Raw genomic sequence first — 57,671 nt, 5'->3', positions numbered from 1 at the left:
CTAGGGGGCTTGGGAGTTCACCGGATAATCCGAATAATCCTCTGCAAAATCGTCTCTGTAGTCTTCACAGTCTTCGCAGTCTTCGCAGTTTTCTGAATAATCTTGCCGGTAGTCGCCATAGTCCGGGTAATCTGGGGCCGCACCAAGGCGGGAAATGGGGGGCGCGGCGATTCCTTCAACGAGGTTGAACCGATGATTCAGCAAGCTGGCCACTCCGGAACCGCTGACCGGCGGCGAAAACCAATAGCCTTGGCCATATTGGCAACCCAAGGTGCGTAGCTCACGGGCTTGGGCGGAAGTTTCGATGCCCTCGGCCACCACGTTCATGTTCAGGCTCTCTGCCAAGGCCAAAATGGTGCGGGCGATCGCCACGTTGCGCCCATCGGACTCGATCGGGGCCACAAAGGCGCGATCAATCTTCAGCGTATCGATCGGCAGTTGATGCAAACGACTCAGGGACGAATAGCCCGTGCCAAAGTCATCAATGCTGAGTCGAAAGCCCAATTCCCGAAACTCAGCCAAGGTGGCAGCGATCGTATCTTCGCGATCGAGCATCATGCTTTCGGTAATCTCAAACCCAATCCAACTGGGATCAATTTCCTCTCGGACACAGATCGATCGCATGTGCTGAGCCAGGTTGGGTTGGGCCAACTGTTGCACCGACAGGTTCACCGCCACGGTGATCGGTCGCCCGGCCCGCAAGCCCGAGTTCCAGTAGCGCAGGTGGCGACAGGTCATTTCTAGCACCCATTCCCCAATTTGGCTGATCACCCCGCTTTCTTCCGCGATCGGCACAAATTCCGCCGGAGAAATCAGGCCCCGTTGCGGGTGATGCCACCGGATCAGCGCCTCAAAGGCCTTCACTTCCCCGGTTGCCAAGCAAATGATCGGTTGATAGTAGGGTTCCAGTTCCCCCCGCTCGATCGCCCGCCAAAGTTGATTTTCCAGTTGCAAGCGCGCCACCGCCCGATCGCGCATACTGGGATCAAACACCACCGATTGGCTCTGGCGTAGGGTCTTTGCCCGATACATCGCAATATCCGCATCGCGCAGCAGTTCCTCCGCGTGGCGATAGGCTGGTTTGCCCGGCCCCGTGCGGCTAAACACCACCCCCACACTGGCGCTGGCAAAGATCTCCATCTCATCGATCGTGAATGGATCACTGAGCGCCGCATGAACCCGCTGGGTCACAGCCTCGGCTGTTTCCAACTGCCGTACCTGCTCCACCAGCACCACAAACTCATCCCCGCCCAACCGGGCCACCATCCCCTGCTGAGGCAAGGCCGAAACCAGCCGCCGAGCAATCATTTGCAACAGGCGATCGCCCGTGCCGTGGCCGTGGCTACTGTTCACCAGCTTGAAGCGATCCACATCCAGCAACAACAGCGCAAAATCCAATTGCTCTCGATCGAGCAATGACTGCACCCGCTCCGCCAAGGCCCGCCGATTGGGCAGCGCCGTCAATGGGTCATAAAGCGCGTGATATCGCAGCCAGCTTTCCGCCTGCTCATGGGCCGTGATGTCGTGGCAGTTCACCACCACCCCCCGCACCGACGGATCATCCAACAAATTGGTCGTGACCGCCTCCAGCAAATTCCAGTCCCCATTGCGGTGGCGCACACGGTAACGAACGGGGGGCTGACTCAACCCCGGTTCCGCCAGGGAACGCAACAGGGTTTGCAACACCACCTGCACATCATCCTCATGAACGAAGGTGCTGAGGTGATGGTTAACTGCCTCCTGGGGGGAATATCCTAAAATCCGCTCGGCCGAAGGGCTAACGTAGCAAAACGTCCCTTGCTGATCAAGGATGACGATGATGTCACTGGCATTGGCCAGCAAAGACTCAAACCGATGGTTATTTCCTGGAGACACAGAACCATAGGAAGGTTGAAGGGAGTCAGCCACGCGAGAGCGCCCTCAGAATTTGCCACGTCAGTCGTTGTACCAAGAGCAGATGGGGATTAAAGATTAATCGCAACCCACCCAGTGAGTCCTCTGGATAATTTAGAGGTTACCGGTCGTCTATGGGGCACCGGTCGTTGCTGGTGTCGTGACCATCCGGCTGCACTCATTTCCCCACAACCGCCCCCTGGGCCCGGGTAAACCACCACAGAGAATTCCCGGGGCGATCGCCCAAGGTTTGCATTGTTAACAGCGAGTTAACAGCGAATGAATGAGAGTTCCATGAACTGGAGGCCAAGGGATGGAACTGACGCTGATTGAGCGGGAGTGATAACAGCTCCACGGCAGCACCCGATTCTGGAAACTCAGGCTAGCAGGTATGCGGGTTGTCCAGCTCACTAAGTGAATTATTCATCAGCATTTCTTAGCCAGCCTATGACAATCGGCATACCTGCTAGCCGCTGAGATACCAAACATTGCACGAACATCAAAAGACTGACACCCTGACAGTCAAACTCTAACGCAGATTCGCGCTGATTGGAAGCAGCCTCCGAGGGCTTCCGATAAGTGACCAGGGGGGCGCAAGAGCGCGATCGAGCGTTGGTAATGCGGACAGTTGCAACGATTTGGAGTGCTTTGGATCACCACGGGGTCACGATGAAGTCACTCAAAAATGGTACTGGGATCATTGCTAAATGCCCACTCATTCAGGGCAAAACAGCCCCGAGATCAGCCGCCAATGGGTCTGTGATCAGCCCACGATCAACTATGGGATCACTGCACGATGCTGACCTGGGCCCGATGCAGCAAACGGCCCTGATGACGAAAACCGGGCATGGTTACTTTGACGCGATCGCCCGGTTGAGCATGACCCCAGGCTAATTGATGCCATTGGGGGTCATAGACCACTTCTTCCCCGATCGGGGCAATTTGTTCAACGGCCCAATGTTCCAGCAACTGATCCAGCGGCCGCAACAGGGGCAAGAGATTGGTGGCGGGAATGTGGGGATTGTGCTGGGCGGCGGCAACGGCCTTATACCAATTCAGCAGCCAAGGTTCCAGAATTTGCAAGCTCGATCGCTGGAATTCCGCCAACAGTTGCTCTCGTTCGCTTTCCAGGCGAGTTTTCAGCCGGTGATATTCCTGCTGAAGCTGCACCAACTCGGCCGCATGAACATCAGGAGCCAACCGCTGGGCCGGGGATTGGTCGGAGGCGGGCTTGGTGTTGTCGGCATTGTTCGCCATGCCCAACAGATCGATCGGGGTGACGTTCAAGGCTTTGGCAATCCGCCCGATCGCATCGAGGCGCAAGCGATCTAAATTGCCTTGCCGCAACAATCGCACCTGATACATAGAAACCTGTGCGGCATCCGCCAAGGCTCGCCAACTGCGCACCTTGGCCGTCACCATCCAACGTTTCAGCAACCGCTCCCGATCGCTCATTAACTTCTCGTACTTTTGCTTGAGTCCTTTACTTGGGCCCCGATGGGCCGCCAATTGCTCCAAACAAGGGCCCTGTCCCTTTCGCTCTTCCCTGGCGCTGGCCCTAGCCAATGGGCTAGTTGCAAGCTCAGGAGCGGATTTCACCCATATCCTACCAGAATGAGCGAAAGCACCCCCGAAAGCCGCTGAACCACCCAACGCAAAGCGCCATCCTTTACATTGCAACTTGCAACATTGCAGCTTTCAACATTTCAACTTGCAATATTTCAACTTGCAATATTTCAGCTTTCAACCGGCTAGCGGCCTGAGCCGGAGATCCTCGATCGCTGGCTGCCCATCCTCAGCCCATCCCCATGCCAAAGCCCGTCCCCATGCCAAGGCCTAGGATAAGCGGCTGCTCATCCTAAGCCGATGCAATCCGATTCAGGCCGATTCAAACGGATTCAGCCAACGCAGCAATTCTTGGCTGAGGCGATTTAGATCGCGATAAAAAATTTCTTGCTTGGCCCATTGCCCGATCGCGTCGAGGGGGCTGAACGCGCCGCCGGTTTTCCACTGAATATCCTGGCCCAAAGGGGTGAGGTGATTTCCCGGTAACTCCTGCAAGGCTAACCAGCCGGGAAAGCGTCGTTGCAAAATGGGAGCCAATCGGCTCGACTGATCCAGATCATCGGTGGCAAAACGAATGAGCAAATTGCGACGAATCCCGTATTGGGCGGCGATCAATTGCTCCGTTTCCGTAGGCGAGGGGGTGAATTCCGCATTCAGCCGCTTATCAAACACATCAGCCGGAACAGCCCCAGGCACAGCGCGGTTAATCGACTCCAGAACGGGGCCGAAGCGATCGAACAGGGGAATTGCCCGTTGTGCCGAATAATTATTGAAGGCCATCAGCGCATTGCCGGCCCGCTCCACCTCAAAGATGCTGCCAATGAGCAAATGTAGCTTGCAGCCCATGCTGTGGCCCAGACCATAGACCGGGATCGATCGCCGCCGCAGTTGACCATGGCGATAAAGCCAATCGATGGCGCGATCGAACCGAATCAGCGCATCCTCCGCGATCGCCTCATGGTCAAACCCAGAATTGACAAAGGGCGTGGCGATCGTTCCGTAACCGCGATTGGCCAGCCGCTCCAGCAACCAGCGGTAGGTGAACTGGGGAGCCGCGCCCACAAAGGCCCCGCCCAGGAAATGAATCACCCCTAGTGGATTCGCCGGGATCAGCACCCAAGCTCCGTTTAATTCACGCCACTGTGCTGCCTGTCCCGCCATCGATCGCCCACGTTCGCTCTGTTGATTAAACCCTTGGCATTGTAGCGCTTTGCTTATGGAGCGGGGTTTCGGCGGGATTTTCTGCCCCCGATCGCCAGAAGATCCCGCCAGGGCCGTAGGCTGGTTAGACACCAAAATTCTTGGGATTTTCGCAACCCCCAGGGGCAAACCATGGCCAGAATTAACGACAACTACCTGAAGCTAAAAGCCGGTTATCTGTTTCCCGAAATCGCCCGCCGGGTGAACGCCTTCGCCGCCGAGCATCCCGACGCGCCGATTATCCGCTTGGGCATTGGCGACGTGACCGAGCCGCTGCCGGAAGCCTGCCGCACCGCCATGATCAACGCGGTCAACGACATGGGCGATCGGGGCAGCTTCAAAGGCTACGGCCCCGAGCAGGGCTACGCTTGGTTGCGCGAGGCGATCGCCCAGCACGACTTCCAAGCGCGCGGCTGCGATATTGATGCCTCGGAAATCTTCATCTCCGACGGCTCCAAGTGCGACTGTGGCAACATTCTGGACATCTTCGGCAACGACAACACGATCGCCGTCACCGATCCCGTCTATCCGGTCTATGTGGACACCAACGTGATGGCGGGTCACACGGGCGACGCGAACGATCGGGGCGAATATGGCGGCTTGGTTTACCTGCCAATTTCCGCCGAAAACGACTTCACCGCCCAAATCCCCAGCGAAAAAGTCGATCTGATTTATCTCTGCTTCCCCAACAACCCCACCGGATCCGTCGCCACCCGCGAACACCTGCAAGCCTGGGTCGATTACGCCCGCAGCCACGGCTCGATCATCTTTTTCGATGCCGCCTACGAAGCCTTCATCACCGATCCGGCGATTCCCCACTCGATTTTTGAAATTGAAGGGGCTCGCGACTGTGCGATCGAGTTCCGCTCCTTCTCCAAAAATGCCGGCTTCACCGGAACACGCTGCGCCTTGACCGTTGTGCCCAAGACCCTCAAGGGCCAAACCGCCGACGGCACGGGCGTGGATCTCTGGAGCCTGTGGAACCGTCGCCAATCCACCAAGTTCAACGGCGTGTCCTACATCGTCCAGCGCGGGGCCGAGGCGGTCTACTCACCCGAGGGGCAAGCCCAAACCAAAGCCCTGGTGAGCTTCTATCTGGAAAACGCCCAAATCATCCGCGAGAAGCTGACCGAAGCGGGTTTGGCGGTCTATGGCGGCATCAACGCGCCCTATGTGTGGGTGAAAACGCCGAACGGCCTGTCGAGCTGGGATTTCTTTGATAAGTTGCTGCACACCTGCAACGTGGTGGGCACACCGGGTTCGGGCTTCGGCGCAGCGGGCGAAGGCTATTTCCGCATTTCGGCGTTCAACAGCCGGGCGAACGTGGAAGAAGCCACGCGCCGGATCGTGGAAACCTTCAAAGCCTAATCGCTGAAACCGGGTCATCACTCGTAGGGGCGCACCGATGTGCGCCCTCGATCGACATGAATCACCAATCGATCAATCATGCCGATTCATATCAACTAAATGACCCATCGATCGCCTCACTGGTTTCGGTCGAAATTGCTGCAGGCGCAAGCGTTGCGCCCCTACCCGATCGCCTGGAATCCGTTGAGGATACAGGGTAATTTCAGGCAAAATTGATAGTTTCCCAGAGGCGTAGTCCTGTAGGTTGGGTTTCGCAAGACTCAACCCAACGCGATCAATACAGCACTGACTGTTGTTGGGTTTCGTGCCGCAGCCCAACCTACTGAGGATCGATATTGGCGAGTTGTTCGGTTGCCCATTGGCGTAAGAGATCGTCGGGGTCATTGGCAGCGCGATCGCGTAGCAAGTCAATCACTAGAGGATTCTTGGGCACAATTTCTAGCAAGCCCTCAAGGGCTGTTTTCCGCGGGTTTCTTTCGTATTGTCGAGATCTTTGAAATGGATCTTGGATAGCAACTTTATCAAGTAACTTGAGCGTACTAGGATCATCTGGCCAATGCTGGGTGATCGCTTCCACTGCTGCTTGTCGAACAAACCAGTTTTTATTAGTTTGCACCCATTTCTTGAGAAGGGCTAAGGTATCAGGACTGTCTTTCCAGTGTTTTGCAATTACCTTCACTGCTACATATTGTATACCTGACTCCTTCTCAGAATACACCTGTTCTTTAAGCCAAGGTAAGGTATCAGGATGATCTCCCCAGTGATTGATAATCGCATCCATTGCTACATACCATCCACCCCAATTCGGCTCAGGCTTTGCTTGTTCTTTGAGCCAGGATAGTGTATCGGGATCATCTTTCCAAAATTGTATAATGGCATCCATTATGGTTTGGCGCACGTCACTACTATCATCAACCTTCGCTCGCTCTTTGAGCCATGCCAAAATATCCAGATCATTCACCCAGTTTTGAATAACTGCCTCTACTGCCGCTTCTCGTATCTCTTCACTTTGATCTATCTCCGCTCGCTCCTTAAGCATGGGTAAGGTATCGGGATCATTTGACCAATGCTGGGCGATTACAACTACTGCTCCAAACCTCACATCCCAATCCTTCTCGTCACACATCCATTCTTTGATCATTGGTAATGTGTCGGGATGATTTGACCAGTAGTGGGCGATTGTTTGTACAGCTAATTGTCGCACAGTCAAATTCTGCTCATTACATACCCACTCTTTGAGTGTTGGTAAGGTATTAGGGTCATCGGCCCAATGTTGGGCAATATACTCAACCACGACTTCTTTGATAGTCCATCCTCCAAGGTCGTGTAGTTGTTCTTTTAGCAGGGGCAGAGTACCGGGATCATCTGACCAATGCCGAGCAATATACTTAACCGACTTCGTTCGCACATTCCAAATTCTCCGATTGCAGTCAGAACCTTTTTGAATATGATCCTTCTGAAGTTGCCCCCACGTAGTCAACGATCGCAGCCGTTGCAACAGATCCCGATCCAACTCAGCAATCGCCGATCGCTCCGGCAACTCCGCCAAACAGTCCGCCGCCAAAAAGAGATTGGCAAAATCAGCTTTTTCACTGGTCGCGTGATCCAGTTGCACCAATGAAGCGATCGCCTGTTTCGCAAACCCAATGGGCAACTGACTTGCCAACAAAATCAACACTTCTCGCCAGGCATCATCATTCCAGTGCTGCCCGAAGATAGTGTGAATCAAATCATCCGTTGAAATGGCATTTTGGCTGCCTGAATCCCGTTGATTAAACCGCTCCCAAATCTCTGTCGCACAGAAATATTCCAAAAAGGTGCGATGCACAAAAGCGTAATAGCCTGTCCCTGCTGAACAAAGCGTGAAATTTCGCACCCGCAAGGCATCAATCAACGCTTCAGCCCAACCCTCGGGATTGGGCAGCGACAAGGTGCGTAAATAATCCGCCACGATCGCTTGCAAATCCGCTTGAGCAATTAAATTACCCTTCAAGCCGCCATCGGTATTCTGCAAAAAGAACGCCACCTGACGCACAATTTTTTGCTTTTGATTCAGGGTGAGCTGAATATCCTGACAGCGATCGGGCAGCTTTTTGTGCTCCACATCCCAGTCCCGCAGCAACAGATCCGTGGCTTGGCGATAGAACTCCAATCGCTCATCCGGTAGCCGCGATTTGCGATTCAAAATACACATCATCGTCAGCATCAACGGATTGCCCGCCAACTCCCGAATCGTGCGCCCTCGGGCGATCGCGGCGCTCATCCGGTCTCGACAGCGATCGCAATCGGCTTGTTGGCCGTCTCCAAAGGTTTCCTGATGCCAGCGATCGCAAAAATCCTTGATTTGCTGATCATCGAATTCTTCGAGCAACCAATGCCGAAACCCGTGATTCGTGAGCGATCGCGCATAGTTTTGGTATCCATAAACCCGCGATGTCACAATGATTTTGGCCGCAGGATAGTCATGCGCTAATCGGCAAATTTCCCGAATCACTTCATCTCGCCGCGCCGGTTCAAACACCTCATCCAATCCATCAAAGAGCAGCAGCACCCGCCCAGCGCTCAACCAGTCATGCAACTGGGATTTATTCAACCGATCCAAGACATTGCCTGCATGGAAATAGTCCAAAACATCCAAGGACGCTTGGCGCGATAATTTCCGTAACTCCACAAACAAGGGCAACGGCCGCAACAGCAACTGATCCGAAGGCTGGGTGTGATTGGTTTTAAATAGCTCGTTTTCATAGGTCGCCCAATCCAACGCCAAATATTTGAGCAACGTGGATTTTCCTGAACCCGGATCGCCCAAAATCACGAACAAATTCATGTTCGGATTTTTGACCAATTCCACCACGGATTGCGGCGCTTGGTTGCGATAGAGATCCCGTAATCGCTCCTGCTGGTTTTCGTCGAGTTCTTCCTTCAGCAAGCCATATTGCCGCAGCAATTCCTTGGGTGCTTTGTCCAGTTGCGGCAAATATTCCCCACATTCCCGCGCCCGTTGCGGCAAAAACACTTGCCACAGCTTCACCGAATAGGCTCCCCCATCGGTGGCCAACTGGTCGAGTGGCAAAACCTCATGATCGGTTTGGAGCGATCGCGCATAGGCCAACAGGTCAAAATCCACGATCGGCCCCAGCGAGCCGCGAACCAAATCACGGGTTTCCGCCACCAGCTCGAACTGGGCGATCGCCCGCAATTTCTCATCCGCCCCAATCAACTCGCGGGTGTATTTCTGATAGCGTTTGGCGATTTTTTGCCAATTAAATTCTGGGGGCAAGGGCTGGAGCCTCAGGGCTAACCAGCGATCGGCCCAAACCACCGGATCAACTTGCCCCCCATCCGTGAACACGCTCCCCAACACCCCCGCCACCGCCGGATCAGCAATCAACCGCTTCAGCGATTCGGCATAAGCCTGAACCCGCTCCAACTCATCATCACAGCAATCTTCAAGCTCTCGCTGCACCAAGTCCAAAAAGCCTTTAATCGCTTTGCCCGTCTCCGTTTCCAGCGAGTCAGACCCAAAGCGATCAACTAGTCCTTGCAACCGCCCCTTAAAAAAATCCTTGACGTAATCTTTGAGCGTGTCCTTGGCCAGATCTTCCATCACTGCGCCAAAGACAAACCCCACCGTCTGCGTCACGCCCCAGATTACTAACCAGTCCACCATCGGAGTCTCACAAAGGATGATTGGCTGCATCAATTATGCGCGATCGCCCTGCGAGGAAACAGATGCACGCTAGAGCCGATCGACCGTCAGGCCAAAAGGTTGGGAGATGGGTGGGTTTTGCAAGATTTTTGGACAGGGCAACATCAGCCCGATCGTTCCCAACGGAACTTGCGATCAGCCTCGGTGATCGGCACATCGTTAATGCTGGCTTCCCGGCGCTGCATCAAGCCGTTGGGCGCAAATTCCCATTGCTCGTTGCCATAGGCGCGATACCACTGCCCCGAGTCCGTGTGGTACTCATACTCAAACTTCACGGAGATTCGGTTATCGGTGAAGCTCCAGAGTTCCTTCTTGAGGCGATAGTCCAGCTCATGACTCCACTTGCGGGTCAGGAACTCGCGGATTTTGTCCCGTCCCGCAAAGAATTCCGATCGATTGCGCCAAACCGAATCTTCCGTGTAAGCCAGCGATACGCGCTCCGGGTCGCGGGTGTTCCAAGCATCTTCGGCGGCTTGCACCTTGGCGATCGCGGTTTCGCGGGTAAACGGCGGCAGGGGCGGACGACTTTCCATGGCTGGAACCCTTATGTGGTCACTTCGTAACGACAGTGGGAGCGGGTGGCGGCTCAAAAAATTCCCAAAAAAAATGCAGAGATCCGGCAGACGAATCTGCCAGGTCTCCGCAGCGGTGACACATCTCTCCACTACTCTTGCTTATATTGTTGCCTTGAAAGGGGAAAAAGTTCCAGCTTTTCTAAAAAATTTTTTTGCCCTGTCGAATTGCCCTGCCGAACTGCTCTGCCCGATCGCGCTGTGCATCACCCTTGATAGCCACTGAGAACGATTGTGCTTGGTATGATTTGCTTCATTGAGCAATCAAGCGCTTTTGAATGCTGATGCGGAAAAATGTTGTTTTAGCTTGAATTTTCCGTATTTTAGAGATTCTTTGCTGCTTCAAGCGATATGTATCTCTTGTTACTTGTGCCAGAAAAACACATTGATTGTTGCCGGATTTTTAACCGTCACATTTCCGGAATCAGAATTGAAAAATCACGCTAAGGCCCTATTTCTCAGTGGAGGTTTCAGCGCAATTCTCCATGGGGTTGTTGCTAGCTGGGTGGGGCAAGATGGAGATGGGGATGAGAATTGGCCAGAATTTTGATCAAGATTGGCTCTAGCTGGTTTCCGGCCCTACGCTACGATTTGGGATCCCGGAATGGATTGCGACGGATGGGGGGGAGCAACCATCGGGGAGCGATCGGGTGGCTTCGTTTGCAGGTTGGGTCATTTTTGGGCAACTTTAAGCGGATCGAATCCCGGATTGCTTGCAGTCTTGATTGCTTGCGGTGAAGTTTGCGGTGAAGTTTGTGGACAAGGGAAACTCTGGATTGCTATGGACAACTCAACTCGTCGATCAGATGCGTTAGGAACCAATGGGGCGGGAACGGCTCCCCTGTCGTTGCTGGAAGCCCAGAAGGTTTTGGCGGTGTTTAACTGTTTGGAAGAAGCGCCCAGTCTCTCGGAGAGTCAGCAGGCGATTATTCGATCGGCTCTGCGGACGGTGGTTCAGGAGGCAGACTGCGTGATTTTTGGAGTTTGTGCGGATTCGATCGCTCAAGGGTTGGCGGCCGTGCGGGCCTATGGGGCCGGTTTGGATCGTGAAGTGCCGCCGGAGCCGGAACGGCGGGGGGTGGCCAATCCGGAACAGCCGATTTATATCAAGTGCAACACTAACTCCCTGTTGTTCTATGCGGAACCCTACCAGGGTGAAAATCGAGGGGTTTTGGTGTCCTGTCAGTCCCATGTGGATGAGGAATTGAATGCGATGTATGGCCACCTACCCTTAGATTTGTTTGCCTAGGGCGATGGGGCGACCAAGGGGATGGTGGTTGAGCGATCGCGCCCGGGGGCTTGGCCGGTGGCAACGGATCCGGCAACTCCCGAAAATGGTGCGGGGCGGTGGCGTTTGGGGGCTGTTGTTGGTGTTGCTGGCGATCGGGGGGATGTTGGCGCTGAAAATGCCGCCCGTTTTGGGATCCGCAGCCCTGCACCCGCTTTCCCAGTGGTCGGCCCAGTTATCCGAGGGGGATGCTATGGAGCTTTTGACGGATCCATTTTTGCAGTTGCCGGGGCCGGACTCGGTGCATGTGGTTTGGTTCACGGAATGGCCGGGCGATCGCCATTGGGTGGATTGGGGCGATCGGTTCGATCGGCAGGCCTTGGCCCAAACCCGCCGCTTGACTCGTACCCGTGAAGATGGTCAATCGCGACTGCCGGAGCGGGTGGCGGCCCAGCGGCCCGAGGGGGTGAAGGTTTGGGAGCGGCCCATTTGGCGACATGAGGCGATCGTTTCGGGGTTGCTGCCGGGCCAGTCGGTTCCCTATCGGGTGACGAGTCAAGGGGGCGATCGCGCCGTCAGTAGCGGAGTGTTTCGCCTGTCGCCCCAACCGCTGCCGGGCCAACCGCTGCAACTGCTGTTGACTTCGGATCATCAACTGAAGCCAATGGTGGCGGCCAACTTGCAACAGGTGGTGGCCACGGTGGGCCGGGTGGATGGGGTGTTGTTTGCGGGGGACTTGGTGAATGTGCCCGATCGCGCTTCGGAATGGTTTGACGATGTGGGTGGTGGGGCGTTTTTTCCCTGTTTGCAAGGACGAGCCAATCGATCGCTCCAAGGTCACACCTACCAAGGCGGGGCTATTTTGCAGGAGGCTCCCCTGTTCGCGGCCCTAGGCAACCACGAGGTGATGGGTCGGGTGGGGCGGGCCCGAGATCTCAACCGGGAATTTTATGACACCGTGCCTCGCTGGGTCGCGCAACAGGGGGCCGCGCAAGCGCAACGGGGAGCGGGCGATCGGGTCTTAGATCCGGCCTCCGGCGAAGTTTCAGGGGCAACGTCGGGGGAAACACCAGGGGCTGCAATCAGCCTGGCCGCCTTGGCGGATCAATCGTTCAACACGCGCACCTATGAGGAAATTTGGACGTTGCCGACTAACGATCGGGGCGAGGGCAATTACTACGCCGTCAGCTTTGGGGATTTGCGGTTGGTGGTGTTGAACGTGACCCAAGCTTGGCGATCGCCCATTTTGACGGCGAAGTTTGGCGGCCGCTTCCACGAAGGCCAGCCCCAAAGTCCGATCGATTGGGGTTGGGGTCAGCATATTTTTGAGTCGATCGCCCCGGGGAGTCCGCAATTTCAGTGGCTCCAGGCGGAATTGGCCGGCGAGCCATTTCGCCAAGCCAAGTATCGCGTGGTTATGTTTCACCACCCGCCCCATACCTTGGGGGATAACAGCGTGCCGCCTTTCACGGATCCCATCCAGACGATCGAGCGGGATGACCTGGGCCAAGTGATGGCGGTGAAATATGCCTATCCGCGCGATCAAGATGTGATTGCCCAATATTTGTCCCCCCTGCTGGAATCGGCGGAGGTGGATTTGGTGTTGTATGGCCACTCGCACCTGTGGAATCGGTTCCGCCGTGGCCGCACCCACTACCTGGAAACGTCGAACGTGGGCAATAGCTATGGGGCGGCCTGGGGCGATCGGGGGCGATCGGGCATTCCGCCGGAGGGTAGCGGGTTTGAGCGATCGGACTATGTGGCGATCGGGGATCCCAATGGATTGCCCCCGATTGTGCCCTCGATCGCTCCTTTGATTGATCCCTTGGATCAAACCCCTCAGCCCTACTTGGCCAGCAACGAAATCACCGCCTTCAGTATTTTGGACACGGCTGCCGGAACGGTCACTAGCTATGTTTTTGACCCCAGAAAGCCGGAGCAACCCGCTCAACCGTTCGATCGGTTCACGATTGGGGCCCCGGCTAACGAGGGAGACCGTTGAGGAGCGAGTTGCTGCTCACGGGATCAACTTGATTCGCTCAGTCTGATCAACGCAATCTGATTAATTCAACCTGATTCGCTCAACCTGATTAACTCAGTCCGGTTAGCTCAGTTTGACTGGCTCAGTTTGGTTAGCGAGTACCAAACACCCGTTGCACACAGGTACGCGCAATTTGCATCATTTCCGGCGGCAGCTCATTGCTGTTCGATTGCTGCATCCGTTGGTAGAGATTCATGGTTTGCTGCAAGGTATAGCGCGATTGGAATTCCGCCAAGGAGCATTGGCAATATTGCGTAGCCTGCTGTTGGTTAAACTGGCCCGATTGTTGAGCCGATCGGGTGCAGCTTTGCAAAAAGGCGCGCGAAAATTCTGGCGGGTAAGCATTGCGCTGGGTCAGGCTCCCGATCGACTGGCGATCGGTCTCGATCGGCTCTGCGGCTTGGGCGCTCAAACCGGACGCAAGGCCCAGGGCCACAAAGCTTCCTACGATGGTCAACGATTGCAGCGCCTGGGTCGGAAAGTTACGTTTCATAGTGTCGTGGTTGTTTGAAATCAGCAGCCCACAGCCCACACCGCCAGCCCATCTCGCAAGACGGCACTAACGGGCCTGAGCAAAGCTACCCTCAGTCGATTTCAACCTTTGCATAGGTCAAGCCGAACGATCGGGAAAGTTGCGGGATCGTGATTGATCGCTCAAGCTCTCCAAATCAGTTCGGCTCATAATGGGAGCGGCGATCGCCCCCATGTGTTGATTGGCCCATGCACGGGTTGAGTTAACTGATTAAATTAAAAGACTCATCCCCGCACCCATGGGTTGCAAGCTTTGAATGATTCAAGTTCTGGATGATGGCGAAGGCCCATCTGGAATGCAGGTTGCCATTGACATCACAAACCCGCATAACCGGCCCGCGCAACCAACCCGCACTCCGAACCTGCTTTTCAATCCCAATCGGGGATGATGGTCTGTTTAATTCCTAGCTCAGTTCCTTAACGCTGGCCACCAGCTCAGACACTTTTTCTTTTGCACTGCCAAACAGCATCATCGTTTTGTCTTCATAGAAGAGCGCATTATCCAAACCGGCAAATCCGGGGTTCATGCTGCGTTTAATCACGATCGTGTGTTTGGCGCGATCGACCTCCAGAATCGGCATTCCGTAGATCGGGCTTTGGGGATTGTCCCGGGCATCCGGGTTCACCACATCATTGGCCCCAATCACCAGCGCCACATCCACCCGTTCAAAGTCCGGGTTAATGTCGTCCAGGTCGCACAGTTGGGAATAGGGCACGTTGGCTTCCGCCAGCAACACGTTCATGTGGCCCGGCATCCGACCCGCCACCGGGTGAATGGCATAGCGCACATCAACACCCAACCGTTCGAGCTGATCGGCCAATTCCCGCACGGCGTGCTGGGCTTGGGCTACCGCCATGCCATAGCCGGGCACAATCGCCACCGATCGGGCATAGCCCAACATCATGGCGCATTCTTCCGGGTCGATCGAGCGCACCGTGTGGGAACCCGCATCGCTGCTGCCACCGTCGCCCGTGGCCGTGCTGACGCTGCCAAAGGCTCCAAAGAGCACATTGGTCAGCGATCGGTTCATGGCCTTGCACATGATTTGGGTCAGGATCAGCCCCGAAGCGCCCACCAGCGCCCCGGCAATTACCAGCATTTCATTGCCCAACACAAAACCCGCCGCACTGGCCGCCAGCCCGGACAGGGAGTTCAGCAGCGAAATCACGACCGGCGTATCAGCACCCCCGATCGGCAACACCACCAACACCCCCTGCACCAGGGAAATGCCCGTCAGCAGCCACAAAACCGTCAAATCGCCCGGGTGAATCAGCAAATAAGCACCGCTGGCCACAAAGCCCAGCAGCAAGCCGAAATTCACCGGTTGTTGCAGGGGGAAAGTGATGGGTGCGCCGGTTACCAGTCCTTGCAGCTTGGCAAAGGCCATGAAACTGCCCGTGAGGGTCACGCCCCCAATCAGCAGCCCGGCAATGACGGTCACGGCCGTGTCGGTGGGAACCGGTGCGCCCGTGTTCACAATCCGCCAATATTCCGCCGCTGCCACCAGGGCCGAGGCCGCGCCGCCCAACCCGTTCAACAAGCCCACCATCTGGGGCATGTCGGTCATGGCAACGCGCTTGGCGGCAATCAGACCAATCACCGATCCCGCCACCAGGGTGGCCAAGAGTGCGCCATAGTTCACGGCGGAGCGATCGAGCAGGGTCACCCCGATCGCCATGGCCATGCCCACTGCCGCCAGCCAGTTGCCCCGGCGAGCGGTGGCGGGCGATCCCAACATTTTGATCCCCACAATGAACAGGGCCGCAGCGGCCAAGTTGCTTAGCCGGGCGATCGTTGTCCACCATTCAGCGGGCAAAACACCCGATACAAGTCCATCGATCATTCCTTATGTCCTCGCCCTTTGGTCTCAGGATGCTTCAAAATTCCAGCCTTTCATTGAGCCAAGCGTTGAATGAAGCGTTGAACGAACATTGAGTTAAGTCTTGAATCGAACCCCGAAATTGAACCCCGGAATTCAACCCCGGAATTCAACCTTTGGTGATCCCCTGCATCAAACCCTCAATTACATCCTGAATTTGTATCGGCTGACTTCGATTGGCCTTTGCTCCCGATCGCTTGCCCATTTTGAAGATGAAAAATAGCCATTGGGCGATGGAACAGTTGGACAATCGAGTCAGGCGATCGGTTTAGGAAAGGGTCATTGCTGGGGAATTTAGAGGTTGCTTCTCAGGTTGTCTTCAAGCCTTTTCAAGTTCAAGCCTTTTTCAGGCCTTTTCAAGTGGCTGCTTCAAGTGGCTGCTTCAAGTGGCTGTCAGGCTATTTCTTAAACATTTGCAGCATTCGATCGGTCACCCAAAAGCCACCAACCACATTCACCATGGCCAGCACAATGGCCACCAAGCCCAGAATGGTGGGGCCGCTGAGTTGTGCTGCGCCGCCGGCCAAAATTGCCCCCACCACGGCAATTCCAGAAATGGCATTCGCACCGGACATCAAAGGGGTATGGAGCGTGGGAGGCACTTTGTTGATGATTTCAAACCCCACAAAGGAGGCCAAAACAAACACCACCAAACCCGTTACCAAGGTTTCACTCATGAGGCCAACACCATTGATTCAGCCGAAGGGGTTTCTGAGAGGGTGGCGACCAAATTTCGCACCCGATCGTTGCGAATTTCACCGCCGTGGGTGATGCAAACCGCATCCAAAATGTCATCGGCAAAGTTGAATACCGGTTGCCCATCTTTGATTAACCAGTCCAACAGGGCCGAACAGTTTTTGGCGTATTGCATACTGGTGTGGGTGGTGACCGTGCTGGCCAAGTGCATCGGGGCCAAAATTTGCACCCCATTCACCACATGGTCATGGCCCGGTTGACTGCATTCACAGTTACCGCCCTGTTCTGCGGCCAAGTCCACAATTACGGAACCGGGCTTCATTTGGGCCACGGTGTCGGCGGTGACCATGATGGGGGCACGGCGGCCGGGAATTTTGGCGGTGGTGATCACCACGTCAGCCCCGATTGCCCGTTCAGCCACGGTGGCTTGAATCCGAGCTTGCAAATTATCGGAAACCGCTTTGGCATAACCGTTTTGCCCGCTGGTTTCTTCCTCGATCATCATTTCCACAAACCGGGCCCCGAGGCTTTGCACCTCGTCGCGGGTTTCCGGGCGGATGTCAAAGGCTTCCACCACGGCCCCCAATCGGCGGGCGGTGGCGATCGCCTGCAACCCGGCCACACCCACACCCAACACCAACACCTTGGCTGGCGGAATGGTTCCCGCCGCTGTGGTCAACATGGGGAAATATTTGGGCAGGGCCGCCGCCGCCAACAGCACAGCCTTGTAGCCGGCTGCGTTGGCCTGAGACGAAAGGGCATCCGCCACCTGAGCACGGGTGCTGCGGGGCACGAATTCTAGGGAAATCGCTGTGATGCCCCGTTCTGCCAGGGTTTTGATGGACTGAGGGCGATCGAGCGGCTCCAAAAAGCCCATCAACATCGATCCCGATTTCAGCCAACCCAGTTCCTCATCGGTGGGGGGCAAAACCTTCGTCACCAAATCCGACGTTTGCCACAGTTGAGCGCGATCGCTCGTCACTGTTGCGCCCGCCGCTTCATAGGCCGAATCCGTAAATCCTGCGCGTTCTCCCGCGCCGGTTTCCACGGCAATCGCTAGCCCTTTTTTGACCCAACGAGCTACCACGTCGGGAACCAGGGCCACGCGCCGTTCATCCAGCGCCACTTCTTTCACAACCGCAACTTTCATACGCGTTCGCTTCCGCGCAACTGCTTGCATCCTAGGCCGATCCCCCGGTTGCGATCGGAATTTTCAACTTGTCTTATCGATCGCGCGATCGAGTGATGACATTTATAACAACTTGCCTAAAGGAATTTGTTGCAATTTCACGGGCTTTCTCAAGAACGCTCATCGCCTTGAGAGATAAGCTTTTCCCTTTCTTTGAAGAAAAACAATCATCGTCAAAACCACTTCATTAGAGGAAAGGATTTTGCGCTGACTTTATTCCAGCAATTCTTAAGAACATCTTTAGGGAATCACTAGGCAAAAATAGGGATCAAATGCCCAAGGTGTTTGATTATGCTGAAACTTGATTTTGAAAAACTCAAAATGAAGACGGAGCCTCTTTTTGATCCCATAGAAAACTTGATGAAGTTTCTGGGTTTCTTCATGAAGTTCTGCAACTGGCTTGTAACGAGCCAGGGGAAGTAACCCAGCCATCAGGGAGAGAATGGGTTGCCGTCTGGCCCTCAATCGCCCCCGATCGCCTCGAATTCACCCCAACTCACTCTGCCCTAATACGACTGAAGGGGAAATTTCCCCGATCGCCCCGGGATCCGCCTTTGCGCGGTGGGAACGACCCGATCGGCTGTAAATTAAGGGGAGTCAGCGTTTAGCGCCGCCTTGCCATGACCTCCAAACCCAACCCCAAAACCAGCAAAACCACCCCCGAGACTCCCGCCAAGAAAATGCCCTCACCCCTGGATTGCCTGGGGGGTTCCGGGATTTCGGCGGCGATCGCGGTGGGAGCCGGCGCACTGACCTATAAAATTGCCCAAACCTTTGCCGCCCACCCCATCACCAGCACCAACCGCCTCACCCTCAGCATTGGCGGTGCGGTGCGTACCTTGGTGGTCGGGGTGGGAACCCTGGGAACCTTTGTCTTTAGCTTTGTGGCCCTGGGGTTGTTGGCGCTGATGGTGCAGCTTTGGGTGCAGGGAAACCGGGGCGATCGGCCCACCGATGCTTAGGAGCACTTGCTTAGGCGCACAAGCAGTAGAAATCATTGACATCCTCCCTGTCCTAAAGGAGCGGGGATTCCGGCCCTAGGCAAACAACCGAAGTTGCTCGACTAGACCACGGGTTGACGCTTCATCGGCTGCTACCAGCGAACTGGATTTACGCTGGCCTCCACGTCCGTTTTGAGTCTCGGACTGCCCGCCCGCGACTTTGATATTGATGGCGGCATTCACATCGCGATCGTGAATTGCCCCGCAGTGCATACACGTCCACTCGCGTACATCAAGGGGTTTCTTGCCGCCCAATTGACCACAAGATGAACAACGCTGGCTAGTCGGTTCCCATCGACTGATCACCTGGAAATCCCGCCCGTAACGGATCGATTTGCCCTCGATCATCTGTCGGAAGCTGTACCAGCCAGCATCAGAAATCGCCCGCGCCAACTTGCGGTTTTTGACCATACCCGACACATTCAAATCTTCCAGAACGATCGCTTGGTTCTCGCGAACGATCCGGGTCGATAACTTGTGCAGGAAGTCAGTTCGTTGATCCTTGATGCGGGCGTGAATCCGGGCCACCTTGCGTCGGGCTAGATATCGACGCTTGCTGCCCTTAACCTTGCGGCTGAGGGATTTTTGAGCACGGCGCAATCGCTTGAGGGATTTAGCCAACGGCTTGGGACTTAGTACCTTTTCACCCGTGGACAGGGTGGCGAAGGTGGTCAAGCCCAGGTCGATCCCCACTCCATCATTAATAGCCTTCAGGGCGATTGGATCTACTTCACAGACAAACGATGCAAAGTAGCGATCGGCTGCATCCTTGATGATCGTCACCGATGATGGATCCGATGGCAGTTCTCTTGACCACTTGACTCGAACACAACCGAGCTTGGCTAGGTAAACCGAGTTGGGTTTAACCGAAAAACCGTTAGTTGTGAAGCGAATAGATTGAGTTGAGTGTTTCTTTTTGAACTTCGGAAACCCAATCTTGCGGCCTTTGCGCTCACCCTTCAAGCTTTTGAAGAAATTACGAAAAGCCAGATGGGCATCTTGCAAGGATTGAACTAACGGCACAGATGCAACTTCCGATAGCCATTCACGTTCAACGGTTAGCTTGGCTTGGGTAATCACCCGTTTCTGAATTTCAGTATCGCTAACTTTCTCCCCTTGCTGATAGAGGTCTTGACGCAACCGAATTGCATCGTTGTAGACCACACGAGCACAACCGAACGTCTTCGCCAGCATTAATCTTTGCAGGCGATTGGGATAAATTCGGTAGCGAAATCGTGCTTTCATAACTAACATTATAAGCGGGGTTGATCGAACAAGCCGCCCTAGAAGGGCGGGGCTTGTACCCTTTATTTTGGTCAGAAATCGGTAGGGCGTAATGGGTGCGGAACTCCAGCAATTGAGCATCCCCATGAAAACGGGGGTGTGGATTTTGGGCGATCAACTGTGGCACGAGCAGGCGGCGTTGGTGGCCTGTGCGGGCGATCGGGCACGGGTTCCGGTAATCGCGATCGAGTCCCTGGCCCACGTGCGCCAACGGCCCTACCATGCCCAAAAGTTGGTGCTGGTTTGGTCGGCCATGCGCCACTTTGTGCGGGAGTTGCAGGATATGGGCTGGCCCGCCACCTGGGCCGAGGCAGAAGATTTCGCTACGCCTCTGCGTGCCTGGGTGATCAAACACCAAATCGATCGGCTGTTGGTGATGGCTCCGGTCGATCGGCCCTTTCAGCAAATTCTGAATCAGCTCGATTTGCCCTGCAAACTGGAGCAAATCCCCAATAACCAATTCCTCTGGAGCGAAGAAGAGCTAGCGGACTGGTTTGGCAGTCGCAAACGCTTTCTGATGGAAGATTTCTATCGAGAAGGGCGCAAGCGATTCCAAATTTTGATGGAGGGTTCCAAACCCGTCGGCGGCCAGTGGAATTTCGACAAGGACAACCGCCAACCCCCCAAGGGGCCGCTACATCCACCCGCGCCGCTGGAGTTTGCGCCCAATGAAATTGTGCTGACGGTGATCGAAAAGGTGCGATCGCTCGATTTGCCCACCTACGGATCGATCGACTCCTTCCGCTGGGCCACCACCCGATCGCGCGCCCTCGACGTACTCGACCACTTCATCGCCCACCGACTCCGCACCTTTGGCCCCTACCAAGACGCGATGGTGACGGGCCAAGACACCCTGTGGCACGCCCTGCTCTCGCCCTACCTCAACCTCGGATTGCTGCACCCGCGTGAGGTGATCTTTGCCGCCGAAAAGGCCTGGCGCGATCGGGGCCTGCCGATCGCCAGCGTCGAAGGTTTCATTCGCCAAGTGCTGGGCTGGCGGGAATATATGCGCGGCATTTACCTGCAAGTGCTGAAGGCCAACGAGGAACCGCCCTACCCCGATCGCAACTGGTTTAACCACCAACATGCTCTGCCCCAGTGGTTTTGGGACGGCAACACCGATTTGAACTGTCTGCGCCAAGTGCTGCAACAGGTCGATCGCACCGGTTATGCTCACCACATTCAGCGGCTCATGGTGCTGTCGAATTTTGCCCTGATTGCCGGTCTGAATCCCCAGGAAGTTGAGAACTGGTTCCACGCGGTTTTTATTGATGCCTACGATTGGGTGATGCAAACCAATGTGTTGGGGATGGGGCTATTTGCCGATGGTGGGGTGCTGGCTTCCAAGCCCTACGCCGCCTCAGCGAACTATATCAATCGGATGAGCGACTATTGCAAAGGCTGTCGCTATAATCCACGCGATCGCACCGGCCCGAAAGCTTGCCCGTTTAACTTTTTCTATTGGGATTTCCTGGCACGGCACGAAAGCAAATTGCGATCACAGGGGCGCATGAGCCTGATTTTGAAACATCTGGAAAAAATCCCCGCTGAAGAAATGGCCGCGATCCGCGCCCTCTCCGTGGCCTGGCATCGTCAACAGCAATTATTGAATGAGTAGAATATCGATATTCTCAATCTCCAGAGCCGGAAACTTGAGTTGAATAAAAGGTTAATCAGTCAATAATGACCGAACCAATATCGACCTTATCCAACGGCCCTCCCGATCGCGATCGTATCCTTGCTATGCTGCGGCAACTCGCTCCCAATCTTCACCAAAGATATGGTGTAACCCGTCTTGGTATTTTTGGTTCAGTGGCCCGCAACGAAGCCACACCCGACAGCGATATCGATATCGTCTTGGAATTGACCGTGCCGGATCTATTCACAATGGTGGATATCAAAGCGGATTTAGAGCAAATTTTCCAACGCTCGATCGACCTAATTCGTTATCGCCCGCGCATGAATCCCTATCTGAAACGCCGGATCGATCGCGATGCAATTTATATCTGAGGCTTAGGATATCAAGGCTCCAAGATCTTGACCAAAATTCGGAGCAAGCTCTCCAAATCATCAGGCACACGATACAAAATCAGGCTTTGTTCCACTTGCTTGCGCGATCGATTCAAGCGGCCAAATTGCCAAACATCGCCCGTAGACACCGCACCCAGCAAATAATCTTGATCGCTATCCGTCCATTGATCCAGCGCAATTAGCTCCACCGCCAACTGCGTAAAACCACGCGCTAAATCAGCATTCTTCGCCTCAATCACTAGCAGCTTTTGCGCCGCATAAAGATAATAATCAAGAGAGCCTTTCAGTTGCTCATTAACCATTAAGGGATATTCAATTCGCAGTTGCGCCCGCGTGTAATGCACCACATCCAACAACAATGGTGCAATTAACAATTCCCGCCGAGCCGCTTCACTGCTGAGGCTAATGTAAGGCAAGCTCTCTTGAATGCGTGTTTTTAGATCTTCCAGGCGATCGAGCGGTGCAGTGCTGTGGGGCAAGACCAGGCGCGATCGCTGCAACGTGTAGCCAAACTCCGCCAAAATATCGTCCGGCTCATAGGCCATCTCAAAATATTCCTGGAAGTGATAGGACTGACCCGGACGCAGAATGCTTGGTCTGGTCATCGCAATTCATCTCCAACCACAGCACTAAAAATGAAAAAGCCTTGCTCCTTCATGCAAACAAGCTGTTACCTGGGGCGGAACGCCTAAATTACGCATTCGCTCCAATGAACGGTAATTGTCATGTTGGCCGGAAGCAAAGTCCAGCGAAAATGACAACTCAGTGACACGACCGTTAGGGTTAATCAAAAATTGGCGAGCGCTAGACATCTCACCAGACAAAAAAGATATATCACCCCAACCCCGATAAATTGTTGGGTCAGACATGTGCTCCAAACTATCAGCAGTTGCGCCAAGATAGCGTCGAACCACTTCTTTCATAGATGCCGCTTGAGCCGCTGAACCCACATAAGCTTGAGGATTTTGGGGACAAGCTCGCCGCAATTGTTCCCAATTAACTGTTTGCGCTGACGTGGGAGCTGAAACCAAGGCTAATCCAACTAGAGCGATCGCCGATTGACGAAGGATGAATGATCTCAGCATAAACCACTGACTTAAAGACAATTCCCAGTGTATTCCAAGGTTGATACAGCCTTTACCTTGCTCAATAAGCACAGTGGTAGTACCTAGAAAATCAGTCTTACCCTTCATTGCATCTGTGATACAGCGTGCCAATTGTTTGAAGTCAAGGCTGTATACACTCTCAAAATCGCTATATTAGATAGCATTCAATAGCCATTAACAGAAATCGTGCGAGGCGATCGCTGGTGAGCAAGAAAAGTTGGGAATACGACCCAGAAACCGAAAATGTTCATGGGGCTGCTACTCCTGCCGATTGTCGAAAAATGGCCCAGCGAAATAGATGGAAACTCAAAGATATTGTGAAGGCTGATGGAGGTATGGCCTTGGGTGTAGATTGCGTCTTTGAAGGGCCGCAAACCAGTTTTATGGATGAAACTTGGCAGGAGGAAAAAGGCGATGACTGAACTAATTCCAAATCGGCGGATTTTGTATGTGGCTGCGGCCGACGCACCTGGCTGGGAAGAACGGCGATTGATGCCTCGGGGCAGCTTAACGGATTTGTTGGCGCAGGAGCTGGACTACGGCGCTAATCGATTGCCGGAGCCGGGCGATCGGCTACGGGACTACAGCAATTTGACCGATCCGGGTAATGGCGTAACCCATGGTCGGGACGGCGATTGGGTCGTGATTGAAGTGGAACAATTTATAAGCAATAGCGGGCGCGAAGTGATTACTTGCTATTGTGCATTCGAGCCGATCGCCGCCAATTGGCAAGCCCTAAACCGCCAAGGGAGTGAAACAGCAGAGCGATCGTTGGCTGAGACTCACATTTAGCTGTACCTAGATTTAAACAGATAAAAAATCGGGCTAGTGGGACACACTAACCCGATCGCCTAGCTGCTCAAGTAGAGCAAGCAACTCTTAGGAAGGAAACTTAGCGGTAATCGCGATTCTGGATGTCGCGCAGGCGAGCTTCGGGGCGCTTGAAGCGATCCATTTGCGCCTCGAAGAATTTGCGGTTGGCCATCAGGTGTTCCGGGTTTTCGTCATCCAGCGGATAGAGCAGGGCTGCCCGCAGCGCTTGGATGACGGCGGAGGTGACGCAATACATCGATCGCTGGAAAGTAATTCCAAGCTGAATCAACATATCGTCCTCGCCCCGGCAATGTTGGTGATAGTAATCCAACAGGTATTGCGGCAGGAAATGCAACATATCCTGCATCAACTGTGTGGGCGGAATCCCGGCGGTTCCGACGGGGAATACGTCCGCGTACAGAATGCCGTAGTGGAAGTCCGCTTGCTCGCTGGGTACTTGACCCGCCTGGGCGTTGTAGGACTTAGTTCCTCGGAACGGAGCCGTGCGATAAAACACCGCTTCCACGTAGGGCAATGCGGCATCATAAAGCCACATGAAGCCCTTATCTTTGGGCACCAAATCAAACCATTCGCCGCGAATATTCACCCGGTGATAGATGGGGCGACCGGAGATCGCGAAAATGCCATTAATCAGGAAGTTCATGGCATCGGGCACACCCTTGAAGCCACCTTCATCGTAGATATCCGACATTTCAAAGAACACCGGAGCCATGATTTCCCAGAACAGCCCCAAGTTGCTGTAGTAGGACATCATCCGGCATTGTTCAATGAAGGCTTCGGGGAAGAGTTTATACATCCCCAACATGATCGGATTGCCTTTGAAGTAGGCTTTGATTGCGCGATCGCAGTTTTGGCGATATTCCTCGGTGTTCAGAAAGTCATCAAACCGATTCACACCCGCATACATTTTGCGATGCCAGAGCATGGCCTGCATACAGGCTTCGGCGAATTCCATGTTCACCCGATCGTGCCACAGGTGATGGAACAGCTTCGGCATTTTAATCGTTTCACCCTTGCTCATAAATTCGAGCAATTCCGGGTGGGCTGTGGCAATGCCGCGCCAAATTCGCAGGTCGGCGGTGTCGCCTGCGTAGTGGTTTGGTAAGTCTAAATATTTCTGGGGTAGGAAATATTTAAAGAAGGGAAACGGATTCAGGAAAACTTCTTCGGCGATGTAGAGCAAATCTCGCCAATAGAAGTCCATCGGCACGGCATAGGCCTTGTAAATGCCGATGATTTGCATCAGGTTTTCCGGCGTGTCGGGCAACATTGCGCCGCCCGCTTCGAGGCGATGGATGACTTCCGCAAATTCATGCTGCGACGGGGGGATTTTGGGGGCGGTGTCCGGTTTGATTGGGGTCTGAACCATGATGTTGTGGGGAAATTTCCAAGGTTTCAGAGACGTTTCGGGAGGGGCGCAAGCGTTGCACCCGATCAGTAAAGTGGGGGCAAGGGGCTTAAGCCCCTTGTCTGGTTGAGTCGCCGAGTAACCGATTAATTGATCGCGGGGGCCTTTCGGGCTGGTTTGGTCGGGGCGATCGCCACCGGTTGGTTCACCGTAGGAATCGCGGCGATCATCGCGTCCGTGGTCGGCTCGATCCACTTCACCAGCCAGCTCGGTTGAATCCCCAGCCAGAGGATCAGCCCGGTCAAGATCAGACCTGGCAAGTGCTCATCAAACCGCACGGCGGGGTAGTAGGCGGTGGCGTTGTCTAGGCGGCCAAAGCAGGTGCGATTCAGCAAAATCACGAAGTACACCGCCGTCAGCCCGGAAGCCAGGATGCAGAGCAGCGAAATCACGGGATAGGTGGTGAAGCTGCCTTGGAACACCATGTATTCCGCCACGAAGCCGACCATGCCGGGAATGCCCGCGCTGGCCATGCCCGCCAGCACCAACAGGCCGCTGGTCAGGGGCAAGCCGCGAATCGGACTCATCAACCCGTTCAGCTTGTCCAGGTCGCGGGTGCCGACTTTCTTTTCAATCACACCCACCAGGTAGAACAGAATCGCCAGGATCAAGCCGTGGCTGACCATTTGGGCTACGGAACCCAGCAGGGATAGGGGATTGAGGGCGGCGGCGGCAACGATGATGTAGCCCATGTGCCCGATCGAGCTGTAGGCCACCATCCGTTTGATGTCCTTTTGGGCGATCGCGGTCAATGCGCCATACATGACGCTGACCACACCCACCAGCGCCAGACCCGGGGCGATCGTCCCCCAAGCATCGGGCAGCAGACCCAAGCCGTAGCGCAACAGTCCGTAAGTACCCAGCTTGGCCAGCACACCGCCCAGCAGCACCGTGGTGGCGGGCGACGATTCCACGTAGGCATCGGGCAACCAAGTATGCAGCGGCACTAGGGGAATCTTGATGCCGAAGCCAACGACCAACAGCAGCAAGCAGATCAGTTGAGCACTGTCAGACAGCTTTTTGATGTCGATTTGCCCAATGTCAAAGCTGGTGGAGCCACTGAGCCAGGTCAGGGCCAGGAAACCCGCCAGCACCAGAATCCCGGAAATGGCGGTGTAGATCAGAAATTTCGTGGCCGCATAGCCGCGTTTCTGTTCGCTCCCCCAAATCGCGATCAATAAATAAAAGGGAATCAGCTCCAGTTCGTAGAACAGGATGAATAGCAGCAGGTTTTGGGCCAGGAATGCGCCGTTAATCCCGGCGATCGCCAGCAAAATCATCGAGTAATAGAGCCGGGGGCGCTGCAAGTCCCGATCGCTGCTGCAAATGGCGATCCAGGCCAGCAGGGCGGTCAAGCCCACCAACGGCAGCGACAAGCCATCCACACCCAGGCTGTAGCTCAAGCCCAGTTGCGGAACCCAGGGCAAATATTCGGTCATTTGCGCCCCGATCGCATTCACATCGACCTGGGCAAATAAATACAACGTCCACAGGGCGATCGCGCTGGCCACGGCCAGGCTCACCTTTTTCAGTAGGGCGGAGTTGGGCTGACCGGGCCACAGACCCACCAGGGCCGCCCCGATCGCCGGAGTTAAAATCAATGCGCTCAACATAGGCTTTTACTGTGACATTGCTGTGATTTACGGCTGTAGTCAAACGACGCGCTAACGCTGAATCACTGAGAGAGCAAGTTGTAGGTTGGGTTGAGGAACGAAACCCAACACCCGTAAGGCTTCGATTGATCACGTTGGGTTTCGCAAAGCTCAACCCAACCTACGAAACTGAGTTGGGTTCCGGGTAGGGGCGCACCGCCGTGCGCCCCCAAGGGTTGACCCCATGGATCGGAACCTACGGAACCGCCGGGGCCAGAATCGGCCAAGCAACCAGCGCCCCAAACAGTACCACCCCCAACAGAATCGACAGGGCATAGAACTGCACTTGGCCCGTGGTGTTGTAGCGCAAGCCTTGGCCGCCTACCACCGTCAGGGCCCCTACCGCATTCACAAAGCCATCGACAATGAACCGATCGATCCAGAACAGCACGCCGGACACAGCGCCCACCACCAGCACGATCGTGTTGCGATAGAGCTTCGCCGTATAGAGGTCATAGGCAAAGAAATCGCGAATTGGAGCCGGAATCGAATGCACCGGCTTAGCCACCTGTGGATTCAGGTACAGGGCCGCCGCTGAACCCAAGCCCACCAGGGACGAGGCCGCCAGGGCGATCGCCTCCGTTGCCCCCAGGCTCGGCAACACCTGCCATTGAATCAACAGCAACGGCAGGTGCAACACCACGCCCACCATCACCAGCGTTGAGAAACTCATGGGCCAGAGCACTTCCGGGGCCCGCTCGGTCATGGGGGACTCGGAGCCAAAGAACACCAATCCAAAGGTACGCATCAGGCTAAAGCCCGTCATGCCGTTGATCAGCAGCAGGGCCGCAAAGATCAACGGTTGATTGGCATCCAGCAAAGCGCCGCCCAAGGCCGCCAACGACCAAAAGCAGCCCAGGGGCGGCACGGCCACCAAGCCCAGCATCCCCACCAGGAAGCCGGGGCCCGCTGCCGGGCGCTTGGGCCACAAGCCACCCAACTGAGTGATGTCTTGGGTGACGCAGTTGGCAATCACGCAACCGGCGCTCATGGTCAACAGCACCATGGCCACGGAATAGGTCAAGCAGAGCAGCAGCGCTAAATTCAACTGACCAAAGCCGATCGCCACGAACACCAAGCCCATGTAGGCGCTGGTGGCGTAGGACAGCACGCGCTTGATGTCGATTTGGGCGATCGCGATCGCGCTGCACAGCAGGGCCGTCACCAAGCCCACCGACCATTCCACCGTCACCGCCACGGGCGACAGGGCAATCACCGGCTGGAATTTCACCAACACCCAAGCCCCGATCGGGACAACCACCGCATTTCGCAAAATCGATGCGGGCAGCGGCCCTTCCATGGCTTCATCCAGCCACAGGTGCAGCGGAATTTGGGCACATTTCCCGATCGGCCCAGCCACCAGGGCCAAGCCCAGCAGGGTTGCCACAGTGGGGTCGAGTTCGGCCGTCTTGGCCCACTCGGTCAAATCCGTAAAGTTCCAAGTCCCAGCGATCGGCAGCAGGGCCACCACGCCCATCAGCAACACCAAGTCCCCCACCCGCTTGGTCAGGAACGCATCACGCGCTCCCGTCACCACCAGCGGCTGGCTGAACCACAGGCCCACCAGCAGGTAAGTGCCCAGGGTCAGGATTTCCAGCACGATATAGCTGAAGAATGCCGAGTCGCACAGCACCAGCAGGCACATGCCGCCTTCAAACAAGCCCAGCAAGGAATAGAACCGGGCCCAACCCCAGTCCATTTCCATGTAACCCACGGCGAACAGTTGCGCCAGGAAGGTAATCCCGGAAATCAGGGCCATCGTGCCCACGTTCACCACGGAAGCCTTGAGGTCAAGATCCACATTCAGCCCCGCCGCATCCAGCCAGTTAAAGGAAATGGTGGCTTCCGGCTGGTTCCAAATCAGGGGCAGGGCGATCGCGCTATGTAAAAACGCTAGGCCCGTAGACAGAATGTTGAAATAGCCCGCCGGTCGCGGGCCGGTGCGCCGAATGAAGGCCGGCGACCAAAGCAGGGCCAACAGCCCGCCAAAGAGGGCGTAGGTCGGCACCAGCCAAAGGTTATCGATAATCCAGCGATCCATAGGCGTTTTCCATGGGAATCAGGGTACGAATAGCAGGTTTCGGGCGCAGAATTTTGGGCCGCAGAGTCTGAAACAGACAATGCAGCAACGCAGTCCTGTTATGCAAGTTTAAGAATGCTTTAGTTGTTTTTAAGATTACTGGGTTCAAAAGGGAAAATCTATAAGCAAATGCTTGGAAACTCCGATGAAGGGTCTAAGTGTGGCTTATTGCTAATCCCTGACATTTAGGATCCCTGTGAGGGCCGATCGCCAGGGCCAATCAAGAGTTTTGGGTCAATGATCCGGAGGACGATCGCGCTGTGGGGCTGTAAAGGACTATGAGACGGACGGCAACGGGCGATCGTGACTGATCAGAACTGATCAAAATAGTTGATCAGCAATCTGACATTGCTAAGTATTTATTACTAAGTATTGATCGCTAGACCATGATCCTGGATCTGAGCCACAGATTCGATTAATGGATTTAACTGAAGGATTCGATTTGAAGATTCGATACCCCATTCCCTCAAAATTCAATCCCCTCAAATCCCAAGGGAATCCCAAGTGATTGAATAGGCATCAACTGGGCAACGAATCTCATCAGCATTGAACAAGTCAGCAAATATGGGGATCGAATCATGGCGCACCACCCACTGGCGCAATCATCGGTAAAAACTTGTTCGCAAATGAGTTCGCAGATGAATTCGCACAATCATTCCCCAACTTGGATCCAGCAGCGAATCCAACGATCGGCCCCCGGATGGTTGGGGCTATGGCTCGTTGGGGCGATCGCTGGGGCGGGAATGGTTGTTGGGGTGGGGGTTTTGCCCGCTGCGGCCCAGGCTCAGGATTGCCGGAATCCGCAAGATCAAACCACCATGAACCGCTGCGCCTATGAAAGCTGGGAACGGGTCGATCGCACCTTAAATCAAACCTACCAACGGGCGATCGTCCGGCTCAGTGCCCCCCAACAGCAACAACTGGTGAGTGCCCAGCAAGCTTGGATCACTTTCCGCGATCGGCACTGTGCTTTTGCGTCTGGCGAGTTTGAAGGCGGCTCCATGCAACCGTTGATCGAATGGAGTTGCAAGGAGATCGTGACCCAGGAGCGGCTGGACGATCTGCAGGCCTATCGCCGAGGCACAACTCCTCCCGCCGGTCGCCTCAGCCAACCCGCTGCGGATGCGGCTTTAAATCGCGCCTACCAAGCCCTGTTGCAAGCCCAGTCGGGCAGCCAGCGATCGCGCCTGATTGCGGCTGAAGCGGCCTGGATTCAATTTCGCGATCGCGCCTGTGCCTTTGAACAAAGTCTGCAATCAACGGGCGATCGCTGTGTGATTCGCTTATCCGATCAGCGCACCTTTGCCCTGGAAGAAGCCTTGAGCAACCGTTGACCCCAGGGAACTGGTCTGGGGGGTGGTGATCAAACTTGAATTGACCGAACTTGAATTGACCGAACTTGAGTTGAGTGAACTAATTTGGGCAATTTCGACTGTTTTTGTAAATTTTTTTGTATCAATTCAACTTTGTAGAGTGAGCCGCCAACCAATTGCTCCCGGCGCAGGGAGTGGCGGCGGCCCCCGATTTTTCAAATTTGGTCTATCGTAATCTTGAGGAACTCTAAAGACTCTTGCGAAATTCTTGTCTGAGAAAAATTGATTTTCTCAAGACTTGCTTTGCAGAAATCGCCAAAAACAAACCGAAATTCACAATAATTTCAAAAAAATTGCGATTTCTGAGCATAATTCACACTTTTGAAAATATTTAGACAAACAATGAATGAAAAACCTTGATCAGGGTGGATTATTCTCAAAGAAATTAGCCCACGGGAACCCCGCGATCGAGTGATCGGGGTCTGAAACTCTGATTGCTGAGTCAGTTTAGATTAATCACAAATCACTAAAATGACAGGGTTCAGATAATCGATCACTCGCGGTTTGTTTCGTTGTGCAGCAAAATTCGGTCAATCGCCAGGTGGGAATAGATAGCTATCGCTAGGGGCTGTTTTATTTGTCGTGAACCGTTGCTGGGGTTGGGATCGAGGTTGATCAACAGTAATTAATTTACTAACATTCGCTAACGTATGCCCATATTTAGATATGGCATACATTCCTCTCAGAAAAGCGGTCGAATTTCTGGGATTGCATCCAAATACGCTAATACGCTGAGAAAGTACGCAGATGAAGGGAAGATCGAAACCATCCGAAACGAGGCGGGTCAGCGGCTCTACAACGTTGAGTCGTATGGACGCAACGCAACTCGATCTGCCGTTGTTTGCTACTGCCGTGTCAGTTCAGCCAAGCAACGAGATGATCTCGCTAGACAAGTCCAGTTCATGCGCGATCGCTACCCCGATGCCGAAATCATCCAAGACATCGGATCGGGACTCAATTTCAAGCGGAAAGGATTGCAATCCCTACTGGTCAGACTCATGCGTGGCGATCAGCTCCAAGTTGTGGTTGCCTGTCGAGACCGACTCTGCCGATTCGGATTCGAGCTGTTCGAGTTCATGGTTCAACAAAACGGTGGCGAACTCATGGTTCTCGACCAATCTGTTCACTGCTCAGAATCCGAACTCACAGCGGATCTGCTCGCCATCCTTCACCTATTCTCTCGTCGAATGCCCGGACTCAGAAGCTACCGGAAGGCGATCCAGGAAGATCCGAATCTTTCTAAACCCTGATCAAAAAGCACTCCTGAAGCAATGGTTTGGCGTTTCTAGATACGTCTACAACACCACGATCAAGCACCTTCAGGAGCCGGGAACCAAAGCCAATTGGATGGCGGTTGCGCCGATCATCCTGGGTGCGCTTCCTGAATGGGCTAAATCAGTTCCCTATCAGATCAAAAAGATTGCGGTCAAAGATGCTTGCACGGCCGTTCGAGAAGCTAAAAAGGGCTTCAAGACAGATGGGCAAATTCGAAAGTGCCGTTTCCGCAGTCGAAAAGATCGACAGCAAACGATCTACATCCCCAAATCAGCCATCAGTAAAAACGGTGTTTATCACACCATCTTGGGGAAAGCAGCCCTGAGAGAATCAATTCCTGATGGCTTCAGTGATGGTCGGTTAACACTTGCCTATGGTGAGTATTACCTGATCACCTCAACAGAAGTGCAACCCATTCAGTCCGAAAACCAAGGGCGGGTGGTTGCCTTAGATCCCGGTGTTCGCACATTCATGACCTTCTTTGCTGAGTCATCCTATGGATGGATTGGCAATGACTCGAACTTGCTGATTCAAAAGCTGTGCTTCAAGCTGGATCGCCTGATTTCCAAAATCACCAAGGCGAAGTCAGCCCAGAAGCGCCGCTTCAAGAAAGCCGCCGATCGCCTGCGTTCCAAGGTGCAACATCTGGTGAAAGAACTTCACCACAAGACCGCACGGTTTCTGACTGAAAACTTTGATGTGATCTTGTTGCCCAGCTTTGAATCCTCTCAAATGGTGAGCAAATCACGTCGCAAGATTAAGTCGAAAACCGTGCGGCAAATGTTGACCCTATCGCATTACCAGTTCAAGAAACATCTAGAGTGGAAAGCTTGGGAGTTGGGCAAGATTGCCTTGACCAATATCAATGAAGCCTACACATCTAAAACCGTTTCGTGGACAGGTGAAATCGTCAAGATTGGCGGCTCTCGGGTCATCAAGTCGAAAGTTGATGGGCGGTCAATGAATCGGGATCTCAATGGTGCTCGTGGGATTTTCCTACGGGCATTGGTTGATACGCCTTGGTTGAGAGACCATCTCAACTTATGTATTTGTTAGCATCCGTTAGCAAAAAAGTATCGGTTGAGTTTGGTCGCTGCTTGGCAAGCCTAGATGATGCCGCAACCTCAATTGAGCAGAAATTGAGCAGAAAACCTTGATCAGAAAACAGTTTTCATGATTCAGCAGTTGCGACGTTTGCCACTCCCGATCGTGTTGGTTGTGCCATTCATGGCGCAAATCTTGGTCATCGTGAGCTTGGTGGGATATTTGTCCTATGCTGGCGGCAAATCGTCCATTTTGGGTGTGTTGACGCAAATGCAGCGGGATACGGCCGATCGCGCCGATGACCTGTTGCAGGAGGTTTTGCGCGGGTTGCAAGACGCGAACCAACGAAATGCGAATAATTTGCGCCCGATCTTGGGCCAGCAGATTCAACAAACCAACACCATGCCCCAAGGGGGGCAACTCGATCGCCACCTGTGGAATCAGGTGATTACCAGTGATGATGTGGACTTGGTGGGGTTCGCAACGGCCACCGGGGAGTTCATGGGGGTTGAGCGTAACAGTCGGGGCAAGCTGCTGATCCGCAGCACCACTGATAACGGGGAACTTTGTCGCTATCTCGTGAACCATCAGGGCGATCGCCAGGCCCAGGTTGATTGTTTGTCAAGCGTTCCCAATCCAGATTTTCGACAGCAGCCTTGGTATCGAATGGCGGTTGGGACAGGGGAACCCACTTGGAGCATTATTGATCCCCCTTTTCAGAAAATCACGACTTATTTAAGTGTGACTCAACCGTTGTGGGGCGATCGGGGCCGCCCATCGGGCGTGTTGATGGCGGGGCTGCGGCTTTCGCATCTGGGGCAACGGCTGGCCACAATGCAAGCGGGAAAACCAGGGCAACTCCTGATCTTGGAACGGAGTGGCCATTTAATTGCTGCCTCCACGGGGGAAAAACCGGCGGTGCTGCCCTTGTCTGGGGGAGGTCGCCAGCGCCTGACGGCCACCAGTAGCGAGAACCCCGTGACGGCGGAGGCTGCCCGAACCACAATGCGGTTGATTCAGGGCCAGCAACCGCTTCAGGATCGCCAAGCCACGATCACGGTAAACGAGGAACAGTACGCCGTTTTTTTGCGGCCGTTCAACGATGCCAGCGGTCTGGACTGGTGGTTGGTGGTGGTGACTCCCCATCAGGTCTATAGCAGCCCCCTGGAGCAAAATCGATGGCTGATTTTGGGGTTGTGTGGCGGTGCAATGGTGCTGGCGGGGTTAACGGGTTGGGGGTTGGCCCATTGGGTGACGCGGCCGTTGATGGAGGTGCATGAGGCAGCCCAGGCGTTGGCCAGTGGCCAGTGGCAGCGACGGGTGACGGGGGACGATCGCCCTGATCGCCTGGGGGAATTAGCTCGGGCCTTTAACTTCATGGCCAATTGCGTGGAGGGGGCTTTTATTCAACTGACGGCCCAAAATCAGGAGCTACGGCGGATCGATCGGCTCAAGGATGAGTTCTTGGCCAGTACTTCCCATGCCCTGCGATCGCCCTTGGCGGGGATGATTGCCATTGTGGAGTCTCTGTTGCGGGGGACGGGCGGCCCACTGACTTCCCTGCAAAAAACAAATTTGGAACTGTTGTTGACCAGCAATCAGCGCCTGCAAAACTTGGTGAATGATTTGCTGGATGTGGCGCGGTTGCGCTACGGGGATGTGCGTTTGGATCCGCAGGCGATCGATTTGCGATCGGCGGTGCAGGTGGCGATCACGATGTTGCAGCCCCTGGCCGATCGCCGACACCTGGCCCTGGTGATGCAAATTCCTGACCAGTTGCCGCCGGTGATGGTTGACCCCGATCGGTTCCAGCAGATTTTGCTGAATCTATTGGACTACGCCATTCAACAAGCTGCCGGCCAACAGATTCTGATTACGGCTGAGTTTTTGTCTGAACAAGATATGGTGCGGGTCTCAACGCTCGATCGGGGCCCGGAACCGGCGATCGGGTCTTGGGGGCAAGAGTCGGCCCTTGCTCAGGGGGGTGTGGTTCTGCCCATGGTGGCTGATCCTCTCCCGCCCCTAGTCCTAGAACCGGCTCAGTTAGACTCCATCGGTGGTCTGAGTTTAACCATCACCAAGCGCCTGGTGGAGTTACATGGGGGAACGTTGGCTTTGGGCGATTCCTGCGGCCATGGCCGGGGGCATCACTCGGAGAATCATTCGGAGAATTCCCCGGGAGATTACACAACGGCTGCTGCTCCCGGGTTGCGGGAGCGCATCAGTTTCACAATCCCGATCGCCTGGACAAGGGAACCCCCTACCCTCCAGATCGCCCCCAGCGACCATTGGGCAGCGCCCCAGCCCCAGCCCCCAACCACCACCGATCCCGATTTGCTGCCGTCTCACATTCTGGTGGTGGATGATGATCCGTTGATTTTGCAAGGGTTGGCCAACTGGTTGGCGCTGGAACCGGGGTTTCGGGTGTCTGTGGCCCTCAGTGGGCGATCGGCCCTGGCCCAAATTCAGCAAGGCCCTGTGCCTGACTTGCTGTTGCTGGATTTGCGAATGCCCGACCTCACGGGCTACGAGGTGATTGCTCAGTTGCGTCAAACCTGGTCACCCCAGACCTTGCCGATCGTCCTGTTAAGCGAGCGAGCCTGTCCCCAGGAAATTGTGGCCGGCTTGGCGGCGGGAGCCAACGATCACCTCACCAAGCCGGTGACGGCCGGCGAACTGATTGCCCGCACCCGGGCCCATTTGCAAGTGCGCCAACTGCAACTGCAACAACAGCGAGTGGCCGCCGAGCATGAGCGCAAAATTGCCCTGTTTCTGGATGCGTTGCCCGTGGGGGTGGCGGTCTATCAAGCGGGGGGTGACCTGCTCTACCTGAACAGCTTGGGACGACAATTGCTCAATTTAGATCCGAACTTAGATCCGAGCTTAGACCCAAGTTTAAATTCGGCTGCGCCCTTGTCGGTGTCGCTAGCCGATCGCCTGTATCGGGCCGGAACCGATCAACCGATTGAGCTGGCTCAGATCCCGGTGCAGTTGGGTGCAACGGGCCAAGCCGCCGTTACGGAAACCATTGAACTCGATCGAGGCAGCAGGCGCATTCCCTTTGAAATGCGGGCTGTGCCTATTACCGATGAAGCGGGGCAGGTTGCCTATGCGGTGGTCACCTTTCAAGACATCACCGAACGCCAAAAAACCGCCACCATTCTGGCCAACTATTCCCGATCGCTGGAAGCGGAAGTGGCTAATCGCACCGCAGCCCTGATTGAGGCGAATCGTCAGCTCGAAATCCAAATTTTGGAGCGGCAACGGGCTGAACAGGCACTCCAGCGGGCCAACCAAGAACTGACCCGCTTGGCCCAACTGGATGGGCTAACCCAAGTGGCCAACCGACGTGGTTTCGATGAACACCTGGCCCGGGAGTGGGCCCGCTTGGCGCGATCGGGCCGTCCCCTGAGTCTGTTGTTGTTGGATGTGGACTGCTTCAAGGCCTACAACGATTGCTATGGTCATCCCTCCGGCGATGACTGCCTGATTCAAGTGGCGCGAGTGTTGGCAGACATGATTTGCCGGCCGGCGGATCTGGTGGCTCGCTACGGGGGAGAGGAGTTTGCCATTATCTTGCCGGAGACTCCCTTGGAAGGGGCGATCGCCATTGCCCACCAAGTCCGCACCCGGATCCGTGGTCGTCAACTGCCCCATGAGCGATCGATTGTGGCCCCCTTTGTGACGGTCAGCATAGGCGTGTCTTGCCTCGTGCCCAGCAGTGACTGCAAACCCGCTACCCTGATTGCCATGGCCGATTCAGCGCTCTACTGCGCCAAGCAGGCCGGGCGCGATCGCTATTGTGTGCGAGCCAATCACCCCTCGATCGGGCAAGCAGCGGTCTAGCCACGGCGGAAATTGGAAATTTTTGGAAACTTTTGGAAACTTTTGGAAATTTGATGAGAACCCCGGAGTTGGCTAACCTGGTTTGGCTACCGGTTTGGCTAAAACTTTCATGTCTTCCGTGATTTCTGCCATTGAGCTATATCTAATTCGCCATGGCATTGCCGCCGAACGCGGCACTTATGTTAACGATGACGATCGCCCCCTCACCCCTGTGGGCCAAACCAAAACCCGCGCCATGGCCGATCGGCTGCGGGAACAGAAACTGTTCTTTGACACCCTGGTCACCAGTCCCCTCGTGCGGGCCCGGGAAACCGCCGCCATCCTGCAAGGAGTGGGTTTGGCTGCCCAAGTGGAGATTTGGCCCGAACTCACGCCCGATCGGGCGATCGACCCCTGGTTAGAGCGCTACGATCAGTGGCGAACTCAGCACCTGGCCCAAGCCGCCTTTCCCGCCAAGCCCTCTCCCCGGCTGCGGCTGGCCCTGGTGGGCCACGAACCCACCCTCAGTCAGTGGGCCAACCAACTGATCTGGGGCGATGGAAACCCGATCAATGACGCACGGGACACAATCGTGCTGAAAAAAGCAGGTATTATTGGTTTGATTTTGCCCCCCATGGGTTCTCCTCTTGGTTGCAGCCAGCTCTTTTGGCTGACCCCTCCCCGATTATTCCTATAGTTTTCTGCCCTTGCCCTATGGCTACACCAGCGACTTCCGATCGCGTCAACGAAAGCACTGGCGATTCAGCCAAAACGGCTGCCCCTGCCTGTGAATTCCGGCCGGGTCTCGAAGGTGTTCCCGCAACCCAATCGGCCATCAGTTATGTGGATGGCAAAAACGGCATTTTGGAATATCGAGGGATGGCGATCGAGGAGTTGGCGCGGCATAGCACCTTCCTGGAAACCACCTTTCTGTTGATTTGGGGCTGTTTGCCCACCCGGGAGGAGTTGGAAGAATTTGAGCATGACATTCGCTATCACCGGCGGGTGAAGTTCCGGATTCGGGACATGATGAAATGCTTCCCGGAAAGCGGTCACCCGATGGATGCACTGCAAGCTTCAGCGGCGGCCCTGGGGCTGTTTTATTCGCGGCGGGCCCTGCCCAACCCGGCTTATATTCGTCAAGCGGCTATTCGGTTGCTGGCCAAGATTCCAACGATGGTGGCGGCCTTCCAATCGATCCGCAAGGGCAATGACCCCATTCAACCCCGAGATGATTTGGGCTATGCGGCCAACTTCCTGTACATGCTCAATGAGCGCGAGCCAGATCCCCTGGCGGCCCGGGTGTTTGACACCTGCTTGATCCTCCATGCGGAGCATACGATCAATGCATCTACCTTCTCGGCCATGGTGACCGCTTCCACCATGACCGACCCTTACGCGGTGGTGGCTTCGGCGGTGGGCACATTGGCGGGGCCGCTCCACGGCGGGGCTAATGAGGAAGTGATCGATATGCTGGAGGCGATCGGCTCGATCGAGAATGTGGTTCCCTACATCGATCGGTGCATCGCGGAAAAGCAAAAAATCATGGGCTTTGGCCACCGGGTTTATAAGGTCAAAGACCCAAGGGCTACGGTGCTGCAAAGCCTCGCAGAAGAACTATTTGACAACTTGGGCCGCGACCAATATTACGACTTGGCCTTGGAAGTGGAGCGCGTCGTGTCCGATCGCCTGGGTCACAAGGGCATTTACCCCAACGTGGACTTCTACTCGGGCTTGGTTTATCGTCGCCTGGGCATTCCGACGGATCTGTTCACGCCGGTTTTTGCGATCGCCCGCGTGGCTGGTTGGTTAGCCCACTGGCGCGAACAACTGTCCACCAATCGCATCTTCCGACCCACCCAAATCTACACGGGTGAACATGAGGCATCGTACCAGCCGATCGAGCAGCGCCAATCTCTCGTGCGGTTTGATACGCTCGCCAACTAGTGCTGTCCTAGGCGCTGCCGTTCATGGACTTAATGCGATCGCTCCCCTTGGGGCTGTACCTTGAACAACCGGTAACTTGGCTCCATCGCCTGGATTCTCGGGTGAAGCTGGGTTGGCTGCTGGCTTTCCTGCTGATGCCCGTTTTGGCCAGCGGGGTGGCCCGGTTGGGGTTAGTGGCCCTGTTGGTGCTGTTGACCGTGGGGGCCGGAATTCCCTGGCGAGTTTGGCGACAGCAGTTGGTTTGGTTGTTGCTGGTGGGCTTTTTTGCCACCTTGCTCACGGCCTTGTCTCCCGATGGCTATGGCCTGAAATATCAACCCCGATCGCCTGCGGACTTGAATTGGTCAAGTTTGAATTCGTCAAATGCTCAAGACCCGGCTAGCGGTTCAGCCCCAGTGGGCCAGGCGATCGCCTCTGAATCCTTGGTCTTGCCCCAACCAACCCAATATCGATACTGGCTGGTGCAACAGGGCTGGTTGAAGGTGTCCCGGCGATCGCTGGGCTTGGGCGTACGGGTTGGCACTTTGGTCTTTATTCTGATTTACAGCACCACGCTGTTTTTGCTGACCACGGCTCCCGAGGAAATTGCAGCCGGTTTGGAAAGTTTGATGGCTCCTTTGGGACGCTTAGGCCTGCCCGTGGCAGAAGTGACCTTGACGTTGACCCTCTCCCTGCGGTTCATTCCGCTGGTGTTGGAAGAGGTGCAAAATTTGGTGCGATCGATTCGCACCCGCGCCATCAACTGGCGGCGGCTGGGCTGGCGTGGCACGGTCAAAATTTGGCTGATTTTGGCAGAACGCTTGCTGGAAAATCTGCTAATGCGGGCGGAACAGATGGCCACCGCCATGCAAGTACGTGGGTTCACCACTCCCGATCGTCATTCTTTGCCCCTGTCTGTGCCTCGGCTGCGGGCCCAGGATGGGGTGGCGATCGGGGTGCTGTTGTTGGTCGCTGGGGCGCGGCTCTGGTGGGGGTGGCAACCTTAAAATCAGGAAGCAAAATCAGGGAGCGGCCCATCATTAATCCCATTATCAAAACGTCAGATTAGCGTTTTGTGGATTGCACTCCAGAAAAAATTGCACTCCAGAAAATTGTATGCGTTACTGAGAAAGCCACCCTTTTTTGGGACGCTTGCGAAACGGCCCGAGCAGCGACTATGGATTTAACGCCCCCTTGCCCTGATTCTGACCAAGACTGGACGACGGTTAATTTTCCGGGAGCACTGTCTTTGGAAGCATTGGTCGAGGATGGAGCGGATGACGGAGCGGACTCGGCCATGGATCACCTGGCTGATCAGGGCGATCGTATGGAAGCGGGGGTGAATCCGAGTTCGGAGATGGTCGCCCCCCCAATCACCCATCCGACCAGCACCAACCCAGCAGCAACGGGACCGGCGCGATCGGGCACGGATGTTTTGCAACCCTATTGGTCAGGTAATCGGCCAGCCCGATCGCCTGCGGAGTTACCATTCCAGCGCGAGGAACCCAACCACGGCGGCTCTCGGTTGAGGGGTTCTCGGCTTAATGATGCCGCCTTGAGTGGTTCCCGATTGGGTGACTCCCGACTCAGGGGCGATCGATCCTCAGGCGGGTTGCCCGCCGGGCCCACGGATGTGGCCCAATTGGTAGCAGTGGCGGAGACCCTGAATCAAGAAAACGAGCAATTGCGGCAACAGGTGGCCCGGTTGGAAACGGCGGTGGCGGAATGCCGGGCCACGCTGGATTTGCAACAAATGCGGGCCCAAACCCAACAGGCCCTCTACGACGCGCGATCGCGAGATTTTGAGAGCACCAAACAGGAAGCGACGCGCTTGGCTGAAGCCTTGGCAGCGGCCCAAACCCAGTTGGCCCAACAGGATCAGGAACGGGCGGAATGGGTGCAGCAGGAAGCCTGCGATCGGGGACGCATTGCCCAACTGGAACGGGCCTGCGCATTGCTGCAAGAACAGTGCTTGAAGCAAGCCGATGAGCTGATGCAACTGCAAGGGCGGCAACAGGACTTGCAGGAACGACTCAAGCGCCAACAACGGCAAACCCTGCAACTGCGAACCGCCTTGGAACAATGCCTGGAGCAGGAATATGGGCGATCGGTGTTGCCGCCCCTGAACGAAACGGAACCCCGATCGCTGGCGCATCCGGCGGCCCTGACGCAATCTGAGCCGTCCTCCGGTGACTTGACGGATGATCAATGTGACTTGACTGATCATCAAGAGGATCAATGGGTTGATCAAGACTGGGTTGATGGGGATTGGGCTGATGGGGATTGGGCGGCAACGGCAACCCTGCCCCAAGCACCGGAGCCACCTGCGGAGCGGCCGGCTGACCCGATCGATGCCATTCGGACTGAAGAAATTTTGGCCTTGCTGAATTGGGACTTAGAGCAAACCGCACCGAATTTGTCCTATCAAATCCGGCAGCGAGCGCAATTGGCGGCGATCGATCAAGTAACAGCCGATCGCGCACTCGCCAATCAGGCACAAGACATTACGCCCAAGGCTTTGCCCCCGATCGAGTCCAATGGGGCGGCCGCTGAGTGGGAATCCCTGCCGGACGCGGTTACAACCGATGACCTGGCGGGTCTCGATCGCGATGGCCTCGATGATCTAGCGGATGCCCTGTGGTTGAGTGATTGGCCCCGTCCCCTCAGTCCTACGGAGCAAAGTGACGTGTTGGCCCGGTTGATGGCCTTGGCGGAAACAGAGCAAGCAGATCTGCCCAGCCCAGTTTCCCCCATGCCGGCCCCCGCTCCGAGGCGATCGATCCAACTACCCTTGACCGAATCGCACCACAGTGGCTCACCCCGATCGCTGGCGGATTTAGGGACGATCGAAGCCGAATCGGCCCAGCTTGATCGCCCGGCCCGCCCTTTGATTGACTTGTATCCCATTGACTCCCGTTCGCCGGACTTCGATCCGCTGTCGGAGCCTGATCGATCGGATCGGAGCGATCGATCTCGGCAACCGGATTCGCTTGAATCTATTGATCTTGTTGATCTTGAACCCATTGATGGGGAAGATTTAGCGACACCTTTGGCAGAAGTGCTGTCCTTAGAAGCGGAGTTGATGGATTGGCCGGCGCGATCGACTCCGGTGGCGACCTCAGAACCGTTGCCCCAATGGCCCGCGCCCACCTTGGCCAAACCTCGCAAGCGGCGCGATTCGCTGGCCGCCGTTGAGTTGCCCAAGTTCTAGGCAATAGTCCTAGGGTGCTCGGTGATAGTTCTAGGCGATTCCACTCCTTGAGGTGTAGGGGGAACGGTAAGGGTGGCGGAACCCTGGAGTGATCAACATGCCCGCTTTCATCAGACCCTGCGATCGCGCGGCTTACTCCCGATCGGAACCAGGGTGCTGGTGGCGGTTTCCGGCGGCCAAGATTCGATCGGCCTCTTGCGGTTGTTGGTGGATTTACGCCGCCTTTGGCACTGGGAACTGGTGGTGGGGCACTGCAACCACGGTTGGCGCTCCGATGCGACCGCCAATGGGGACTTCGTGATTCAATTAGCCAACGATTGGGGGTTGCCCGCCGCCCTGGCCATTTGGGACGCACCCCAAGCCAACGAGGCGGCCGCCCGCGCCTGGCGGTACGATGCCTTGAGCAGCTTGGCCCAACAGCATCATTGCAGCACGATCGTGACGGGACACACGGCCAGCGATCGGGCAGAAACCTTGTTGCATCACTTAATTCGCGGCAGTGGGGGCGATGGGTTGGGGTCTTTGGATTGGCAACGATCGCTCGGGTCGCTGCAATTGGTGCGCCCGCTGCTGGATTGGACCAGGGCAGAAACGGCGGAATTTTGCCAAACTTGGCAGTTACCCCGCTGGGAAGACAGCACGAATCAGGATCAGCGTTATTTTCGGAACCGGTTGCGATCGCAGGTGTTGCCCCTGTTGCGAGCAGCGTTTAACCCCCAGGTGGAACGCCACTTGGCCCAAACGGCGGAACTGTTGGCGGATGAGGCCCAATGGTTGGAACAGCTCACCGCCCAATGGCTGGAGACCCATGGGCAGCACGATCACACTGGGTCAACCCTCGGCAATGGGGGCGATCGGCTCGATCGCGCTCAACTGCAACGGGAGCCGATCGCCCTTCAGCGGCGGGTGTTGCGTCGCTGGTTAACCCAACAAACCGCCCGATCGCCCACCTATGCCCAAGTGGCGGCGGTGTTGGCTTTGGTGAACGCCCCCCAGGGCAGCCAAACCCGTTCCCTGCCTCAGGGGGCTGTGGTGCGGGTGCTTGATCGTTGGCTGATTTGGTTGCCGGCCGAGTCTTCCAGCGGTCAAACTGAGCAGGGCGATCGGTCACTGGGCTGACACTGGGCTGATCAGTTGATCAAAAGAGCAATCTTGATCGAAGGAGCGATCGAGGAGCCGATCAAAAACTGATCAAAAACCAATCGAGAACCGATCAAGGGCTGGGGAAAGTTCTGCGCTCCTGAACCCGTTAGCTGCCACCCGATCGCTCGCCGTCTTCGCCAACGAATGCTAAAAACGAATGGACGCAAGAGCAGCTTGCCGCCAAACGACCTCGCCAAGAACGAATTTCCACCCGAATTTCAGCCAGCATTTCAACAATATTTCCCTGCCATGTCCGCGATCGAATCCCACTTCCGCAATCGTTCCCTGGCCATTGCTGCCGTTTCCGCCGTTGGCCGCTGGGGGTTAGCTGGCTCGATCGCCGCCCTGGCCATGGGATTTGCCACTCCCGCCCAGGCCAGCGACTTTAACCAAACCACCTTCAACCGGCGCAACTTGGTGCAAAGCAACCAATGCCCCAGTTGCAACCTTCAGGGCAATGATTTGAATGGGCTGGATCTGCGAGGGGCCAACCTGCGAGGGGCCAACCTGCGCGAAACGCTGATTATTCGGGCTAACTTGCGGGGAGCCGACCTGAGCGGCGCAGATCTGCGGGGCGCTTACCTATGGGGCACGGATTTAACCGGAGCACGCCTCGACGGGGCGAACCTTTGCGGGGCGATCGTTCCCAGTGGTGCGCGATCGAACGTGGGCTGTGTGGACTTTTCCAGCTCTGATTTTCGGCCCTCGCCCCCAACGGCCAGTGGCCCGCAAGTGCTGTCTTTGAATGCAGCCGGGACGGCCGGCCTGGTCACCGGCACGGTCACGAGCGATCGCAGTGATGTGTGGTTGGTGAATGGGCGGCCCGGGCGAATGCAGGTGCTGATTTCCTCCCGCAATAGCAATGCTCGCTTTGATGTGTTGGGGCCCGATGGGTCTCGGTTGGCCACCAATACGGGCGAAGCATTCATTGAAATTCCCAGCGAAGGCCAATACCAAGTGGTGGTCAGCAGTTTACGCGGCCCGGAAACCTATGAACTGTCGGTGGAACTGTCCCCGATCGAGCAGCGGCCCCAATCCACCAACCGCGACGAGAGCAATCCTTGGGAGCGCGAGGTGGTGACTCGTCCTTTCCAGGCGGGCCCCACCCTGGCCAATCGCTCCAACACCTACGCCCTGTCGATCGACCCCCTCAGCCGCTACGGTACGGCCCAAGGAGAGGTGACCAGTGGCGAGCAAGATATCTGGCAGGTGGATTTACCGGCCGGGTCGGTTGAAATCCGGCTTGATTCTTACAATGGCCGCGCCAGGTTCGACTTAACCAACGATGACGGCCGCGTCCTGGCCCGCCAGGTCAGCAAAACGCGCTTCCGGGCCCTGGAAGACGCTCGCTATGACATTTCCGTGGGCACGATGGGCGGCTTCACCAATTACCGACTCTGGGTCAGCTTCGATCAATAATTCGATCAATAACTTGATCAATCAGCTCCACCAGATCCGCAGGAAAATCCATAGGTGCAAGATGCACAAATTGGCTCCTTGAGGCACATTGAAAGAGGCACGTTGACAGGCTGTTGACAGGCTGTTGACAGGATTCAGTTTCAGTGATCGATATTCGGTTCGGTATCGATATCGATCGATAGTGCTTGTCGGTATTGATCATTCGGTATCGATCATTGGGACTCATCATCATGACCGATCGCCACTGATCAGCAACGCAGTTGTTTCCTCAGGGCCGAAATTCCCCGTGAGGCTGGGAAAACTATACAAAACAAGCTCTAATTGCCCGAGCTAATTGCCCGAGCTAATTGCTGCCCGCCACCATAGCCCTGAATTGCTAAACAATTGCCCATGGAGCCTCTGCTGAGTCCCGTTTTTGGGATGTATGACTGGTCGTTGGTTAGTGCTTCGCTGGCGATCGCGATCGTCGCGTCCTACACGGCCCTCGATGTGGCGGGCCGGTTGCGCCTGGCCCAAACCGTGCGCCAACAGACGCTGTGGTTGGTCAGTGGCAGCCTGGCCATGGGGGTGGGCATTTGGTCCATGCACTTTGTGGGCATGTTGGCCTTTCAGTTGCCCATGGCCGTTCACTACGACCTCAACACCACGTTGCTGTCCTTGTTTTGGGCCCTGATCGCCTCGGGGATTGGCCTGTATGTCATGAGCCGCAGCACAGTGCGTTTTTCACTGTTGGTGGGGGGGCTGTGCATGGGGCTGGCGATCGTGGCGATGCACTATACCGGCATGGCAGCGATGCAGTTGCCTGGCGAGGTTCACTATTCCTGGCTGGGGGTTGGTGCCTCTGTGGTGATTGCCCTGGTGTCTGCCTATGGGGCGGCCTGGCTGTCGCTGCGGTTGGGGCGATCGGGCATGGAAGCGGCTGGCAGTGGCGTTCCCTTTACCTGGCAGTCCCTCAGCAGCGCCATCATCATGGGTTGCGGAATTGGGGGGATGCACTACACCGCCATGACCAGCACGCAGTTTTGGATGGTGAATCACTCGGTTTTTGGGGTTTCGGAGCGGGCCCCAGATGTCCCGATCGGGAGCGGGGGTCTCAGTCAGCCCTCCAACTTGCCCAGCATCACTTCAGCGGGGTTGGCGGTGGATGTGGCCTTGGGGGCGATCGTCATTTTGGTGATTGCTCTGGCCATTTCAACGTTTGAGCGGATGCTCGATCGACAGCGAGTGCGAGAGCAAACCCTCAGCGAAAGTGAGATGCGGTTTCGACTGCTGATCGATCGCCTGCCAACGGGGGTGTTGCTGGTGGACGCGGGTGGGCGCATTTTGTCTTGTAATCCCATGGCGGCCAAGTTGTTGGGCACTTCTGTGGAGGCCCTTCAGGGGCAAATTTTCCATGCGGGGTTGCCCACCCTCAATCCAAATGATTTCACCCTTGGCCAAGATCTGATGCCGCTTCAGCAGATTTTGGCGTTGGGGGAGCCGGATGCCACCGTGCCCGATCACCCGATGGTGAACCGAGGCGTGGGCAACCTGCTGAAAGCCAATTTCACCGGCTTCAGTTCCAGCTTCAGCGCCAGCTTGGGTTGGGATGGGGGAGAAACCGGCAGCGGTGGGGCCACCAATCGATCGGCGGGGCAATCTTGGACAACCGATCGCACCACCAATCCCCAATGGCGCTTGGCCAACACCATCTTGAGCTTGAACGAAGGTGAACAGCGGCGCTGGTTGTTAGTAAATGCGGATCCAATTCTGAATGAAGATCAGCAGGTGGAGCGGGTGGTTTGTTCCCTAACGGACATTACCGATCGCCGGCTGGCTGAGTTAGCCCTCCAAAAAACTGCCCGCCGCGAAACCACCATCGCCCGCGTGATTCAGCGAATGCGGCGCACCCTGGAGCTGCAAACCATCCTGGACACCACCACCAGCGAACTTCAGCAAATTATTGAGTGCGATCGTGTTTTGGTCTACCGCTTTGAGCCGAACTGGAGCGGGCGAGTGGTTTCGGAGGCCGTGGTTCCCGGTTGGACACCGGTTTATAACAACACCACCATTGAGCGAATTGCGGTCGATCGCCCGGAATGCATCATCAAAACGATCGATAGCCAAAACCTGTTGATTCAAGACACCTACCTCCAGGACACCCAAGGGGGCAGCTACCAAACCACCCGCAGTTGTCGCTGCGTCAGTGATATTTATGCCTACGGTTTCGATGATTGCTATCTCCGATTGTTAGAGGCCTTGGAAGCCAGGGCCTATATCATCGTGCCGATTTTCTGCCGGGAACAGTTGTGGGGCCTGTTGGCTTGCTACCAAAATGACCAGCCGCGCAGTTGGACGGAGGTGGAAGTGGCCAGCGTGGTGCGGATTGCTGAGCAATTTGGCGTGGCCGTGCAACAGGCCGAACTGCTCGCCAAAACCCAACAGCAAACGACCGAACTGTTGGCCGCCAAGGAAGAGGCCGATCGAGCCAACCGGGCCAAAAGTCACTTTTTAGCCCAAATGAGCCACGAACTCCGCACCCCCTTGAATGCGATTTTGGGCTTTACCCAACTGATGGCACGCGATCCGTCCCTTTCCCTGACCCACCGCCAGCAAACCAATATTGTGAACCGCAGCGGCGAGCATCTCCTGGGCCTGATCAATAGCATTTTGGATATGTCCAAAATCGAAGCGGCCCAAATGACGCTGCAACTGGAACGGTTTGATCTGCACCGGTTGCTAGACACCTTGCAAGACCTGTTGACCGTGAAGGCGGAAAGCAAGGGGTTGGTGTTGCTTTTTGAGCGATCGGCCACCCTGCCGCAATTTGTGATCACAGATCAGAACCGATTGCGGCAAATTTTGCTGAATCTGTTGGGCAATGCGTTGAAATTTACCGATCGGGGGCGGGTGATTTTGACGGCGCGGGAACTGTCAACCACCCCGATCGGGGAGCGATCGTCACTGATCGCCGAGACCCCGCCCACCCGCGAGACCGACCCCGCCGCCATTGGCCTGGAGTTCAACATCAGCGACACGGGGCCGGGCCTATCTGCCGAAGAAATTGCCCAACTGTTTCGGCCCTTTGAGCAAACAGCCGTTGGCCAGCGATCGGGTCAGGGAACCGGGTTGGGCCTGTCCATTTCTCGGGAATTTGCCCGCTTGTTGGGCGGCGACATCTCAGTTTATAGTCAACCGCAAACGGGAGCCACCTTCACGGTCACGATCCAAGCCCAGCGGGCAGAAATCAGCGGCACGATCGACTCCGCTTCCCAGCAACCCATCCTGCGGCTGGCTCCGGGGCAACCGGCCTATGTGATTTTGGTGGCCGATGACCATGCGGACAGCCGCGCCCTGCTCACGGACTTGCTGAATCAAGTGGGCTTTCAGACCATCACCGCCATCAATGGTCAAATGGCTGTCGAACTGTGGCAACAGCACCACCCCCAGGCCATCTTTATGGATATGAAAATGCCTGGTTTGGATGGTTACGCGGCTAGCCGCCTGATCAAATCCCAGCCCGGCGGCCACCAAACTCTGATCATTGCCTTAACGGCCAGCGCTTTTGATCAAGATCGAGCGGCAATTTTGGCGGCCGGCTGTGATGATTTGATTTGTAAGCCTTTTAACTTCACCGATCTGCTGGAGTTGCTGGGTCAAAAATTAGGAGTGCAATACCTCTACCAAGCGCCTGCGGAACCGGAACCCAACACCGCCCCGATCGATACGGATCCCCATACCTTGCTAGCCCAACTGGCGAGCTTGCCTGATCCTTGGCAACAACAATTCCGATCAGCCGTCACCCGAGGCAGTGATAGCCAAGCCTTGCAGCTTTTGGAGGTGCTGCCGGACAGTGCCAACGCCTTGCGGCAAGTCTTCAGCCAATGGATTGACGGTTTGCGATTCGATCGGGTGTTGGAATTACTGGATGAAGCGCAATCCGCCCCCTAGATCAGTCCGTTTGTCTCAACATGCCGCTTGAGTTGTTGCCCGCCATGTCACATCCCCCATCTGACCAGCCACCACCGGACTCGCCTGCCGCCACTCACACACCGCTTGCGGGGCACTTGCCCAGGGGCGTGAGTGAATTCCAGGAGCCTGGCCTGGATCGATCGAGCGGCTGGCCCCACGCCGACCAACCGCTCGATCGACCCGCGGCCGCTGCGGTGATCGCTCCCGATCGGGCCGCGACCCCTGTAATGGCTGACATTAATGCTGACATTAATGCTGACACCGATATCGAGCAAGCTGGTTTTCAACAGGTGGATCTCCAGCCGGCCGATATCTTGATTGTGGATGATACCCCCGAAAACCTGAAGCTCTTGGCAGCCCTCTTAGCCAGTGAGCACTATCAAATCCGCAAGGCGATCAACGGTTCCATGGCCTTGCGGGCCGTGGCCGCCGACCCGCCAGATTTGATCCTGCTCGATATCATGATGCCGGACATGGACGGCTACAGCGTTTGCCAGGCCCTGAAGGCGGATCCCAGCACAGCCGACATTCCCGTCATTTTTCTCAGTGGCCTCAGTGATGCCTTCGACAAGGTGCGAGCCTTTGAAACGGGTGGCTCAGACTACATCACCAAACCCTTCCATGGCCAGGAAGTGCTGGCCCGGGTACGTACCCACTTGCAGGCGCGATCGGCTCAGCAGCGAATGGCCGAGCTGAACTTGGACTTGGAACGGCGTGTGCGGGAGCGCACTTGGGCCCTGGAGCAGGCGAATGCGGCCCTGCATACGGAAATTCAAGAGCGCCAACGGCTACAAGAACAACTGATGGATCTGGTGCTGCGGGATGACCTCACGGGGTTGCCCAACCGGACTGCTTTTACGCGGGAGTTGGCGGAACGGTTTCAAGCCGCTCGCCAAGCCCAAGCCGATCGGGTAGCAGTGCTGTTTGTTGACTGCGATCGCTTCAAAGTGGTGAACGATTCCTTGGGGCACTTTGTGGGCGATCAATTGCTAATTAGCCTGGCTCAACGGCTTCAGGGCTTGCTGGAGCCGCCCCACCTCATGGCGCGATTCGGAGGCGATGAATTCACCCTGCTGCTACAGGGGCCCGATCCCCTCGCCTTGGCCCAAACCTATGCCGATCGGGTCATGGAAGCCTTGCAGCGATCGTTTAAGCTCCAGGGCCATGAAATTTTTACCAACGCCAGCATTGGCATTGCCGTAGACTCCGACAACTACAGCCATCCGGAACACTTGCTGCGGGATGCCGATGCGGCCATGTACCAAGCCAAAACCATGGGCCGGGGTCAATACCAACAGTTCAACAAGGCCATGCATCGCTACGCCCTCCAGACCCTGGAGATGGAAACCGAGCTGCGCCACGCCCTCCAAAACCAGGCGCTGCAAGTGGCCTATCAACCCATTGTTTGCGTGGCCACGGGGGAGTTGGCCGGTTGCGAAGCCCTGGTGCGCTGGCCCCATCCCGTTCATGGTTATGTGCCCCCTTCGATGTTTATTCCCGTCGCAGAAGAGACAGGATTAATTGTGGCGATCGGGGAATTTGTGTTAACCGAAGCGCTGAAACAGATCCAACAGTGGAATCGTGATCGCCCGGGCGATCGACCTTTATTTGTGAGCGTGAATCTTTCGGTTCGCCAAATTAACCAACAGGATTTTTTGGAAAAATTCAATCAAATTGTTCAAGATTTGGCCGCAGATCTCTCCTGTCTCAAGCTCGAAATTACCGAAGGGGTATTTATGGGTCACACCCCTCAAAACATTGCCGTTTTGAATAATTTGCGCGATCGACAAATTCAAATTTGCGTCGATGATTTTGGAACGGGCTACTCATCCCTGAGTTATTTACAGAAACTGCCCGTGGACATTCTCAAGATCGATCGCTCCTTCATCACGCCCCTGGATGAGTCCCACGAACGGGGCGAACTCGTGGCCGCCATTATCCACATTGCCCAAACCATGCAAAAACAGATTGTGGCGGAAGGCGTTGAAACGATCGCTCAACTCCAAAAATTACAAGAATTTAAATGTGACTTCATTCAAGGCTATTGGGTGGCTAAACCCCTCACGGTTGCCGAAATGGAGAATTTTTTGAGCGACTATCCCATTAAATCCTGGTCTCGTCAGGGTTGATATTTATTTCCTGAGTTTTGCCGATGAATGCCACGGTTGCACCCGCGATGTCTACCCAATCGGACACAAAAGAGGACATTCTAATTGTTGACGACACGATCGCCAACATCCAGTTCCTATCGTCCCTCTTAGTAGAACAGGGTTACTTGGTTCGCAAGGCCCTCAATGGCCCCATGGCTTTGCAATCAATCCATGCCGATCCGCCTAGCCTGATTCTGTTGGATATCAACATGCCGGGCATGAATGGCTATGAAGTTTGTCGAGTCCTCAAGGAAAATGATCAGCTTAAAAAGATTCCAATTATTTTCTTGAGTGCCCTGGATAGTGCCCAGGATAAAGTGCAAGCCTTTCAAATGGGCGGCGCTGACTACATCACCAAGCCTTTTCAGTTAGAAGAAGTCATTGCCCGCATTGAAAATCAGCTTGCTCTGAAGCGGGCCCAGGAGAGCCTCCTTGCCCAAAACCTAACCCTGCAAAGAGTTTTGGAAGAATTGCGCCAAACCCATTTGCGACTGTTGCAGCAGGAAAAAATGGCCAGCATTGGTCAGTTGGCTGCGGGAATGGCCCATGAAATTAATAATCCCCTGAGTTTTATTGCGGGTAATTTATCACCTGCAAGGGAGTATTTGGCCACGCTGTTTGAGTTGCTGGACCAGTATCAAGCGGCTTGTCCTAATCCGCCGGAGTCGGTGCAAAGGATTCTGAAAGAAATTGATTTAGAGTTCATTGCCCGTGACTTTAAATCACTGGTGGATGCGATGCAAAACGGGGTCGATCGCATTCAGTCAATTATTTTGGCTTTGCGCATTTTTTCGCGATTAGGAGAAGCCGAAATTAAGTCGGTGAACTTGCATGATGGGCTGGATAGCACTTTGCTGTTGCTGAATCAACCCCTAGCCGATTTAAAAATTCGCGTGATTAAAACCTATGGAGATTTACCGCCTGTGAAGTGCCATGCGGGCCAGGTGAATCAGGTTTTTTTGAATATTCTGAATAATGCGATCGAGGCGTTGAGTTCTGCGGTGCAAAAACAGCAACTTCAAGAAGATCCAACGATTTGGATTTGTACCGAACGCACCAGCCCCACCACCATTCAGGTGCGAATTCGGGACAACGGGGTGGGAATTTCCCCAGAAGTTCAGCGCCAATTATTTGACCCCTTCTTCACCACAAAACCGATCGGGCAAGGGGTGGGCTTAAATTTAGCCAGTAGCTATCAAATCATCGTGAATCATCACCACGGTCAATTAACCGTTGAGTCAGCCAAGGGAGTGGGGGCTGAGTTCTGCATTGAGTTGCCGATCGCCCTGCGTGCCGAGGCCGTTTGAGCCGGATTTGAGCCGGAACAGTGCTGAAGCGGCTTGGCTCCGCGCCAGCGCCAATTCCTAACAGCAACCATCACCGCGATAGTGCCAAGTGGAGGGGGTGATGGTGATTTGATCGGGTTCTTTGGCTCCCAAGTGGGCAGCGGTTTTGTCGCAAACACCCGCCGGTACGCCCCGATCGAGTTGATGACCTTAGCCGTCGTTGTAGTGATCTTGGGGGCCGGTGTAAATGGCTGTTTTGCCCGTGAAAATGCAGGGGCCATCCTCAGGAATGGGGACTTTAAAGGCAACGCTATCGAGGCTTTCGAGCAGCAGGTCACTCTCAATTTGATAAGTGGCGCGATCGAGAAGGCGATAGGGACGGCGGGCCCGAACCTCCACTTGGCCAAATCCGGCGGCCACAATTCGATCGACATAGGCTTCGTAGGTGAGGGCCCCGGAAAGGCACATGGCCCGCAGCCGTTCATCCTGGCGCAGGTGTTCGGGGATGGGGCGTTGGGCGATCGGGTCGCTCATCATCAACCGGCCGCCGGGCTTCAGAACGCGGTGTGCTTCCGCCAGGGCCCGATCGAGATCTGCCGGTTCAAAAATATTGAACAAGCAGTTTTGGGCCATCACATCCACCGACTCAGGGGCGATCGGCAATTCAAAGGCATCACCGGCCACGATTTGCACGAAGCTCAAATCAAACCAGTCGTTTAACTGAGCGGCTTGCTGTAAGTTCTCGATCGCCGCCGATCGCATTTCTGCCACCGGCTCCACCGCAATCACCGCGCCCGGTCGCCGCGAAAAATAGGCAAATTGCAAAGCTTCCAAACCGCCACCCACACCCACATAGAGCACGGTGGGTTGTCCAGTGAGTTCCGTGGGCTGCACGGTTGTGCCGCAACCATAATTCATGTTGGACATGCGGGCGGGAATTCGCAGCCCTGGAAATTGCACCGTGCTGCCTTGAACACAACACAGTCCCACTTCTGGGGTAACGGCGGCGGCCCGATAAAAATCAGCAGCGGTTTCTAGGTAACTCATGGCAATTAGCCAGCCTCCGATCCTGCATTTAATTCATGATCAAGTTCGTCTTCGTCGTCCAGCTCATCATCGTCGAACTCGTCTTCAAATTCGTCGTCTAGCTCATCATCGAATTCATCATCTAGATCGTCATCTAGTTCATCATCAACTAAGGCTGCATCGGCCCCATTTTGGTGATCCGTCTCCAAGTCTAGGGGATGTTCTTTGCGGTGTTGTTCAAGCTGTTCCAACAGACTGAGAACGCGGCTTCCCCGCTCGATCGAACTATCTTCGATAAAAATCACTTCCGGGGTTCGTCGCAGCCGCACCCGCTGCCCCAACTCACTACGCACATAGCCAGTAGCCGATCGCAAACCGGCCATGGCGGCTTCGCGAGCTTCCGTCGTGCCATAGACACTGACAAAAATCTTGGCATGTTGCAAATCGCCGGACACATCCACATCGGTGACGCTGACCATCCCCAGCCCCACTCGATCGTCCTTAATATCATTCATCAGCATCTGGCTGACTTCGCGCCGAATCATTTCCGCCACCCGCGCGACTCGCCGGTTTGTAGCCATTGCTCAATTCTCCAAAAATGCAGTCGAAATGCCGCGAAAACGCTGGCCGTTAAATTTTGCCGCTGAATTTTGCCGTTGAATTTTATTGAACTTCCGCCAAGCCCAACATGGCCCGCAGCGTGAAGAACACAAATCCCAAGGCAGAGGCAAATAAGCAGCCCACGGCAATGGCCGATCGCCGATCTTTCATTAATCCCGTAAAGGGCGAGAGCAGCGTGAGCACCACGCCCAGGCTGAAGCTAATTAGAAAGCGGGGATAGCGTAAAACGTTATTCAAAAAGTCTTGCATGGGAATTTCAACGGTGATTTCAACCGGCGAGGGAAAGGCGATCGCCTGGGCAAGGGGCGTTGAGTTGGGAAACGCCGGCCCTGGAAGCCATGAGCCAATCCTTATTTTACGGGCAATTTGGCGAGTGCTTGGCGGGGCGATCGGCTGGCTTGTGGGACTTGGAATGAGTTGGGGCTGAACTGGGGCTGAGTTGGAGATTCACGGGCCGCTGGCTCAGAGTAGCTCGTCTTCAAATTCTTGCTTGAGGTCGCGATCGATCAAGGCGCGCACGGCCTGCTGTGGCGTGATTTGGCCATGCAGCAGGCGATGGACTTGACGGGCGATCGGGACGGGAATTTGTTGCTCGCGGGCAATGGCCACCAACACCTCCACGGTGTTGATCCCCTCCACGGTGCTGTGAATTTCCGCCAGGACGCGATCGAGGGGTTTCCCTTGGGCCAGCCCATAGCCCACCTGGTAATTACGCGAGAGCGCACTGTTGCAGGTGGCCAGCAAGTCGCCCAAGCCCGCCAGCCCAAAGAATGTTTCCGCTTGGGCTCCCAAATGCGTGCCAATCCGAATCATTTCCGGTAGGGCCCGGGTCAGGAGGGCTGCCTTGGCGTTGGTTCCCAATTGCAAACCGTCGCAAACGCCCGCCGCGATCGCCATTACGTTCTTGAGGGTTCCGCCCAATTCCGTCCCGATCGGGTCAAGGTTGGCATAAACCCGTAACACATTAGAGGCAAAAAGCCGCTGGGCTGCTTCGGCCGCCCCTTGGTCATAGCTGGCCACCACCGTCGCGGCCGGCAACCCATGTTCAATTTCCTGGGAAAGATTGGGCCCCGACAACACCACGATCGGGTTTTGGGGAAAAGCCGAATGCCACATCTGGGAAGGTGTTTGGTGACTTTGGGCATCCAGCCCCTTGGTGGCGGTGATCAATACCGTGGAGGGGGGCATCTCCGTGGCCGCTAACCGGGCAATCGAGTCGCTTACCCCCTTCATCGACACCGCCGACAGGACAAAGTTGGCTCCCCCGATCGCCTCCGCCAGACTCTCGGGACTTCGCCGCGACCACAGCCGCACGATCGCCTGGGGATTTTGCCGCGCCAGCCGGGCCAAGGCCGCTCCCCAAACGCCCGCACCAATGATGGCGATCGTGACGGGAGCCATGTCCACCCGATCGCCCCTTGCCGTGTTGATCATCACTCCTCCTCTCGCTCCTGTACCGATCCCTCGCTGGATCGATCGCGCCGTTGGTTCTTCAAGGGAACAAGCCGCGCCGTTTGCGAGCCTCCATGGCCCGTTCCAACATGCCCAGCAGGCCGGGGGCCTCTTCCTGAAGGGCCAACAACAGCCGCTCCCCAGCCTCCTCATCGTTTGGGTCCAGCCCTGTTTCCATAACGGCCATCAGGCGCGGCATGGCGAAATCATCAACAATTTGAATCAGCCCCACCAAACAGCGGTTAAATTGTTTTTCCGTGAGGGGAGCATCTTCCAGGGGAAATTCAATGATGGCTCGAATTTCTCCATCGGAGGGGTCATATTCCCACTGGAGCATTTTGGTTTCCCAAGAAATGCTCAGCATGGTTTGCAAGATGGCGGCTTTGTGGGGGTGGTTTTGAATGCCGCTGATGACCTGGGGCGCAAACAGCTTGAAAAAACGCCCTTCTTCTTCGAGCTGCACCACCAATTGAAAGTCATCGAGGTTGTCGGCCTGAACGGCGGTGACAATCCACGATCGCTCGTGATCAATGTCGTAGGTCCAACCCCGGCGATCGAGGTAGCTGGCAATTTGTTCTAAAGTCGCGCCCATTGAGGAACGTTGGAGATTGCATTTCGGTGCAAAGCCAGCCTAGCAAACGGTGCTCCCCAAACGAGCTTTTGGGGGAATCTTTCTGGGGCGGTGGTCAATCGCTCCGTTGATTAGCCCTCGGATTCGCCCTCAAAAACGGCTGCGCTTCTAGGGTGGCCTATCCCCGATCGCGATTCTTGGGCTGCTGACCTGTTGGCCTCAGCCTTAGCCGCGATCTTTGCTTAGCCGCGATTTTTGATGGTCATGGCGGTGATCAACAACTCAGCGGTTTGGGGGGAAATGGCGAGGGCGCTGGCCAGTTCCGTGAGAAATTCTTGCTCGGAAGCATCCAAGGTTCCGTCGGTGAGGGTCATGTCGGCGGCCACGGCGTAGGCGGTTTCGCGCAGGTCTTCGGGCAAGGCCACTTGGGCCCCTTGAAACAGTGCATCGGGCCCTTGGGCTTGCATGATGCCCAAGAGTTTGTCGATCATTTTGGCCATGTGCTCTTCGTCAAAGCGCTTGAACAGTTGCATTCGATAGAGGCTGTCGCGGAGGGTGCACACTTCTTCATCGGTGGCGTAACCGTCGGCGGCCATGGCAATCACCAAAATCGCCGCAAATGCCTCGGGCGAAGACAGGGTGATCGTCCCGTCGGGAGTTGCTTTCCGAAACACGCTGTCGAGTAGGCCCATAGTGAATCCGTCCTTAAAAAGTCAAAACCCTAAAAATCAAAACCCTAGCGAGCGCGGGGCTTGGGGTGCGCTTTGCGGTGGCGCGATTTCGCGATCTACGGTGGCGCGGTTTGCAGTGCGCGTTGCCTCGTATTGTGGCTTGGTTTCTGTGGGTTGGGGGCGATCGTTAAGGTTGATTTTTGAACAAACCGTGACGGGATTTGGGGCCCCACGGCCGGAGTTAGGCGCGATCGGGCGCAACCTTGGCGGTACAATAAACCCCGCTGAGCCAACCTTGATTCAACTTCCACAACGAATTCCACAACAAACCGATGGCAGAAACGATTTTCTTCAACGCCCTTCGTGAAGCAACCGACGAAGAAATGGCCCGTGACCCTCGGGTGTTGGTGATGGGAGAAGATGTGGGTCACTATGGCGGCTCCTACAAGGTCACCAAGGATTTGTATAAGAAATACGGCGATCTGCGGCTGCTGGATACCCCGATCGCGGAAAACAGCTTTACGGGGATGGCTGTGGGTGCGGCCATGACGGGTCTTCGCCCGATCGTGGAAGGCATGAACATGGGCTTCTTGTTGCTGGCCTTTAACCAAATTTCCAACAACGCTGGGATGCTGCGCTACACCTCTGGCGGTAATTTCACGATTCCGATGGTGATCCGGGGCCCCGGCGGGGTGGGTCGCCAGTTGGGGGCAGAACATTCCCAGCGCCTAGAGGCCTATTTCCAGGCGGTTCCGGGGTTGAAGATTGTGGCTTGCTCCACGCCCTACAACGCCAAGGGTCTGTTGAAGTCGGCAATTCGTGACAACAACCCGGTGCTGTTCTTTGAGCATGTGCTGCTCTACAACCTGAAGGAAGATTTGCCGAACGAAGAATATCTGTTGCCGCTGGACAAGGCGGAAATGGTGCGATCGGGCGAAGACATCACGATCGTCACCTACTCCCGGATGCGCCACCACGTGATGCAGGCGGTGAAAACCCTGGAGAAGGAAGGGATCGATCCGGAAGTGATTGACCTGATTTCCCTGAAGCCGTTGGATATGGCCACGATCGCCGCTTCGGTGCGCAAGACCCATCGGGTGCTGATTGTGGAGGAATGCATGAAGACGGGCGGCATTGCGGCAGAATTGACGGCCCAAATCATTGAACAATGCTTTGATGATTTGGATGCGCCGCCGGTACGGTTGTCTTCGCAGGATATTCCCACGCCCTATAACGGGATGCTGGAGAATCTGACGATCGTGCAGCCGGCCCAAATTGTGGAAGCCACGAAGAAACTGTTGGACAACCGCATTTAGTAGGAACGCTGCGCCGAATAGCACTGGTCGCACGACGGTTATTCGGGTTACTCACGACCGGTTCTTGGGGTGGGTTAACCCGAGGGTGCTATCGGTGTAACGAGATCGTGGAGGGCAAGGCGTTTTGGGCTGGTCGTTCAAT

The 57,671-nt window shown here is 55.6% G+C and carries 44 protein-coding genes and 2 pseudogenes; 25 read left to right on the top strand and 21 right to left on the bottom strand.

Annotated features, from left to right (window positions below; translation table 11 throughout):
• The 3 genes from H6F46_RS19880 to H6F46_RS12345 all read right to left on the bottom strand — a co-directional run bounded on the left by H6F46_RS19880 (position 1) and on the right by H6F46_RS12345 (position 4,620).
• Positions 1-1,908, bottom strand: a complete 1,908-nt coding sequence (locus H6F46_RS19880; RefSeq protein ID WP_190354858.1) for a bifunctional diguanylate cyclase/phosphodiesterase — start codon at positions 1,906-1,908, stop codon at positions 1-3.
• A 771-nt stretch (positions 1,909-2,679) separates the two neighbouring features.
• Positions 2,680-3,459 (bottom strand): nucleotide exchange factor GrpE, encoded by a 780-nt coding sequence (grpE, locus tag H6F46_RS12350; protein ID WP_190405005.1) that lies wholly within the window; start codon positions 3,457-3,459, stop codon positions 2,680-2,682.
• Between the two features lie 312 nt (positions 3,460-3,771).
• Entirely contained in the window at positions 3,772-4,620 is an 849-nt protein-coding gene (locus tag H6F46_RS12345; protein ID WP_190355022.1) for a DUF1350 family protein, read from the bottom strand.
• Between the two features lie 171 nt (positions 4,621-4,791).
• On the opposite strand from H6F46_RS12345, the gene H6F46_RS12340 reads away from it, so the two are divergent.
• Complete coding sequence (locus tag H6F46_RS12340) at positions 4,792-6,027, top strand: LL-diaminopimelate aminotransferase (RefSeq protein WP_190354859.1); 1,236 nt, start codon at positions 4,792-4,794, stop codon at positions 6,025-6,027.
• Positions 6,028-6,346: 319 nt separating this feature from the next.
• Here the strand turns inward: H6F46_RS12340 and H6F46_RS12335 are convergent, their stop codons facing one another.
• Positions 6,347-9,697 carry a HEAT repeat domain-containing protein gene (locus tag H6F46_RS12335; protein WP_190354860.1) on the bottom strand — a complete coding sequence of 1,117 codons (3,351 nt, stop codon included), beginning with the start codon at positions 9,695-9,697 and terminating at the stop codon, positions 6,347-6,349.
• 143 nt (positions 9,698-9,840) lie between these two features.
• On the bottom strand, positions 9,841-10,269 hold the full coding sequence (locus H6F46_RS12330; protein ID WP_190354861.1) for a nuclear transport factor 2 family protein: 429 nt from the start codon (positions 10,267-10,269) through the stop codon (positions 9,841-9,843).
• Between H6F46_RS12330 and H6F46_RS12325 the strand changes: the two genes are divergently transcribed.
• The 4 genes from H6F46_RS12325 to H6F46_RS12310 all read left to right on the top strand — a co-directional run bounded on the left by H6F46_RS12325 (position 10,268) and on the right by H6F46_RS12310 (position 13,538).
• Positions 10,268-10,534: a hypothetical protein gene (locus tag H6F46_RS12325; RefSeq protein ID WP_190354862.1), complete on the top strand. Its 267-nt coding sequence runs from the start codon at positions 10,268-10,270 to the stop codon at positions 10,532-10,534. The genes H6F46_RS12330 and H6F46_RS12325 overlap by 2 nt on opposite strands.
• A 30-nt stretch (positions 10,535-10,564) precedes the next feature.
• Positions 10,565-10,858, top strand: a complete 294-nt coding sequence (locus tag H6F46_RS12320; RefSeq protein ID WP_190354863.1) for a hypothetical protein — start codon at positions 10,565-10,567, stop codon at positions 10,856-10,858.
• A 231-nt stretch (positions 10,859-11,089) separates the two neighbouring features.
• Positions 11,090-11,557 (top strand): DUF1824 family protein, encoded by a 468-nt coding sequence (locus H6F46_RS12315; RefSeq protein WP_099535102.1) that lies wholly within the window; start codon positions 11,090-11,092, stop codon positions 11,555-11,557.
• Between the two features lie 4 nt (positions 11,558-11,561).
• Complete coding sequence (locus H6F46_RS12310; RefSeq protein WP_242027924.1) at positions 11,562-13,538, top strand: metallophosphoesterase; 1,977 nt, start codon at positions 11,562-11,564, stop codon at positions 13,536-13,538.
• Between the two features lie 130 nt (positions 13,539-13,668).
• Here the strand turns inward: H6F46_RS12310 and H6F46_RS12305 are convergent, their stop codons facing one another.
• The 4 genes from H6F46_RS12305 to H6F46_RS12290 form a co-directional block, all read right to left on the bottom strand.
• A complete protein-coding gene (locus tag H6F46_RS12305; RefSeq protein ID WP_099535100.1) occupies positions 13,669-14,070 on the bottom strand; it encodes a hypothetical protein in 402 nt (133 codons plus the stop codon).
• A gap of 442 nt (positions 14,071-14,512) precedes the next feature.
• The gene (locus tag H6F46_RS12300; protein ID WP_099535098.1) at positions 14,513-15,952 is read right to left on the bottom strand and encodes an NAD(P)(+) transhydrogenase (Re/Si-specific) subunit beta; all 1,440 of its coding nucleotides are present in this window, start codon (positions 15,950-15,952) and stop codon (positions 14,513-14,515) included.
• Positions 15,953-16,386: 434 nt separating this feature from the next.
• The gene (locus tag H6F46_RS12295) at positions 16,387-16,665 is read right to left on the bottom strand and encodes an NAD(P) transhydrogenase subunit alpha (protein ID WP_099535096.1); all 279 of its coding nucleotides are present in this window, start codon (positions 16,663-16,665) and stop codon (positions 16,387-16,389) included.
• Positions 16,662-17,834, bottom strand: a complete 1,173-nt coding sequence (locus tag H6F46_RS12290) for a Re/Si-specific NAD(P)(+) transhydrogenase subunit alpha (RefSeq protein WP_099535094.1) — start codon at positions 17,832-17,834, stop codon at positions 16,662-16,664. The genes H6F46_RS12295 and H6F46_RS12290 overlap by 4 nt, the downstream gene beginning before the upstream one ends.
• 481 nt (positions 17,835-18,315) lie before the next feature.
• On the opposite strand from H6F46_RS12290, the gene H6F46_RS12285 reads away from it, so the two are divergent.
• Together H6F46_RS12285 and H6F46_RS12280 are read left to right on the top strand one after the other, a co-directional pair.
• The gene (locus H6F46_RS12285) at positions 18,316-18,459 is read left to right on the top strand and encodes a hypothetical protein (RefSeq protein ID WP_190354864.1); all 144 of its coding nucleotides are present in this window, start codon (positions 18,316-18,318) and stop codon (positions 18,457-18,459) included.
• Positions 18,460-18,493: 34 nt separating this feature from the next.
• On the top strand, positions 18,494-18,835 hold the full coding sequence (locus H6F46_RS12280; RefSeq protein ID WP_190354865.1) for a DUF3082 domain-containing protein: 342 nt from the start codon (positions 18,494-18,496) through the stop codon (positions 18,833-18,835).
• A 75-nt stretch (positions 18,836-18,910) separates the two neighbouring features.
• Here the strand turns inward: H6F46_RS12280 and H6F46_RS12275 are convergent, their stop codons facing one another.
• Positions 18,911-20,119 (bottom strand): RNA-guided endonuclease TnpB family protein, encoded by a 1,209-nt coding sequence (locus tag H6F46_RS12275; protein WP_190354866.1) that lies wholly within the window; start codon positions 20,117-20,119, stop codon positions 18,911-18,913.
• 124 nt (positions 20,120-20,243) lie between these two features.
• Between H6F46_RS12275 and H6F46_RS12270 the strand changes: the two genes are divergently transcribed.
• Positions 20,244-21,776, top strand: coding sequence for a cryptochrome/photolyase family protein (locus H6F46_RS12270; protein WP_190354867.1), 1,533 nt, complete (start codon positions 20,244-20,246; stop codon positions 21,774-21,776).
• A gap of 125 nt (positions 21,777-21,901) precedes the next feature.
• A complete protein-coding gene (locus tag H6F46_RS12265) occupies positions 21,902-22,168 on the top strand; it encodes a nucleotidyltransferase family protein (protein ID WP_242027922.1) in 267 nt (88 codons plus the stop codon).
• A gap of 11 nt (positions 22,169-22,179) precedes the next feature.
• Here the strand turns inward: H6F46_RS12265 and H6F46_RS12260 are convergent, their stop codons facing one another.
• Positions 22,180-22,794 (bottom strand): hypothetical protein, encoded by a 615-nt coding sequence (locus H6F46_RS12260; protein WP_190354869.1) that lies wholly within the window; start codon positions 22,792-22,794, stop codon positions 22,180-22,182.
• A 24-nt stretch (positions 22,795-22,818) separates the two neighbouring features.
• Positions 22,819-23,382, bottom strand: coding sequence for a hypothetical protein (locus H6F46_RS12255; RefSeq protein WP_190354870.1), 564 nt, complete (start codon positions 23,380-23,382; stop codon positions 22,819-22,821).
• A gap of 116 nt (positions 23,383-23,498) precedes the next feature.
• On the opposite strand from H6F46_RS12255, the gene H6F46_RS12250 reads away from it, so the two are divergent.
• Positions 23,499-23,717, top strand: a complete 219-nt coding sequence (locus tag H6F46_RS12250) for a hypothetical protein (RefSeq protein ID WP_190354871.1) — start codon at positions 23,499-23,501, stop codon at positions 23,715-23,717.
• Positions 23,710-24,087, top strand: coding sequence for a hypothetical protein (locus H6F46_RS12245; protein ID WP_190354872.1), 378 nt, complete (start codon positions 23,710-23,712; stop codon positions 24,085-24,087). Before H6F46_RS12250 ends, H6F46_RS12245 begins: the two co-directional genes overlap by 8 nt.
• A 100-nt stretch (positions 24,088-24,187) precedes the next feature.
• On the opposite strand, the gene H6F46_RS12240 is transcribed toward H6F46_RS12245, so the two are convergent.
• The 3 genes from H6F46_RS12240 to H6F46_RS12230 all read right to left on the bottom strand — a co-directional run bounded on the left by H6F46_RS12240 (position 24,188) and on the right by H6F46_RS12230 (position 29,230).
• Positions 24,188-25,498, bottom strand: coding sequence for a CO2 hydration protein (locus H6F46_RS12240; protein WP_190354873.1), 1,311 nt, complete (start codon positions 25,496-25,498; stop codon positions 24,188-24,190).
• 125 nt (positions 25,499-25,623) lie between these two features.
• Positions 25,624-27,150, bottom strand: coding sequence for an NADH-quinone oxidoreductase subunit M (locus H6F46_RS12235; protein ID WP_190354874.1), 1,527 nt, complete (start codon positions 27,148-27,150; stop codon positions 25,624-25,626).
• 235 nt (positions 27,151-27,385) lie between these two features.
• Entirely contained in the window at positions 27,386-29,230 is a 1,845-nt protein-coding gene (locus tag H6F46_RS12230) for an NAD(P)H-quinone oxidoreductase subunit F (RefSeq protein WP_190354875.1), read from the bottom strand.
• A 677-nt stretch (positions 29,231-29,907) separates the two neighbouring features.
• Between H6F46_RS12230 and H6F46_RS12225 the strand changes: the two genes are divergently transcribed.
• The 13 genes from H6F46_RS12225 to H6F46_RS12165 all read left to right on the top strand — a co-directional run bounded on the left by H6F46_RS12225 (position 29,908) and on the right by H6F46_RS12165 (position 51,893).
• On the top strand, positions 29,908-30,603 hold the full coding sequence (locus H6F46_RS12225; RefSeq protein WP_190354876.1) for a lysozyme inhibitor LprI family protein: 696 nt from the start codon (positions 29,908-29,910) through the stop codon (positions 30,601-30,603).
• Between the two features lie 689 nt (positions 30,604-31,292).
• Positions 31,293-31,892 carry an IS607 family transposase gene (locus tag H6F46_RS19875; RefSeq protein WP_347278318.1) on the top strand — a complete coding sequence of 200 codons (600 nt, stop codon included), beginning with the start codon at positions 31,293-31,295 and terminating at the stop codon, positions 31,890-31,892.
• Positions 31,795-32,973 carry a transposase gene (locus H6F46_RS12215; RefSeq protein WP_347278320.1) on the top strand — a complete coding sequence of 393 codons (1,179 nt, stop codon included), beginning with the start codon at positions 31,795-31,797 and terminating at the stop codon, positions 32,971-32,973. Before H6F46_RS19875 ends, H6F46_RS12215 begins: the two co-directional genes overlap by 98 nt.
• A gap of 117 nt (positions 32,974-33,090) precedes the next feature.
• Entirely contained in the window at positions 33,091-36,807 is a 3,717-nt protein-coding gene (locus H6F46_RS12210; RefSeq protein WP_190354877.1) for a diguanylate cyclase domain-containing protein, read from the top strand.
• Between the two features lie 109 nt (positions 36,808-36,916).
• Positions 36,917-37,483: a phosphohistidine phosphatase SixA gene (gene sixA / locus H6F46_RS12205; protein WP_190355024.1), complete on the top strand. Its 567-nt coding sequence runs from the start codon at positions 36,917-36,919 to the stop codon at positions 37,481-37,483.
• Between the two features lie 17 nt (positions 37,484-37,500).
• A complete protein-coding gene (locus tag H6F46_RS12200; protein WP_190354878.1) occupies positions 37,501-38,733 on the top strand; it encodes a citrate synthase in 1,233 nt (410 codons plus the stop codon).
• A 23-nt stretch (positions 38,734-38,756) separates the two neighbouring features.
• The gene (locus H6F46_RS12195) at positions 38,757-39,719 is read left to right on the top strand and encodes an energy-coupling factor transporter transmembrane protein EcfT (RefSeq protein ID WP_190354879.1); all 963 of its coding nucleotides are present in this window, start codon (positions 38,757-38,759) and stop codon (positions 39,717-39,719) included.
• Between the two features lie 170 nt (positions 39,720-39,889).
• Positions 39,890-41,923: a hypothetical protein gene (locus H6F46_RS12190; protein WP_190354880.1), complete on the top strand. Its 2,034-nt coding sequence runs from the start codon at positions 39,890-39,892 to the stop codon at positions 41,921-41,923.
• 72 nt (positions 41,924-41,995) lie between these two features.
• Entirely contained in the window at positions 41,996-43,042 is a 1,047-nt protein-coding gene (gene tilS / locus H6F46_RS12185) for a tRNA lysidine(34) synthetase TilS (protein ID WP_190354881.1), read from the top strand.
• 273 nt (positions 43,043-43,315) lie between these two features.
• A complete protein-coding gene (locus tag H6F46_RS12180) occupies positions 43,316-44,485 on the top strand; it encodes a pentapeptide repeat-containing protein (RefSeq protein WP_242027920.1) in 1,170 nt (389 codons plus the stop codon).
• A gap of 390 nt (positions 44,486-44,875) precedes the next feature.
• Positions 44,876-48,415 (top strand): MHYT domain-containing protein, encoded by a 3,540-nt coding sequence (locus tag H6F46_RS12175; protein WP_190354883.1) that lies wholly within the window; start codon positions 44,876-44,878, stop codon positions 48,413-48,415.
• Between the two features lie 44 nt (positions 48,416-48,459).
• The gene (locus H6F46_RS12170) at positions 48,460-50,565 is read left to right on the top strand and encodes a bifunctional diguanylate cyclase/phosphodiesterase (RefSeq protein ID WP_199291531.1); all 2,106 of its coding nucleotides are present in this window, start codon (positions 48,460-48,462) and stop codon (positions 50,563-50,565) included.
• Between the two features lie 23 nt (positions 50,566-50,588).
• Positions 50,589-51,893, top strand: a complete 1,305-nt coding sequence (locus H6F46_RS12165; protein WP_199291530.1) for a response regulator — start codon at positions 50,589-50,591, stop codon at positions 51,891-51,893.
• A 57-nt stretch (positions 51,894-51,950) separates the two neighbouring features.
• On the opposite strand, the pseudogene arsM reads toward H6F46_RS12165, so the two are convergent.
• The 6 genes and pseudogenes from arsM to H6F46_RS12135 all read right to left on the bottom strand — a co-directional run bounded on the left by arsM (position 51,951) and on the right by H6F46_RS12135 (position 56,234).
• Positions 51,951-52,919, bottom strand: a pseudogene (arsM, locus tag H6F46_RS12160) (arsenosugar biosynthesis arsenite methyltransferase ArsM).
• A 170-nt stretch (positions 52,920-53,089) separates the two neighbouring features.
• A pseudogene (gene rbfA / locus H6F46_RS19355) lies at positions 53,090-53,479 on the bottom strand (30S ribosome-binding factor RbfA); the annotation flags it as partial.
• A gap of 82 nt (positions 53,480-53,561) precedes the next feature.
• Complete coding sequence (locus tag H6F46_RS12150; protein WP_099531454.1) at positions 53,562-53,768, bottom strand: DUF751 family protein; 207 nt, start codon at positions 53,766-53,768, stop codon at positions 53,562-53,564.
• 213 nt (positions 53,769-53,981) lie between these two features.
• Positions 53,982-54,953 carry an NAD(P)H-dependent glycerol-3-phosphate dehydrogenase gene (locus tag H6F46_RS12145; RefSeq protein ID WP_234406415.1) on the bottom strand — a complete coding sequence of 324 codons (972 nt, stop codon included), beginning with the start codon at positions 54,951-54,953 and terminating at the stop codon, positions 53,982-53,984.
• 58 nt (positions 54,954-55,011) lie between these two features.
• Positions 55,012-55,563: a hypothetical protein gene (locus H6F46_RS12140; RefSeq protein WP_190354885.1), complete on the bottom strand. Its 552-nt coding sequence runs from the start codon at positions 55,561-55,563 to the stop codon at positions 55,012-55,014.
• A 221-nt stretch (positions 55,564-55,784) separates the two neighbouring features.
• Positions 55,785-56,234, bottom strand: coding sequence for a tellurite resistance TerB family protein (locus tag H6F46_RS12135; protein ID WP_190354886.1), 450 nt, complete (start codon positions 56,232-56,234; stop codon positions 55,785-55,787).
• A 311-nt stretch (positions 56,235-56,545) separates the two neighbouring features.
• Between H6F46_RS12135 and H6F46_RS12130 the strand changes: the two genes are divergently transcribed.
• A complete protein-coding gene (locus tag H6F46_RS12130; protein WP_190354887.1) occupies positions 56,546-57,529 on the top strand; it encodes an alpha-ketoacid dehydrogenase subunit beta in 984 nt (327 codons plus the stop codon).
• Positions 57,530-57,671: the final 142 nt, after the last annotated feature.

It is taken from the genome of Limnothrix sp. FACHB-1083, from assembly GCF_014696485.1.
GTDB lineage: Bacteria > Cyanobacteriota > Cyanobacteriia > CACIAM-69d > CACIAM-69d > CACIAM-69d.
Note: the sequence above shows the minus strand (reverse complement) of the source record. Positions and strands in the feature narration are given on the sequence as shown.

Coding starts and splice junctions, on each gene's coding strand:
- H6F46_RS12345 (WP_190355022.1), bottom strand. CDS start 4,620: ATGGCGGGACAGGCAGCACAGTGGCGTGAATTAAACGGAGCTTGGGTG.
- H6F46_RS12340 (WP_190354859.1), top strand. CDS start 4,792: ATGGCCAGAATTAACGACAACTACCTGAAGCTAAAAGCCGGTTATCTG.
- H6F46_RS12335 (WP_190354860.1), bottom strand. CDS start 9,697: ATGGTGGACTGGTTAGTAATCTGGGGCGTGACGCAGACGGTGGGGTTT.
- H6F46_RS12325 (WP_190354862.1), top strand. CDS start 10,268: ATGGCTGGAACCCTTATGTGGTCACTTCGTAACGACAGTGGGAGCGGG.
- H6F46_RS12330 (WP_190354861.1), bottom strand. CDS start 10,269: ATGGAAAGTCGTCCGCCCCTGCCGCCGTTTACCCGCGAAACCGCGATC.
- H6F46_RS12315 (WP_099535102.1), top strand. CDS start 11,090: ATGGACAACTCAACTCGTCGATCAGATGCGTTAGGAACCAATGGGGCG.
- H6F46_RS12310 (WP_242027924.1), top strand. CDS start 11,562: ATGGGGCGACCAAGGGGATGGTGGTTGAGCGATCGCGCCCGGGGGCTT.
- H6F46_RS12305 (WP_099535100.1), bottom strand. CDS start 14,070: ATGAAACGTAACTTTCCGACCCAGGCGCTGCAATCGTTGACCATCGTA.
- H6F46_RS12300 (WP_099535098.1), bottom strand. CDS start 15,952: ATGATCGATGGACTTGTATCGGGTGTTTTGCCCGCTGAATGGTGGACA.
- H6F46_RS12295 (WP_099535096.1), bottom strand. CDS start 16,665: ATGAGTGAAACCTTGGTAACGGGTTTGGTGGTGTTTGTTTTGGCCTCC.
- H6F46_RS12290 (WP_099535094.1), bottom strand. CDS start 17,834: ATGAAAGTTGCGGTTGTGAAAGAAGTGGCGCTGGATGAACGGCGCGTG.
- H6F46_RS12285 (WP_190354864.1), top strand. CDS start 18,316: ATGGGTTGCCGTCTGGCCCTCAATCGCCCCCGATCGCCTCGAATTCAC.
- H6F46_RS12280 (WP_190354865.1), top strand. CDS start 18,494: ATGACCTCCAAACCCAACCCCAAAACCAGCAAAACCACCCCCGAGACT.
- H6F46_RS12275 (WP_190354866.1), bottom strand. CDS start 20,119: ATGAAAGCACGATTTCGCTACCGAATTTATCCCAATCGCCTGCAAAGA.
- H6F46_RS12270 (WP_190354867.1), top strand. CDS start 20,244: ATGAAAACGGGGGTGTGGATTTTGGGCGATCAACTGTGGCACGAGCAG.
- H6F46_RS12265 (WP_242027922.1), top strand. CDS start 21,902: ATGCTGCGGCAACTCGCTCCCAATCTTCACCAAAGATATGGTGTAACC.
- H6F46_RS12260 (WP_190354869.1), bottom strand. CDS start 22,794: ATGACCAGACCAAGCATTCTGCGTCCGGGTCAGTCCTATCACTTCCAG.
- H6F46_RS12255 (WP_190354870.1), bottom strand. CDS start 23,382: ATGAAGGGTAAGACTGATTTTCTAGGTACTACCACTGTGCTTATTGAG.
- H6F46_RS12245 (WP_190354872.1), top strand. CDS start 23,710: ATGACTGAACTAATTCCAAATCGGCGGATTTTGTATGTGGCTGCGGCC.
- H6F46_RS12240 (WP_190354873.1), bottom strand. CDS start 25,498: ATGGTTCAGACCCCAATCAAACCGGACACCGCCCCCAAAATCCCCCCG.
- H6F46_RS12235 (WP_190354874.1), bottom strand. CDS start 27,150: ATGTTGAGCGCATTGATTTTAACTCCGGCGATCGGGGCGGCCCTGGTG.
- H6F46_RS12230 (WP_190354875.1), bottom strand. CDS start 29,230: ATGGATCGCTGGATTATCGATAACCTTTGGCTGGTGCCGACCTACGCC.
- H6F46_RS12225 (WP_190354876.1), top strand. CDS start 29,908: ATGAATTCGCACAATCATTCCCCAACTTGGATCCAGCAGCGAATCCAA.
- H6F46_RS19875 (WP_347278318.1), top strand. CDS start 31,293: ATGCCCATATTTAGATATGGCATACATTCCTCTCAGAAAAGCGGTCGA.
- H6F46_RS12210 (WP_190354877.1), top strand. CDS start 33,091: ATGATTCAGCAGTTGCGACGTTTGCCACTCCCGATCGTGTTGGTTGTG.
- sixA (WP_190355024.1), top strand. CDS start 36,917: ATGTCTTCCGTGATTTCTGCCATTGAGCTATATCTAATTCGCCATGGC.
- H6F46_RS12200 (WP_190354878.1), top strand. CDS start 37,501: ATGGCTACACCAGCGACTTCCGATCGCGTCAACGAAAGCACTGGCGAT.
- H6F46_RS12195 (WP_190354879.1), top strand. CDS start 38,757: ATGGACTTAATGCGATCGCTCCCCTTGGGGCTGTACCTTGAACAACCG.
- H6F46_RS12190 (WP_190354880.1), top strand. CDS start 39,890: ATGGATTTAACGCCCCCTTGCCCTGATTCTGACCAAGACTGGACGACG.
- H6F46_RS12180 (WP_242027920.1), top strand. CDS start 43,316: ATGTCCGCGATCGAATCCCACTTCCGCAATCGTTCCCTGGCCATTGCT.
- H6F46_RS12175 (WP_190354883.1), top strand. CDS start 44,876: ATGGAGCCTCTGCTGAGTCCCGTTTTTGGGATGTATGACTGGTCGTTG.
- H6F46_RS12170 (WP_199291531.1), top strand. CDS start 48,460: ATGTCACATCCCCCATCTGACCAGCCACCACCGGACTCGCCTGCCGCC.
- H6F46_RS12165 (WP_199291530.1), top strand. CDS start 50,589: ATGAATGCCACGGTTGCACCCGCGATGTCTACCCAATCGGACACAAAA.
- H6F46_RS12150 (WP_099531454.1), bottom strand. CDS start 53,768: ATGCAAGACTTTTTGAATAACGTTTTACGCTATCCCCGCTTTCTAATT.
- H6F46_RS12145 (WP_234406415.1), bottom strand. CDS start 54,953: ATGATCAACACGGCAAGGGGCGATCGGGTGGACATGGCTCCCGTCACG.
- H6F46_RS12140 (WP_190354885.1), bottom strand. CDS start 55,563: ATGGGCGCGACTTTAGAACAAATTGCCAGCTACCTCGATCGCCGGGGT.
- H6F46_RS12135 (WP_190354886.1), bottom strand. CDS start 56,234: ATGGGCCTACTCGACAGCGTGTTTCGGAAAGCAACTCCCGACGGGACG.
- H6F46_RS12130 (WP_190354887.1), top strand. CDS start 56,546: ATGGCAGAAACGATTTTCTTCAACGCCCTTCGTGAAGCAACCGACGAA.